Raw genomic sequence first — 57,671 nt, forward strand, 5'->3', positions numbered from 1 at the left:
GAGTTGCAATCGCGACTATTGGACTTTATTTATTAACCTTGGGAGACAGCTTATCATTAAATTCCGGGGATATATTAGTGTTTTTTTGTGCGATATCCTTCGCCACACATATCATTTTAACTGGTAAATACACGGTTTTATATTCTACTTTACTGTTAACAATTATCCAAATATTAACGGTTTCTATATTAAGCGGTGTGGGTGCGCTGTTATTTGAAGACTGGCAGAGAGCGTTTGACCCAAGTGTTATTGGAAGCTTTAATGTCGCCTTTGCTTTAGTAATTTGTTCGTTTTTTGCAACAGCTATTGCTTTCTTAGCTCAAACGAATTTCCAAAAGCATACAACACCTACAAGGGTTGCCTTAATATTTGCTATGGAGCCTGTATTTGCTGCAATCACTGCATTTTTCTGGGCGAATGAACGGCTTGGAACGAAGGCTTTAATTGGTTGCTTATTAATTTTTATAGGAATGATTTTAGCAGAATTACCACAGAAAGCGTTTGACGTGTTTAGAAAAAAACATAAGGTCGTTTAATCGGTTACAACAAAAGGGGTGACTAACGTCATTCCTTTGTTTTTTTGTAGACCGAGGTGACCTTTCTCACATACAAAATTCGTCTGCTTTTTTAAAATATTATAAAAATACGCAAGGGGATGGGCATTGTATGTATTTTAAGAAAGCTGACTTTACAGGGGCACATTTACTTCTTAGTGCTTTAACCAATCAAGGCTACGAAACTGTTTTCGGATGCAGCAGTGAAACATTACTACCGATATTAGATTTATTACTGGATGAAAAAAGTATGAACTTTATTCATATGAAGCATGAACAAGCAGCTGTTCATGCTGCTGATGGGTTTGCACGAGCAACAGGTAAACCAGGTGTTGCTTTAGTTGGGGCCGGTTCTGGAATTACGAATGCGGTAACGGGAATAGCAACTGCCTATAGTGACTCGGTTCCCCTAATTGTTATCGTTGCCCAAATTACCGCTGATAAAATTGGGTGTGATTCGTTCCAAGAGGTCGATTGTAGTGGTTTGACCATTCCGGTTACAAAACAATTTTACAAGGTGAATCATGCGAATAAACTACCAGAAGTTTTACAAAACGCCTTCACCGTTGCTCAAACTGGTCGTCCAGGCCCAATTGTGATAGAAGTACCTGCTAATGTCCTCAATCAACAAGCAGACGATATTCACGAAAAAATATATAACAGTATCACAAAAGTACGGCAAAAAAAAGAGATTAATAAAAACGTTTTAGAACATACCATTACAACACTAGAGCAAGCAAAAAAGCCGGTCATTTTAATTGGTGGTGGAATTATAATTGCCGAGGCATCAGCCCTTTTAACAACATTTATTGAAAGGACGAAAATCCCTGTTGCCAGCACATTGATGGGGATTGGCGGTTTTGATAGTAATGACCGCCTTTATTTAGGTATGCTCGGAATGCATGGAACCTTTGCTGCCAACAAATCTGTTCATAACTGCGATGTGCTACTATGTCTTGGGGTCCGCTTTAGCGATCGGGTTACGGGTAAAATGAGTGGATTTTCACCAAAATCAACAAAAATACAAGTTGACATTGATGCATCAGAAATTAATAAAATCGTCCAAATTGATATTCCAGTCGTTGCAGATTTACAAGATTTTCTAAAAGAATTAGATGCTAATATTGATGCCGAAAAAATCGTAGCGAATTGCACGGACTGGGTTGAAGAAACAACTCATTTCAAGAAGAATGTCCCGCGCTTTGATAAGTCGAATAGCCTTTTAAAACCACAAGAGGTAATTCAGCTTGTCGATCAATTTTCGAATAGTGACTGTATTGTTGTAACGGATGTAGGCCAGCATCAAATTTTTACAGCTCATAACTATAAATTTACGAAGCCACGTTCATTTTTATCCTCAGGTGGATTAGGTACGATGGGATACGGTCTTCCGGCAGCAATTGGCGCAGCCGTAGCAAAACCAGGTGGAGAAATAATATGCGTTACAGGTGATGGAAGCTTTCAAATGAATTTACAAGAGCTTCATACAGTGTGTTTGTATAAGCTCCCTATTAAAATCATTATTTTAAATAATGGTTATCTCGGCATGGTCCGACAGTGGCAAGAATTATTTTATGATCGCCGTTATTCTTCAGTTAAAATCTCTTCACCTGATTTTGTCAAACTTGCCGAAGCAAATGGACTTACTGGCTTTAAAGCAAAAAACAAAGAGGAAGCTGAAGACAACATTCAAAAGGCGTTCGCACTTGATGGACCTGTTTTACTAGAGTTCGATGTTTTTGAAGAAGAGAACGTATACCCGATGGTACCACCTGGCGCAAGTAACAGTGAGGTGATTTTATCAAAGTAGCAGCTGAGAACAAAAGCTATAGGCGCCCCGCTTATCGACGTATAAACTAAGAGCGCATCGACTGAGATAAACAAAACACGTCGAGGGACGAGTCGATGTTGACTTATCGCAAAAGAGATAAGCGAAGTTTACTAGTCGCTGGGCGCTCGTGCTGGATTCTAAAGCGCAAAATTATATACTTTTTTTCTTATCTTTGAACAAAAGCGCAAGCGCCTAGCCCCCCGGATAAAATTTCTTCTCTCGGGCGAAGTCAAAACCGGACTTCTTTTGTAGGAAGGGCATTTTTCTGTCGGGGCTGACCAAGGCGCTTCCGCTTTTAGTTTGCAGGAACAACTTAGCTGAACATGGACCTCACAGGCATATTTAAACAATGAACTTCCTCATTTTCAAAATTGCTCCAGCAAACTTTTCAGATATAAATACGCTTGCTCTCTATTTTCTTTCGTCACATTCACAATCGTTACGTCGTCTCTATTTCTAATTGTATCCAAAAACAAAGATGGTTTCGCTTTTATAACACCAATTACAGGAATAGCGGAATTTAAGCATTTGTAGACTGATTTTTGAAAACGATAAGCTTGATTTTCAAATACTCCCAATTCATCCATGATGATTAAATCAGACGAATCATTTAAGCTATCCTCTAAAATCTTTACTCCAAAATCATCAAAAGCTTCAGTTATCCCTTCTAATTTATCGTTGTTATCCTTTTTACAAATATAAATTTTTGGAATTGAATCGATCATAGGATTAAAACCACTAAAGTAAAATTGACGACCTTCTTTTGTTTCTAATAGAGTTTTAAAGCCACATATGTTACCAGTAAAGTTATCGATTATATTATTTATAATTGTACTTTTACCAACCTGCTTTTCTCCTGTTAAAAATATATTGTTCATTGTCGCACGGCTCTTTCTAATAAAGCATTTATTTCTTCATCAGAAATTTCATATTCAAAGAATACTTTCATGAAATCGATCAGTTCTTTTTTTAAATCAATGTCGTATACATTTGGGTATAATAAATTACCAAGCCATTGTAATCCCATGATGCGCATCACTGAGGGTGGTCCATTAAACCAATCATAAGGTCCGTATGGTATTTCATATACGTGTTGATTTTGGACCGCATCAATATGACTCCAGCTTCGGTCTGAAAGGATTGTATGATAAACTTCATGATTCTCAGAAAAGGACGAACTTATGATAATCATGTTAGGATTCCAGTCAATAACATGTTCTAACGACACTTGCATTCGGCGCACATTTTCATTTAGGTTCGAACCAGCAACGTTAATTCCCCCAACAACATCAATAATCTCTGTATTAATTGATCCCATTGGGACAGTTTCTAATCCTTCTGTGCCTGCTGCATAATAGACACGAAGCTTTTCAGAAGGTTGAATCGATTTTGCTTTTTGTTCGATACGATCTAATATTTCTCTACTATAATCCGCTAATACTTTTGCTCTTTCTTTTACACCTAATAAGTCACCAAGAAATAAGTAGGCTTCATCCTGCTTTGTTAAGGAACCATCAACCATAATAACCGGAACTCCAAACAGCTCTTCCATTTCATTAGATTCAGAAATATATCCCTCACTGACATCTCCCATGTTAATAATAATGTCAGGGTTTACCCCAAGAATTTCTTCAATATTAACAGAGTCCGGTCCTCTCCATCTGCCTAATACTGGCAGGTCGTGAAATTCTTCTTTAATAAAAGGCTTTTCTGAACCGAGCTTCGAATTCCATCCAGCTAATTTTTCTGGTGCTAATGTATACAAAAAAATTGTTCCAATTTCATTTATCGTATAAATTCTATTTATATCGGTTGGTATCGATACTTTTCTTCCAGCCATATCTTCGATAATTCTTTCTTCGCTTTCCTTTTCGACAACTTGATTCTCCTCGCTGTTAGTATTGCTGCAACTACTTAATACAACAATTGTCACAAAGCATAATAGGAAAAATAACGACTTTTTTAGTAGCATTTGTTTCCCCTCCTAATATTCGATACCACTGTAGTAATTATTGGATACTTGTTTTATCAAACTTTAAGTTACAAAGAAACACATACCTTTACATCTAGTTCTGATATTGCAACATTAACAATATTTACATCAATTTCGTATAGCTCTGATAATTTCTTATTCGTTAATATGTCTTCTGGTTTTCCGACAATATGAAATCCCCCTTTTTCCATTAGGACAGCCTTCGAAGCATACCTAAGGGCATGATCTGGATTGTGTGTGGATAGAATAATCGCTAAGCCATTATTAGCTAAATGTTTGATATGCTTTAAAACCTTTATTTGATTTCCAAAATCGAGATTAGAAGTAGGCTCATCCATAATTAATAGTTTTGGTTTTTGTGCTAAAGCTCTCGCGATTAGAACTAACTGCCTTTCACCACCACTTATTTCCGTATATATTTTGTCTTTCAAATAGGAAATTTGTAATATATCCATTGCTTCTAAAGCTATATCATAGTCCTCTCTAGCAGGCATCGTAAACGATTTAAGGTATGCCGTTCTCCCCATCAGAATTACATCTACTACTTTAAATGGAAATGGTGGAGTATGGTTTTGCGGAACATAACCAATTACTTGTGCTAATTTTGTACGAGACCAGTGTTTAATATCCTCTCCATCAATTAAGATTTCCCCTTCGTTTACGTGAAGAAGGCCTAATAGCGATTTAAAAAGTGTTGTTTTGCCGATGCCATTTGGACCGAGTAACGCAAGCATTTCACCACTTCTAATTGAAAACGAAAGATTGTTGAAAATATCATGTTGTTCATAGCCAAAAGTTAAACGCTTCACTTCAAACCTCATACCCAACTCCTCCTTGAATAACTTAATAAATAAATGAAGATCGGAGCACCAAGCATTGATGTTAAGATCCCGAGCGGTATTTCCGTCGGTAAAATAATTCGTGCTAGCGTATCTACTAGCAATAGAAATGTAGCACCTAATATGATTGATACTGGCAATAGTGTTTTATAATTAGGACCAACTAAGAGTCTTGCAAAATGAGGAATAATCAAGCCAACCCAGCCAATCATTCCGCTTATTGATACGACAGACGCAGTCAGCATTGTTGAAGATAAAATCACAATAAATCTTAGCTTTTTTGTATTAATTCCAAGTGTTTGTGCCTCTTCATCACCAAATGCCATAATATTTAAACGCCAGCGTACTAAATATAAAATGATCCAACCAAATACTACTGGCATGGCAATAAAGTAAATATCTTTCATTGTCATTGTTGCTAAGCTCCCCATTAACCAAAAAGTAATCGCTGGAAGTTTCTCAAAAGGATCTGCTATGTATTTAAGTAATGAAATAAATGATGAAAATAACGTACCAATAACCATCCCTGTCAAAATGAGCGAAAGAGTTGGATCGCCTTTTCTTAAATTTGCACCAATCAAATATGTTATAAATACAGCAACTAAGCCAAAAACAAACGCCATAAGCTGGATACCAACGTTACTAAAGGAAAAGATAATTGCTAGTGCTGCACCAAAACCTGCTCCTGCCGATGCACCAATAATATCTGGCGAAACAAGTGGATTTTTGAAGATTCCTTGGTAAGCAGCACCTGAGGCAGACAATGCCGCACCTACGATAATGGCACCTAGTATTCTTGGAAATCTGACGTTGAAAATAACCGTTTCAACATTTTCAGATAAGTTCGTGTCAATTGAAAAAAACTTTGACCCGAATGCTTGGACAATTTCACTTATAGTAATCGAATATCTGCCCACTGATAATGAAAATAAAAATAGGCAAATGAGAAAAAGAAACAAGAAGGCAAAAATTGTATGACGTGCGCTCTTTTCTGACAATTTTTCCATACGATTCTCCTTACTAAAAAGAAAAGCCCTACTGTCTAAAAAAGACACTAGGACTTTATATCAATAAAGATCGAAGTGTCTCCTTTGCAAATTAGGCAGGTATTCATATTTCTACAAATACCCCGCGGGTTTTTGACCCAGGTCAATCTACCATAGACAAAGTCCTTAGGTAAAATTGGCTCGGAGACTTTTCTTTATATAATTAAATTAATATATTAGTATTTTAAGATTATTAGCCTATAGATGTAAATCGTTTTCACACTTTTGTCAATTCTTTAACAATTTAAATAGTAAAGCAGAATTCATATAATATTATAGGCATCTATATAGTTACAAAATTTTCTTATTCCTAAATAGTTTATACGCTTCTTTCTTGCTAGAAATTTTATTCTCCTTCAACATTTCTAAAATAGCTATAAAAAAGCTGCCATCAAATTGAAGCTGAGCCTTTAGTGTTACTTCAATTGCCATATTAACAAGAGCATCCGATGTTTCTGTATACCTTCTCCCAAATTCTATAAATCCTAGAGAATCTTCATGAAAATAAAAACCTTTTGTTTGTAAGTGGTTTAAGTATTCTTCCGTTGAAGCTGTTGAAAAAGCCAAGTTACGCTCCCCCTCTTTTTCACTTTACCACTTCTTACTATACCGAAAACTTGACAATCAGGCTACAACGTTTCGACAAAATTTTTACCTATTTTTCGAAAGAAAATAGCTAATTGCTCCTATCGCAATTCCAAGAAGTGCACCACCTATTACTTCTTCAGGTTGATGACCGAGCATTTCTTTTATTTGTTCCTCCTTTTGTTCATATTGACCCGCTTGATGTTCCATTCCTACGATTCGATCAAGCTCCTCGTTTAAATCATTTACACGGACTGATAATTCTCCTGTCTGTCTACGTACCCCTTGAGCATCATACATTACAATTAAGCCAAAAATAGTTGACAGTGCAAAATCAATCGATTTCATCCCCCTTTTTAGTGCAATATACGAAGCCAATGAGGCAACTCCAGTTGAATGAGAGCTTGGCATCCCACCTGTTTCGAAAAATATACTCCAATCCCATTTATTCGTCCGCACCTTATTGATTGGAACCTTTAAAAGCTGTGCTATACCAATTGATATTAGTGCTGTGACAATAGCCCTATTCATAAAAACTACCACCTCCAAATGTTATCAAGGATTGCTGATTAATATGTTCATATTATGAGTTAATAGTGGGAAAAATATCGAAGGTAATATCATTTAGTAATCCCAAGAAGTTTGTAATGAAGGAGGAATAAAATTCATGACAAATCCAAAGAGCAGAAACAGAGGAAAAGTAGCACCGGCAATTAACAAACAAGGGCAGCCTCAAGATGGATTCACATCTAATCCAAAAACGCAATTAGAACAAAAAGCAAAAACCGATAATACGAAAATATAAAGTGCATCAACTTAAGTAATTCATGAATAGACATAAGTCAATTGCAAACATAAAATGACCTCAAGGAAATATGCCTTGAGGTCATTATCATTGATATTTATAATGTTCCCCACATATGCCGTGCTCTTTTACGTCCAATAAACCCGCTCTCAGCAGGTGGGTGTTCTCATTAATCTTTTCATCTTCCTCCTATCGCTAAGGACAAAGGCCTGACGTCTAGGTTAAAATATTGAACTCCCTTATATATAGCATCGGTTTTAGACATAACCGAGTCACTAACACTGTAGGTTACTTTTATTATAATAAACAGCTTTGCTATATGCAAATAGTTTTAACTGCCAATACTTGTACTTATTTCTTGATTTGGTGACTTTCTAATTTATCCAACTCTTGTTCAGCATAAGACGCAAATTTAGCTTTATGAGATCGCTCCATCATTCTTTTTGCGTTATCATTTGCTTGAGCGTTACGATTTGCATTTTTTGATCGACCCAATGTCAATTCCTCCCTTATATTTTTTTTAGATCATCTTATTTCTTTGCATATTTTGTATGTATTAATGATGGAAAAATTATACAATAAAGAGCCCGATGTATGAAACCGGGCTCTTTTGTTTACTGTAATAAAATAGAGGTCGAAATTTATTATTTTACAGTTACAGTTTGATCAGCTTCGTTCCAGTCTACTTGTGCACCTAAAGCTTGTGCTACTGCACGTAGTGGAAGAACTGTACGACCATCTACAACTTTTGCTTTTACATCCATTGGAATTTGTGCGCCGTTAACTGTTAAGATATTGCTACCAATTGTTAATTGAGCTACACGTCCATCTTTTAAGATTGTCACTTTGCGAGTTGCTTCATCCCAAAGAATATTTTCACCTTCTACGCCTACTGCCTTCGCTACGTAACGAACTGGTAGGTACGTACGTGAAGCTTCAATGAATGGAGCTACATCCATTGTTTTTTCTACACCATTTTCAGTGTATGTTGTTCCACCAACTGTGAATACTACTTCACCTACTGTTTGGTTACCCTCTGCTGGTGTTACAACTGTTGCGATTGCTTTTTTCATAACATAATTTTTATCGAATTCACCAACTTCGATTGATGAAGTAGTTAGATCGAAGCTTGGGAATGTTTTTTCACCAATTTGCAAGTCTGTACTATCAAATGCCGTTCCTGTAGCTAGGTCAGCGTTTTGTACTAATGCATCGCCACCAACTTCTACATCAATATCGCCTTCTGGTACTGTGCGATCAAGATCTACTTTTACATTAGAAATCTTGATTTGACTTGCACGTGTACTTTCAGAATCGATTGTAAATGTTAATTCACCATTATTTACATTAATTGTAGATTCATCAATTTCTAGGTTGCCTTCAACTACTTCTATAGAAGGTTTGCCACTGAATTTAACGCCATCAGATAATTGTAATGTGACATCTTTACCTTTGATTAATGCGCCTTTTGCAGCTTCAGTTACGGTGATATCACCAATTGCTTGGCCTTTAATACCTGTTCTTACATTTGTTTTTTCAAATTCTACGTTTACTGGTGCTACAGCTTTAGCTACTACTACTTCACCTTCAATACCAGCTTTACCGCTGAATTTAGCTGTGATGTCACCTTGTGCATCAGCTTTTGTTGACACATAGAATTTCACTTTGAATTCACGCTTGTCAGAACCTGCTGGTAATGAGCTTAATTCGATTTCATTGCTGTCTCCAGTTACTTCTGCAAACAAGTCATTTTGAAGCTTAGTTTCAGCTGATGTATTGCTTGTAAAGCCCTTAACACCAGAAACCTCGTAGCCAACAACTTTTACCCATGATGGGAATTCGATTTGCACGTCACGGCTTGATAACCATGAACCTGCTACTTCTTCTTTTATTGTAATTTCTGCAGTTTCTAAATCATCTGTATCTACATTGTTACGTCCCGCAAATAATGTAGGAACCTCATCGTCAACTGAAATTTCAGAGCTGTAGTCTGCATATTTCGCTACTACGATATCTTGATCAGTTACATCGCCAGATACTTCAACTGTAATGTCACCATATGGTGCTTTATTGTCAGCATCAATTGCTAAACCTTCAATATAAATTGTAGTCAGTTTACTTGCAGTTGCTCTAGCTGGTAATTCAAATGTTACTTTATCATCACCAACCGTTAAATTTGCTGAACCAGTGAATCCACCAGTAAATGTTGCTTTAGCAGTTACTCCATCCTCTGTTGTCCACTTGAAGTTTTTAGGTAAACGTAGTGTTACATCGTTCCCTTCTTCAAGTGTGTCAAGGGCTAATTCATCGATACGAATTGTACCGATTGCATCGCCATCCCCAATTGTTTTCACTTCTGAAATTGTAGTTGATGTGTTACCATCTGCTACGATAGCAATTGTTTGTTGACTAGATGTCAATGTAGAACCTTTTGCATCAACTGTTACTTTAACTTCACCTTCTGCTCCATCTACTTCGAAGAACAATGGAACATGAACTGATGATGGATTTGTTTCTTCCCAGTCACCTACAATTTTTAGTTCTAAATCTTGAGCAGTAACTTGTACTACTTGGAAAGCTGGTACGTCAAGTGCATCGACTGCATCTTGATCAGCAACGTTAACAACATCCCATTTTGTTCCATCGTTTTTAATGATTGCAATGTTTTCTTCTGAATAACTATCTTTAACCCATTTTACACCTGAAGGTAATGATAGACGAAATGTATCATTTGTTGCAAAGTTTACATCTTTCTCTTTAATAATTAAGTGATTAGCTGCAGCAGCACCTGATACATAATCACTGTCAACATGTAATACTTTATCAACTAAGTTGTTGCTATTTGCACTTGCATCCATTGGTGCTACGATTGGTGCAACTACTCCTGCAGTTAATGCTGCAGACGTCATAACAGTAATCGCCTTTTTAAACTTTGGTTGGTTAGACATTAATGAATTCCTCCTAATAATGTTTGTATTATGACTCACTTAATTTATTTTTTTAAAAGTGAGCTTGTTAACAAGTTTAACAACTTACTATTCTAGTAAAACATTTTTGTAACTTGCATTCAATAGTAACTCATTTCCAGTTAATTTACATTTTAACAAATTTCAAGTTTCATAATCGTTATAGGTTCTCACATAATTGTTTTTTAATATAACAAATAAAGAAGGGGAGACATTAAGATAATATCTCCACCTTTTTTATTGTTATTAATTATTTTACAGTTACAGTTTGATCAGCTTCGTTCCAGTCTACTTGTGCACCTAAAGCTTGTGCTACTGCACGTAGTGGAAGAACTGTACGACCATCTACAACTTTTGCTTTTACATCCATTGGAATTTGTGCGCCGTTAACTGTTAAGATGTTGCTACCGATTGTTAATTGAGCTACACGTCCATCTTTTAAGATTGTCACTTTGCGAGTTGCTTCATCCCAAAGAATATTTTCACCTTCTACGCCTACTGCCTTCGCTACGTAACGAACTGGTAGGTACGTACGTGAAGCTTCAATGAATGGAGCTACATCCATTGTTTTTTCTACACCATTTTCAGTGTATGTTGTTCCACCAACTGTGAATACTACTTCACCTACTGTTTGGTTACCCTCTGCTGGTGTTACAACTGTTGCGATTGCTTTTTTCATAACGTAGTCATTATCGAATTTACCTGCAGCAATTGGGCTAACTAAGTCAGCATTTTCTACTAATGCTTCCCCACCAACTTCTACATCGATATCACCTTCTGGTACTGTGCGATCAAGATCTACTTTTACATTAGAAATCTTAATTTGACTTGCACGTGTACTTTCAGAATCGATTGTAAATGTTAATTCACCATTATTTACATTAATTGTAGATTCATCAATTTCTAAGTTACCTTCAACTACTTCAATAGTTGGTTTGCCGCTAAATTCTACGCCATCCGATAATTGTAATGTAATATCTTTACCTTTGATTAATGCGCCTTTTGCAGCTTCAGTTACGGTAATATCACCAATTGCTTGGCCTTTAATACCTGTTCTTACATTTGTTTTTTCAAATTCTACGTTTACTGGTGCTACAGCTTTAGCTACTACTACTTCACCTTCAATACCAGCTTTGCCGCTGAATTTAGCTGTGATGTCACCTTGTGCATCAGCTTTTGTTGACACATAGAATTTCACTTTGAATTCACGCTTGTCAGTACCTGCTGGTAATGAGCTTAATTCGATTTCATTACTATCGCCAGCTGTCACTTCGCTAGTGAAGTCTCTATCAAGTTCAGTTTTAGCATCTCCATCATTGTTAAAACCTTTTACGCCAGAAATTTCGTAGCCAACAACTTTTACCCATGATGGGAATTCAATTTGCATATCACGGCTTGATAACCATGAACCAGCAACTTCTTCTTTAATTAATACTTCTGCTGTTTCCAATTCATCTGGATCAGAATCATCACGACCAGCAAATAATGTTGGTACTTCTCCATCTACTGAAATCTCAGAGCTATAGTCTGCGTATTTTGCTACAACGATATCTTGATCAGTTACATCACCAGATACTTCAACTGTGATGTCACCATATTCTGCATCTCTATCTGCATCAATTGCTAAGCCTTCAATATAAACTGTAGTAAGTTTACTTGCAGTTGCTCTAGCTGGTAATTCAATAGTTACTTTATCATCACCAACCGTTAAATTTGCTGAACCAGTGAATCCACCAGTAAATGTTGCTTTAGCAGTTGCTCCCTCAGCATTTTGCCACTTGAAGTTTTTAGGTAAACGTAGAGTTACTTCGTTTCCTTCTTCTAGTGTATCAAGAGCTAATTCATCGATACGAATTGTACCGATTGCATCGCCGTCACCAATTGTTTTCACATCTGAAATTGTTGTAGAAGTATTACCATTTGCTACAATGGCAAATGGGTATTGACCAGAAGTTAATGTTGAACCTTTTGCGTCAACTGTTACTTTAACTTCACCTTCTGCTCCATCTACTTCAAAGAATAAAGGAACTTTAATTGTATTTTTAGCAGTAGTTGCTGGTAGAACTGCTCCATTATCCCAGTTACCAACAATTTGTAATTCTAAATCTTGATCAGTAACTTGAATTACTTTAAAAGCTGGTCCACTTACAGATGATTCGTCTTTATTAACACCAGTTGCATCAATTAAAGTATACTTCCCTGCATCAGTTGTTACATACTCATCTTTTAACCATTTAACTCCCGCTGGCATTTGTAATCTAAATGTATCACCAGCATTCCCATCAAATTGGATATCATCTTCTCCAATATAAAGATGAGTTGGAGTTGTTGAACCTGTATTATTATAGTCTGAATCTACATGAATTACTTTATCAACTAAGTTTGTACTATTTGCACTCGCATCCATTGGTGCTACGATTGGTGCCACAACTCCTGCAGTTAATGCGGCAGAGGTCATAACTTTTATTGTTTTGTTTAATTTTGGTTGTAAAGACATTAATGAATTCCTCCTAATGTTTTTTAATATGACTCACCTGATCTATTTTTTTATTGCAAGTGAGCTTGTTAACAAGTTTAACAACTTGCTATTCTAGTAAAACATTTTTGAAAGTGACTATCAATAGTAACTCATTTCCAGTTATTTTACAATTCGGAAGGTTATGAGCTTTATAGATCACTCTCAATTTAATCAGGAACTTTATTTTAAATTGTCCCCAATTTCTGTTCCGTATTACATGTAATATTAAACTAGTTTAAACAACCACTATCAATGCCAATTTCCTTCCATATATCTGCCAATATTAAATTTTCTAAAATAATAAAACTCTTATCTGAAACAGATAAGAGTTTTATTTGTAGTTATTATTCTTCTATTCCAACTGCAATCGGATTATCGTCATAGCTTATCCAATCACTCCAACTTCCTATATAGAGCTTAACATTTTTAAAGCCAAGTTCATCTAACGCGACGATGTTTGGACAAGCTGAGACACCAGAACCGCAATATACAATAATTTGCTGATCTTTATTCAAGCTATTGAATTGTTTTAATTCATCTAAAGATTTCCACTCGTTCTTATCAGTAATACATTCTTTCCAAAAGCAATGACGAGCTCCCGGAATGTGGCCTGCTTTCTTATCAATTGGTTCTTCAATCCCGGCATACCTATTTCCATCTCTAGAATCAATTAATATTGCCTTTTTTGTACTTATATTTTGTTTAACTTCCTCAACATCACTTAAAAGCTGTGGTTGAAGTCTTGGTTCAAATTCCTTTCGATTAATTTCTGGTAGCTCATTCGATATTGGGAATCCATTTGAAACCCACTTACTAAATCCGCCATCTACTATATACACTTGTTCATGTCCTAAGTATTTAAGCATCCACCAAAATCTTGATGCCATCATTCCGCCTTGATCATCATAGGCAACTACCTTCGTTTCCTTTGTGATACCAGCTGTCGAAAGTTTATCAATAATCCGATCTAAGCTAGGCAGTGGATGTCGTCCACCATGTACACCAGGAAAATATGACAAATCTTTTTCTAGATCAAAATAATAAGCCCCGCTGATATGTTCTTTCATATATAAGTTAAAGCCTTCACTTGGGCTACCAAGTACAAACCGACAATCAATAACCCGAACTGATGGATTGTTAATGTTTTCTTTCAACCAATAAACATCTACAATATTTTTCATACTACTTCCCACTCCCTTTTAAGCTTAAAACTTACAAACAAACGTAGAGCTTATTCTACCCCTTTGCTTTTAGGTGGTACTTTTTGCAACATAATCTCTTACCATTTGTTCTGTTACAAATTTCCTAACTGGTAATGAGGTTACGATTCCTCTTTTACCTAAGTTATTCATTTCCTTTGTTACCGCATTGATTGCAGTTGTAGTAAATGGCTCATTACTCTTACACAAATTAATTGCCTCTTGTATGTATGCCTCACGTTTTTCATCTAATTTAATAAACGCCTTAACAATATGATGTTGACCTTCAGAATGTTTTGTAATTTCAAGGTGCACACTCAAGTAACCGTTCCCCCTTTTGCAATGTATCTTTTTTATTATTTCATATTTTATATTGTTTAGCCAACCATTACATAGTAGTAATTGTTATTTTCTTATGATAGTGACATGCAAGTTTTTCTAAAATGCAGGAAAGTATATATTTATATAGAAATATTTATATGTACTTGCGCTCGAATAATTTAAGTTGTGTTATTTTATTGTTGATTTTTAACACAACCAAATATTAAGGGGGATGATAATATGAAGGTTGGTTTTATTGGTCTTGGCAATATGGGGCTTCCGATGGCTAAAAATTTAGTGAGAGCAAATTATAAAGTATTTGGGAAAAATCGCAGTAAAGGGAAAGAAGAGCTTTTCGCACAGGCTGGCGGGCAAACAGGGATGAGTATTTCAGAAATGGCACAACAGCTTGATGTTATCTTAACGTGCCTCCCATTACCGGCTGATGTTGAAAATGTTTATTTTGGAAGTGATGGACTCATTGAAAATGGGCATGAGGGTCTTATATTAGTCGATCATAGTACAGTCGCTCCTGGTTTAAATGAGAAAATTTTTAAATCTGCCAGCAAAAAAGGGATACAATTTTTAGACGCACCGATAAGTGGGGGTAATTTTGGCGCGGAGGACGGTTCGTTAACCATTATGGTTGGTGGCGACAAAGAAGTTTTTCATAAGGTTCTTCCTCTTTTTGAAGTAATGGGGAAAAACATTTATCACATCGGTACTATTGGCAGCGGTTCTGTCGTGAAATTAATAAATAATTTAATGGTTGCCTTTCATACCCAAGCTGTTAGTGAAGCAGTAACTTTAGGTAAAAAGATGGGAGTCGATACCGATTTACTATTTAACATTTTGAATAACAGCTATGCACAAAGTCGCATTTATGACCGACATTATAATAATTTTATATCGAAGGATCAATATGAAGCAGGCTTTGCAATTAAACTGTTACATAAAGATATGAAGCTAGCTGAGGAAATGGCTAGTGACGCAGGTGTGAATTTAACAATTGGGAGAGAACTAACTGAAATTCTCTTCAAAGCAATGGAAAAAGGTTTAGCTGAAAACGATATGTCTGCCCTTTATTTGCTACAAAGTAAATATCAAGAAAATAAATTATAATTTATAAAGGGGCTGTCTAAGACAGTCCCTTTATTATTAGCTATGTTAATTTAACAGAGCCTTATTATTAATTAAATGTCATCTCTGAATGGTATTCGTACCATGTCATACGGTGTCGCTATCCCTAATAATTTTTCATCAGATCGACCAGTTTCAGTTATTAATATTGCTTCAAGCCTTGTTGAGTACAAATCAGAGTGGTGAAGAAATTTCTCTCGGACATCATAAATATTTTGATCCTTATTCATAAACACATAATTTCGCTTATTTTTTTCAAAGGATAACACATCATCCAAACGGGTATCTAAAATACTTTCAATAGAAATATTATCTACATGCTGAGCCATCCATCTCGTGATCCCTCTATCTGTAATTAAGCCAACAAACTTCTCATGATCATAAATTGGAAATTGTGAATACCCATGTTTTTTAATGGATAAAAGCACTGCCTTTAAATTGTCATTTTTTTGAAACGTTTTTACTTTCCGTTCAAAAAAAGGAATAATTGTTTTCGGTGTAGATAGTTCAGCAGCTATTTTTTCTATTAATTCAACAATCGATATGTGCGGCTCTGCAATGGCATATTCAGGGTATGCTTTATCGTGAACAATTGCATTTCTTAAATGAGATAATTCTTTAAGATCATCCTTATATGTCATGACTGTACCATTTTTCTTCTTTGACATATCAACTAACCGATAAAACGGGATGTGTCCTCCGACATCAACCATTTTTTCAAGTTCTTTCGTAATTGTATTGAATGCACTGATAAACCGTTCGGAATTTTTATATTGATCTTTACTAGCATCTCCCATTAGACTTCTCCCCTTATTTAAGCAAGTAGCTTCTCTAATTATAGGACTGATTTAATTATATCTCTTGCTTTTTCTATCTGCATTATATCTATTGATTCAGATAAAGCCGCAAAATACCCTTCATAGTAATCATTAACTTCTTCCGTTATTTCTAATAGATGATCGTTAATTATCTTTCTAAGGTTTTCTATATAGAGCGTTTTAAATTGAGTTGATTGTTCCTCTAAATAATGATGTACGGGCTCTTTTAATAAAGCTTCAAGATCTTCCTTCATTTTAAATTTGCCGCCTTGTTCAAAAAATGATTTTGTCCCTTTAAACAAAGCTAAAACTGGCTTAAAAGGCTCTCTTGAAATCGTTTCGAATGCATTCGTGAATTCAATCGTTTCAAATTGTTTTGCTTCATATGGAAGAAGTTGAATTTGTTCATCGATTTGTGTAATGAAATCTTCAAAGGTATGATGAACTTCTTTTACTAATTTATTTATTTGATTTTCAACCCGTAAGGAGGTAGCTCTCATTTCCTGCGAAAGATCAAATCCAATAGTAGTAAGGAGTTCTTCAAAACATCCTTGTAGTATTTTCTTTAAGTCTCGTCCATCATCTCGTATTGAGGCTGGATTAAATGCTTCGTTAAATAAGTCATGATAACGGAAAAAAACTCGCTGTCCAACATAAAACAATAGCTCTTCAATTTCTTGAATAAGTGCGCGTTCCTCTGCGACAAATTCTTTAGGCTGTAACTTTGCTATAATTTCGGACCTTTTTCTTTGACCACTTAACCGCTTTTGCTCCTTTACTTCATCGCTTTCTTTAGCAGCTGCAACTATATGCTCAAGTGAAATGACAGATCGTTTTAAATCTTCGTTAGCTGATTGGATCGACAATTGCGCAAGATCGTTCATTATAAAAGAATGAAATGCCTGCTCAAAAATTCCGATACCAGATTCCAACATATTATCATTTTTTTCAAGGAGCTTTTCCTCAATTGCACGTTTACTTGAGAGCGGATATATACGCGGAAAACGGATTCCATATTTCTGGAGCTCATTGCCAACATAATCCACAACTAATTTCAGCTCTTCTTCGGATTTTGCTAAATCCGCTGCATTAACAATGAAAAACATCTTATCCATTTCAAACGCTTCTTTAACGCGGCCTAGTTGAATTAAAAATTCACGATCTGCTTTAGAAAAAGCGTGATTATAATAAGTAACAAACAAAATCGCATCCGCATTTTTAATGTACTCAAATGCCACTCCAGTGTGCCTCGCATTAATTGAGTCAGCCCCTGGTGTATCTACAAGCGTAATTCCCTGTTCAGTTAATGGGCAATTATAATAAAGCTCAATCCATTCAACGAAACAAGATTTTTCTTCGAGGGCAACATACTCTTCAAATGCATTCAAATCAATAGTAAGTTCATCACCCAGGTGATTAGCAATGTGATCATAACCCGCTTGCACCGCTTTTAAAAAAGCGTAGTGAGGCTTTTCTTTTGCTTCATGACCGTCATAGTTTAATGATTGTATTGTCCAGAGTGCTTCATCTAATGTAGCACAACTTTTTTGAAATACAGATAATGATTGCTCCACATCCTTCAATAGCTGTTCTTTTGTCTTAATTTTAACTAACACCGTTCCATGCGGGTGCTCAATAGTTGCTGGTAATATTTTGTTTATCGTAGCTGTTGTAGGATTTGGAGAGACAGGCAAAAGCTTTTGACCAATTAACGCATTCGCAAACGATGATTTTCCAGCACTGAACGCACCAAACAACGCGACAGTAAAGCGGTTATTCTCTAACCTTTGCGATTTGGCGACCATATCATTAAGAAGGATATGCAAGCCCTTTATTCCTTGTAATGCTGTGATCGCAGTTGTTAATTTTTCAACCGTTTCATGTATGCGGTCTCTAACATTAAACGAACTTATCTCATTTTTATCAATTCCTGTTTGGCCTTTTTCACTAAAGCGTGTACTACTTACGTTTAGATTATTTACTTCCTTGCTAATTTTCGTGATTGCACCATCGGATGGAACTATGTCCATTTGTTTCACCGCAATGGTAAGTTCAGTTTGCTTTAGCTGTACTAACCAGTGATTTGTTTCAGAAAGAACTTGATCAGCTAATGGCTTCATTAATAATGAAAGGAGGTTTTGTTCCAATTCATTTCTTTGTTTTTGAACATTAAGTAAGCCATCAATTGCTTCTTTAAATATATTATATTTTGCTAGACTTTGAGATACTAATTCAAGTTCCTCTTCTACCGCCGTCATTAAAAGCTGATAGCCATCCTCAAACTTTGCTAATGAGCTTTTTTGGTAAAGTCGCTTAATCTCATTCGAAACATCCTTTGTATAATTTAGGATGTATTCCCCGGTTAACCCAGCACCTTTTTTGACAAGTCGTTGTAAAAACTCTGGATTGAATTCTACCGTTACATCCTCATAAACTGAATTTATGAAATCCTCAACACTTACACGGTGATGCTTGAAAAATTTAACAATATAATCTTTAATATGCCACTCGAGCTGAGCCGAAGCTTGTTTATTGAAGCTTTCATAAAATGCCGCAAGTCTTGAAGTACGCTCCTCTTCTGTTTTCTTTTTTGAAAAGAGAAAACCAATCTTAAAATCAGATTGACAAGACTCAATATAAGCACGTGCTAATTCTCGCGTTGCAGCTGGCATTAAATATGCATTTTCTAATATCTTCTGCAAGCCTTGTTCAAATTCATTCTTCATGCTTGTCTTTTCATTCATTAACTGAGTTTCTTTTGCTTGAAGATCCGTTACTTCATTCAAAACTTTTTCTCTTTCTATATCGGATAACATTTCTAGATGAGAATTAAATTGTGCAACAAACTTCTCATTTTGTTTATCATAGAAAAGTAAATGGTCTTCTATTAATTGTTGTGCAGCTTTCATAACACTTTTTAACAGCAGCTCATCTTTATTCGTCATCTGGGAAGTTAAGAACTGTTCAAGCAATTCATACTGGTTTTCAGGATGGTCGAAATCCTTTAAAGATGTGAAGAAAGTGCCGTCAACCTGAACACCCCAGCTCTGAAAGGCATCCGTTACACTTTTCTTATAAGATTCAAAGCTAAGTTCATCATCATTATGCTTATCAATCATATTAATAACTAAATAAACCGGCTTACTACGGTCCTTTAATGTCTTTGTAAACGTAAAATTCAATTCAGATTGAACATGATTATAATCCATTACATAAAGAATAATATCTGCTAAATGCAAAGCAGATTCAGTTGAGATCCGATGCGCTTCATCTGTAGAATCGATACCAGGAGTATCCATAATCGCTACGCGGTCTGGCAGCTTAACGTGGTCATCACTAATTTCAATACTTACGATCGTTTCGCCATCCTTACAAAAATTCTTAACAACCTCATAGTCATAAGGTGCAGGAAATTCTACAGGATCACCGTGTTTATAATAAATGCGGGCATAGCTTCTTCCCTTCTTGATCTTTACTAGGTTTGCACTTGTTGGAATAGGACTTGAAGGCAATACTTCCTTCCCCATCATCCGATTCATCATAGTTGATTTCCCCGCAGAAAAATGACCACAAAATCCAATCATAAACTCCATATTTACTACTTTTTCAACTAACTGTTTAACCTTTTCAGCATTTTCCAGATCTCCTCTAGCTTGCAAATGTAAATACAAGGCTGCTAAACGATTAATCTCCGACATATTTCCCCTTACCCCTCATAATTTTCGACAAATTCTTGAATCTTTTTTTATGTTATCAATTGTTGAGCATTTGCTCAATTGTTTTTATAAAAAAAAAGAGGCCGCTTTAGCCTCAATTTATTATCACAACCTAATGTGAACGAAGATTTACTTTATTTAAAATATACGCCATCAAAAAACTATAAACAATAATTGTTATTAAAATAAATATTAAAACCATCGAAGCTCACCATCCATTAATTTTTTATATATCGATAGTGATAATTATTATCAATTATTCCTACTATAATCGTACCACGAATAATTTTTGTTTTCAATTTAAATTGTTATCGTTTTCAAATTTGTCAAATACGTTTTGAAGGAACAAAGCGAGACCGTCGTAAAAAAACCGTTCCGTAATTTGTCTCTTTCATTAATGCCTGCTCTTCAACCCGAATCCGGATCGTTAGCATAACGATGTTCAATAATGAGAATACAAGCGCCGTCCAATAAGCATTAAACATTAATGGTATTACTAATAATTCAATTACAACAACTAGATAGTTCGGATGGCGAAAATATTTATATGGTCCTTTAGAGATAATGTTTACATTTGGCAATATCATAATTTTTGTATTCCAAAATCGACCTAGCGACATGATACTCCATACTCGCAGCAGTTGAGCAATTGTGAAAAAAAATAAATAAATAACTAATAATGTGGAGATACCTTTTTGGAAAAATGTGACTTCCCAAATGAGACAGACGAAAAATAACACGTGTAATAAAACCATATATTTATAATGCTCTTTACCAGCCTCAATTGCACCGTTGAATTTCATCCACTTTTCGTTACGTTTTGCAATTGTTAACTCAAATAATCTTTGTGATATTATGAATGAAATAAACACTGAGAAAACCATCAATACCCTCCTCTACTCCCATTTTAATAATAATAATTCAGCACTAAACCCTGGCCCTAATGCTGCTAATAAGCCAATGTCATTTTTTTGTTATTGTTTTCCATTAATTTTTTTAATACATAAAAAATTGTAGCCGAAGACATATTGCCATAATTCATTAAGATTTCAAGTGAAATTTTTATATCGTTTTGATTTAGCTGCAGTGCCTCACAATAAGCATCCAAAACTTTTTTCCCACCTAGATGAGCAATAAAACAATTGAGATCCTCAATTGTTTTATTGTGTTTTTGTAAAAAGAACTCCACCTCATTTTTCAGCCAACTTCTTATGATAGTCCTTTTGATTTTTACTAACTATAATTTCCAATTTCTTAATAAATACACATTTGAGAATAAAAAAACCTTCCTAGAAAATAGGAAGGCAAAAGTAATCCTAATGGACTACAGACGTTTTAAAGGTTTGTTGTGCTCTATTATTATAACCGATTACTTTATCAATAACATTGTTAATTATTAGCACTAATTCTTTTACACAAAAAATATAAAAATTTAGCCTTTATTGCGTTTCTTTTTATGATATTATAAACCTATTAAAAATATATAAATTGTTGGGGTGGTCAAACTGTCTTTGGCTGAAAGCGTAACACATGTTTTAAATGGTACGATCGAATCAGTAAAAACCGTCATTCCTGTTCCTCTTGCTGTAGGAAAACCTTCCCTAATGACACAACCTTTAGAACAAACCTCCATTGGAGTATTAATAGGGATGGTTGGTCATGTTAGAGGGCGATTAGTAATAGAGAGCGATGAACCAACTTTCGGTTCAATTGGTGAAGCTATGTTCGGCATGGCCTTAGAAGGAGAAATGCTCCAATCGTTTACTGGAGAGCTCGGTAATATGTTAGCAGGTAATTTATGTACGATCGTTGCACAAAAAGGATTAGAAATTGATATCACACCACCTACTGTAATGGTGGGACAATCGAAACTATTTGGTTTTGAACGGGCATTCCGTGTTCCTGTCGAAGTGCAGGGAAAAGGCGAACTGCAAATTATTTTAATGATAGAAACGAATTAAAGAAGGGGTGTATTCCCCTTTTTTCTTTTTATCGTATTTCATTTTTCCTTAAAAGCTCAAGTACTGTCCCAAAGGGTTGAGAACTTTTCACTTTAAAGAATTTGTCATTAAATGGGCAACCGTTACGAATAAGACGTTGTTCTATAGTTTCAAACGGGAATTGTTCAGGCCTTAAATCATGATTTACTTCCTTCCATTGTAATGGGGTTGCAACTAATGCATCTTCATTCCCCCTTAGTGAATATGGAGCAATGATTGTTTTCCCCTCTGCATGTTGTACATAATCTACATAAAGCTTTTTACCTCTTTTTACTTTTAACCTTTCAGTCGTAAACCAGTTAGGCTCTTTATTTATTAAATAGTTTGCTATAAATGCAGTAAATAACCTCGTATCCTTGTAGCTATATGTTTTATCAGGAAGTGGAATATATATTTGCAATCCTTTATTTCCTGATGTTTTGATAAATGACAATAGCTTTAGTTGGTCTAATACCTCTTTGATAATTAAAGACGCCTCTACAGCTAAACTAAACTCTTGTCTTGATGGTGGATCCAAATCTAGAACAATTTCTGTTGGCATATTTGCATCGATTGTTGAAAATGGAACATGAAATTCAATGGCCGATTGATTCCCAAGCCATAGAAGAGTTTCTTGATCTCGACAATTAATATAGGTGATGCCATCCTCTTTTTTTGTTTTTATATATTCTGGTGCATAATCAGGACAGTTCTTTTGATAAAATTTCTCATTATGAACACCGTCCGGATACCGGATGGTTGTTAGTAAACGATCCTGAAGAAACGGAAGTATATAATAAGAAACCTTTATTAAGTAATGTAAATAATCAATTTTGCGAATATTTTTCTTACTCCATAGAATTTTTGTTACATTGGTAAGTTTCACTTTCATATTATTTATCACGACTTCGTTACCTTCATCATAGCCTCTTCCCACGTACAATCGATCCACCTTTTTTCTAATTTAAACTTAGAAAAGCGAGGTTGCCTTATTTCATTTTTATACCAGTCTAAAAATTTCAGTTCAACACAAATGCTAGGATTTATATACATGAAATTCTCATCTTCGTGAATAGCATTATTTTTCATAATTTGCTGTAAAGCATCTCGTTCGATTGAGCTTAATCCATGAGAGAATAAACCGACATCGATAATCTTATTTCCATTATGTAAGCCAACATGAAAATAACCATTCTTCTTTTCAAAAGCAGTAATAATAAAATCAGCTTTTTTCCAATTTTTAATCTTTAACCACTCTGTTGTTCGAGTTCCTTCAATCCATTTGCTGGTAGTTTTTTTTGCAACGATGCCTTCACCATTTTCCTTTTGTACATGCTGCCATGTAAGTTCTAGCTCTCGTGAAAACTGAATATAGTTGAGCTTTATAGATTTATTTACTAATGACGTATTTTCTATCCCAATATAATGAAAGAGGGAGTAAAGAGCCTCCTTCCTTTTTAGCAAAGGCTCATGAATAAGTTCAACTCCATTAATATTAAGAAGATCAAATACCAAATAATGAGCAGGATATTCTTTCGCCAATTGCTGAACTTTCTTTTCAGCTTTTGTTCGTCCTCTAACTTGAATTTTCTCAAAACTAGCACGATAATTCGATTCAAGTATGACCAATTCTCCATCAAAAATAAGTGGAATATAGTTTAATAAATCGGACATTCTTTCTTTAATTTCGTTCACGATTTCAGGAAAGGAACAAGAGATATTTATTAAATTTCGACTGTATAGCTCTATTTGTTCGGCATCTTTGATGTATAGCAAACACCGAAATCCATCATATTTTACTTCATACACCCAATCGGCTTGTGAATTCCTTGGAGCTATTTCTACTAGTGTTGGTACCATTGGTTTATATCTTTTCATCATCATGTGCGATATTAACTCGTCTTCATTTTCTTTTTTCTAACATTTAGTGTTTTCTTCTTTTTATCTTGTTCAACTCCGGTGTATTCCTTAGTATCATTATTATTTGGTTTTGTCTGATCTATGCTCGCTTGCAATGCAGCCATTAAATCAACTACATTTGACTTTGGCGCTTCTTTTGGTAGTGCGAAATCCTCTCCAGACATTTTAGCTTGAATTAAGTCCATTAAGGCCGTGCGGTAATCATTCGTATACTTTTCTGGATCAAATTTTGTCGTTAATTGCTCAATAAGCTTTGTCGCCATATCAAGCTCTCGATCATCAATATTAATTTCAGTTTCTAACCCCGGTACTTGATTAGCATTTCTAACTTCATCTGGATAAAAGATCGTTTCAAGTAGTAATCCATTTTCATAAACTCTTACAACTGCTAAGCTTTCCTTTGAGCGAATCGTAATTTTTGCTAAGCCGATTTTTCCTGTCGTTTCCATTGCTTGTTTTAATAATAGAAAGGATTTATGTCCATTATCTTGAGGACCAAGAAAATACGATTTATCGAAGAAAATAGGATCAATCTCTTCAAGCATAACAAAATCAATAATTTCAATCATTTTATTACTATCTGGTGCCAATTGTTTCAATTCTTCACTCGATATGATTACATATTTCCCTGGCTCATACTCATACCCCTTTATCACTTCATCATTACTTACCTCCCGTTCGCATACTGGGCAAACTTTTTGATATTTAATTGGGCTATTGCATTCCTTGTGAATCGAACGAAAGCTAATATCCTTATTCTCTGTTGCTGCAAATAAATTAATCGGAATATTAACTAAACCAAAGCTAATGGATCCCTTCCATATTGTATGCATTTACTTTTCCTCCTTTTCCAAAAGTCATTCGGTAATATAATTCGTCATAATTAGTATGTGACAAATAGGAAAGAGCATACAAAAAGACATCCTATTTAAATAGAATGTCTCATTTGTTCCTTTTGGTTTAGTCCTAAATTTTCATATCCATCAACAAGTAGATCCAATTTCCCTGTTTCAGGGTCTATAAGTAAGCCGTGAACTGGCACATCCTTTGGAAAAAGCGGATGCCTCTGAATTCTATTAACAGATTGTTCGACACTTTCTGCCACACAAGAAAAGCCTTGTAACCAATTATCGATATCAATTCCTGCATTTCGTAACATATCAATTTGATCTCTCGTTACTCCTGAGAGAACCGCTTTATCCAAAATTGGATTAGCTGACAATCCTGTTATTCCACAGTCATGATGTCCGACAACAAATACTTCTTTTGCATTTAAAGAATAGACTGCAACTAAAATGCTTCTCATAATACTTCCAAAGGGATGGGAAAGAATTGCTCCAGCATTTTTAATTATTTTCGCATCGCCATGGCCTATATTCATTGCTTCCGGAAGAAGTTCAGTAAGGCGTGTATCCATACAGGTTAAAATAACCATTTTTTTATCAGGAAATTTTGTCGTTTTATACTTTTCATATTTTTTATTTAAAACAAATTTTGTATTATGCTCTATAATTTCTTGTAATCGACTCACTATATTACCCCCTATTGCGATAGCTTGCTACTTCTTTTCTATTATGTGCAACACATAAAAAAATGTCCATAAAAAAATCAACTCAAAATATTTGTTATATCCCCCATCATTTGCTTTTTATTCCTTCACATTCTGTTCACACATTTCATACAAAAACTTCTTATTTATCAACGTTTTTCTACTTTTACCTATTTTCACGGTGTTTATGATATCTGTGAACATTTTGTGAAACTTGTCAAAATGTGATGGATTCGATGGCTTTCTTTTGTAATATTAGAATTGTGTTAGATTTATAGTTCAAATGTTTTATAATGATCACCATTTATACTGGGAGAGGGGTGTGAATAAATGTCAAAACCAGAGCTGCATCAAAAGACAGAAATTGAAGATAGTAATTCACTAAAAGGTACGCTAATTTCAGTTTCGGTAGTAGGTCTCGTAATACTTTTTACATGGTTTGGAGTTTGGAATTTATTCTTAACACGCTAAATATTGAAATTGAAAGGGGTCAAAGGTATCCATGCACATTCATAAGTATGAAAAAATTTGGTTGCTATTCGGCATTGCTGCCTTACTAGTGTTTACAGTAACGCTTGGCGTCAGTGCATTCTACATGGGAAATCAACCACCTAGTTGTCTAGTAACAGTGGATCCAACTAAAGTTGATGCAACTGCACCATTCGACCAACCTGGACTTAAGCAAGTTGGCGATAATCAATACGAACTAGTAGTTGTTGCTTCTGCATTCAACTATGACGTTGGTCCTGAAAAAGTAGTCCAAATCCCAGTAGGTTCTACAGTAAACTTCATTGGTACGACAAAAGATGTTATTCACGGTTTTCAAGTAGCAGGAACTAGAGCTAACATGATGTTAGAGCCTGGTTATATCAATACAGTTGAAGCTACCTTCAACAAACCAGGGAAATTTACAATTTTATGTAATGAATATTGTGGCGTAGGTCACCACTTAATGTATGCTACTTTGGAGGTGGTTGAATAATGAAAGGTGTCGCAAGTATCAATACTAAAGATGCTAAACTTTCGATGGCCAACCTTTATGTTGCTTTTACTGCATTATTAATAGGTGCATTGGCTGGATTACTGCAAGTATGGGTTCGCTCAGGTAAATTTACTTTACCAGCAGGAATAGATTATTATCAAGTTTTAACTGTTCACGGTGTTTTATTAGGACTTGTACTTACTACTTTCTTTATTATTGGTTTTATTATTGCTGGACAAAGTAAGGTTTGTGGAGATTACTCAGCTGGTGAACGCCGCTTAGGCTGGATCGGCTTCTGGATGATGACAATTGGTGTAGCAATTGCTGCTACATTCGTATTATTAGGTGAGGCATCTGTTCTTTATACAATGTACGCACCTTTAATGGCACATCCATTACATTATATCGGTCTTACACTAGTTGTTGTTGGTAGCTGGATTCAAGGATTCAGTGTATTTATCCGCCATGCTCGTTGGAAAAAAGAAAACCCAGGACAAACTTCACCTCTACTAAGCTTTATGGGTGTTGCAACTTTAGTTCTTTGGTTAGTTGCATGTCTTGGTTTAGCAACAACAGTTTTAGTTCAAATTATTCCTTGGTCTTTAAATTTAGTTCCAACAATTGATGTATTAATTAGCCGTACATTATTCTGGTATTTCGGTCACCCACTTGTTTATTTCTGGTTAATGCCTGCTTATATTTGCTGGTATGTCATTATTCCAAAAATTATCGGTGGTAAAATCTTTAGTGACTCTTTAGCTCGTGTATCATTCGTTTTATTTATGTTATTCTCAATGCCAGTTGGATTCCATCACCAGTTACTAGAGCCAGGTATTGATCCATTCTGGAAATATTTACAGGTAGTTTTAACGTACTTAGTTGTTATTCCATCATTGATGACAGCATTCTCAGTTTTCGCAACATTCGAATTACGTGGTCGTGAATTAGGAGCAACTGGTATTTTCGGTTGGTGGAAAAAGTTACCTTGGAAAGATGCTCGTTTCTTAGCACCGTTCTTAGGTATGGTATTGTTCATTCCAGGTGGTGCAGGTGGTATCGTTAACGCTTCTCACCAAATGAACCAAATGGTTCACAATACAATTTGGATTACGGGTCACTTCCATTTAACTGTAGCTTCTGCTTGTGCAATGACGTTCTTCGGTATTGCATTCTGGTTAGTACCGTCAATCACAGGCCGTAAGTTTACAGCAAAAATGAATAAATTAGCATTAACACAAACATGGTTCTGGTTTATCGGTATGTTCTTCATGTCAGCTGCAATGCACGCTGCTGGTTTACAAGGTGCACCACGTCGTTCAGCATACTCAGAATACGCTGGTAATCCTGATGCTCTAAGCTGGATTCCTTACCAATTAGCTCAAGCAGTTGGTGGAACACTATTATTTATCGGAGCAATCTTAATGGTAATTATTTTCTTTAGCCTTGCATTTAGCGCACCTAAAGGTGAAGAAGAATTCCCAATTGCTGTTGTTCATGAAAATGCAGAAAAAGTTCCTGGAATCTTTGATAACTTCAAAGTATGGATTGTTGTAACATTCGTCTTAATTTTATTCGCTTACACAGTTCCATTCATTGATATGATTCAAAATGCTCCTCCAGGATCACCAGGATATACCAACGTAATTGGACGTTAATAGAAAAAACCCCCCTTGTCGAGCAAGGGGGGTTTTTCTAATTATAGTTTATATATTTTAGAATACTTTGCTTCTAAATAGTCTATGAGATAAGTTGCATTTAGCCCTTCTCCTGTTACATCCTTCAATATTTCCAATGGTTTTTTTAACTTTCCATACTGATGAACATTTACCGTAAGCCATTCCTTTATCTGTTCAAAATTCCCGTTCTGTAATAATTCATTAAAGTTTGGGATATCCTTTATCATTTTTGCTCTAAATTGAGCGGCGTAAATATAACCTAATGCGTATGAAGGAAAGTATCCAAAGCTTCCACCTGCCCAATGAACGTCTTGTAGAACACCTTTTGCATCATTGTCAGGACGTATTCCTAAATACTCTTCCATTTTATCATTCCATATTTGCGGTAAATCCTTCACTGCTATATCATTATTAAATAATCCTTTTTCAATCTCATAACGAATCATCACATGCAATGGATACGTTAATTCATCTGCCTCAATCCGAATTAATGAAGGTTTTGACTCATTGATTCCACGATAAAATTCTTCTAGCGAAACGGCGTCAAATTGGCCCATTGCATATGTTTTTAACATGCTATAATAACGACACCAAAAATTATAATCACGTGCAATGAAATTTTCCCAAAACAGTGATTGTGATTCATGAATACCCATTGAAGTCCCATCACATAAAGGTGTGCCTATTAGCTCTTTTGAAATGTTTTGTTCATATAAAGCATGACCCCCTTCGTGAATTGTCCCAAATACGGCAGTCCGAAAGTCTTGTACATCATATTTAGTAGTGATTCTGACATCACCAGGATTTAATGTGATCGCAAATGGATGAACCGTTTCATCCAACCTGCCCGCATCAAAGTCATACCCCATTGCTTTTAAAATCTCAATACTAAATGCCTTTTGCTTTTCAATAGGAAATGTATCAAATAAAAACTGAGTATTGGGCTTATGTGCTGATTCGGTAATTTTTTTTACAAATGGTACTATTTTATTACGAAGATCTGCAAATGTTTTATCTAATTGATTCACAGTCATGCCGGGCTCATACATATCTAATAAAATATCATAATTATTGCCATTCTCTGTGATTGGTCGCCAATACTCAATAAATCTTTTGTTAAAATCTACCAGTTTTTCAAGGTAAGGGCGAAACATTTCAAAGTCAGAAGCAGCCTTTGCTTCCTCCCAAACGGATTCAGCCTTTGATTGCAAAATAACATACTCCTTATATTCATCCTTTGGAATTTTCTTATTTCGATCGTATTCCTTTTTACATTCCGCAACTATCTTTCTTGAAATCTCAGAAATATTATCCTCTCTTTCAAGTTCCTCAATAAATTGGGCCATTTGTTCAGAAATAGACATTTGAAAAACTTCCTGTGAGAGCATGCCAATTACTTCTGAGCGTTGGTCAACGCCTTTTTTTGGTGCACCAGTTCGCAGATCCCAAAATATTAGCGATAAAGCTTCATTGTAAGCTGACATTTTTTTCACATATTCTAGAAATTCTTTTTCTGTATTGTTATTTTTATTGTTTTTTTGTTCCATTCCTACTCCCCCTTTGTAAAAGTTATTTTACTTGATGGTAATACTCCTAAAACCTTATCGATTAAATGCTTATTTTCCATTGGCATAAATATTGATACAATTCCTTTATCCTCATGGGCTCTTATTAAGCGACCAACTCCCTGCCTTAACCTCAATAACATATAAGGTACATCCATGTCCCAATATGGATCGGACACCATTTTTCGTTTAGAATCGAATACAGGGTCGTTAGGTGGAAATGGTAGAGACCATACGATCACGTTTGTTAATGACTGGCCCGGAATATCAAGTCCTTCCCACAAATGCACTGAACATAAGACTGACGGTTCATTATTTTGAAACTTCTGAACGAGCTGACTAATCTCCTGATCCCCTTCAAATAGGATAGGCCAATCGGTATTAACATTCATAACATAAGTTTTAAAAAGTGCTAAATCTTCCTTTGTATTAAAAAGAACAAGTGCACTCCCATTTGTTGCATTTATTTGCTCTACTACTACCTTACATTTCTCAACAGGCAATGACTTATTCCTTTCTTCACGAATAATAATAGTCATTTGCTCCTCATAATTAAAGGGAGATTCAACTGAGAAGGACAAATATTCATTTACCCCAAGACTATCAGCCATATACTGAAAGCTACCATTTTGAGAAAGAGTTGCGGATGAGAAAATATAAGGCAGCATTTTCGAAAACAAATGGCCCTTCAATGTTTCTTGAACGGCTTTAGGCATAATCACTAATGTTTGAACAGCCTGTTCCTCCGTTACCCATGTAATCACATCATTTTTTGTTAAAAACAAATTTAATGATAATTCAGTACGGTCGATATGTTCGTCAACAATATGTAATAAATAATGATCGATTGTATACATTTCACTTTCAAATACAAGCTCATCTGCTAGTGTGGAAAGCAGCGTTCTAAGTTTGTCTGCTTCATTTCTCAGCTTGGCTGTAAATGCAATTTCTTTTCGATAAGATCCTCTTACATCTTTTGTACTATCCTTTAATTCATTAAAGAAATTCGCATTTTGTTCAATAGTTGTTTCAATTAGTAGCGCAAATTGCTCACGGATGTCGTTTTCTAATAGCCTCGTTAAAATTTCCTCTAACGTTCTTTCTTTAAACCGGTATGTTAAAGCCTTTTGAGCTGCAAACTCTAGTAAATGTCCTTCATCAAAAATAACTGCACTACTTTCCGGTAACAACGGCAACTGACCTTCACGTTTCCTAGATTCATAGGTCCAAATGTGTTCCATATAAAAGTCATGAGAACACACGATTAAATCACCTGATTTTCGATAATAGTCTCTTGATAGAGTTTGCCCACAACGGTGACGTCTTTCACAAGCGAAACAATCTTTAAAAGGGTCCCATGCAACTTTTTGCCACTCTTCATCAGAAAGATGAGCGTATGCTTTACGATCGCCATAAGGATAAAATGTTTGCATTCCTTTTGCAATTCCAACAAACTCAGGAAGGGATTGATACAATTCATCGAACAAACCACCTGATTCTTCAGTAATTGCTTCATCCAGCTTTTGCAAACATAAATATTGATCTGGTGACTTAGCAAGCCTCACGTCAATCTGTAAGCCGAGATGCTTTTCAAGCTTTTTAATGTCACCTTCCTCTTTTACTAATTGTTCAATTAATGTTTCATCAGCACAAGCAACTATCACTGGCTTACCAGTATAACGTGCATAACAAATCGCATATAACAAATAAACAATGGTCTTTCCAGTTCCTACACCAGCTTCAGCAAACATGACTTTTTTTTCTTTAAAAGCACGTTCAAGCTGAAATGCCATATAAATTTGTTCATCCCTAAGCTCAAATCCTGCTTCAGGAAGAAATTCATAAAAAACATCACCGATCCAATCACTCATTTTTTGATAAAAGTTTTCTGTTTTTGAAAATGTAAAAGGAATTCGTTCCAATGAATTCAAGACTTTTCCTCCAACTATTAGCCTAATCATTTCATAAAAAGGCTGCTCTTTTTATTTTACTTGTCCTTACTCTATATTGAATTGAAGACAGAAGGATCCCAAATAGACCACCGATTATATCCAAAAAAACATCGTGAATTGACGGAGTACGATTTACTGTAAACATTTGATGAACCTCATCCGAAGCCGCATACAAAATAATTAATAGTGTACACAAGGCAATGGTACGAAACTGTCTTAATTGAAATGTACTGATCAATGCACGAAATAATAACCAGCCCAAAATAAAAAATATAGCAAAATGTGCACCTTTACGAATACAGAATTCCAAAAAAACTTCTGCACCAACAGTATGAACACTAATTCGCTTGCCTGCATACACAAATTGAAAATTTGAAAAAAGCTCCGTTACAGTTGCTAAATCTACATAATTCCGTATATAAGGACGTAAGCTTTGAACCTCATAAGTCTGTGAAGAAAACAAAAAAATAATGCTTGCCCAAATCAGTGTGGGCAACCAAAAACTACATGCTATTCTCATTATAACCTCACTCATTCTGTTTTTAGATAGAAGTGACTTTCATTATTCCTCTATCTTTTTATTCCACAGTATGGGCAAGAGGTTCCTATATTATCCGTTTCCTACTATAAAAAGTGACTTTGAAGAGCGGAAGCTCATGCGTGCCACGCTGAGAGCGCTCCGCCACGAATCATTTCAAAATCACTAATTAAAAGCATATTAAAAGCTCCATTATCTGTTATTTATTGGTTTTTGGGTGGTCGTTTTTCCCAAAATTGATAGTAATCTGTACGAATAAAGCCATTAAATAGCTTCCGTTTTTTCGTAGCAGGCTTTCCGTACAGTTTTTCAAACTCTGGATGTGATGTCAGCATATAGACCGACCAAGTATTATATGGGGCAAAGGCTTTCCCCATCTCCTTATACATTTCTTCAACAGCTTTCTTCTCTCCTAGTCGTTCTCCATATGGTGGATTCCCGACAATCACACCGTATTCTTTTTTAGTTGTAAAATCTTTGACCTGCATCTGTTTAAAAGATATTAAATCACCTAAGCCTGCTTCCATTGCATTTCCTTTTGCAATTTCTATCATTTTATGATCAATATCAGAGCCGGTAATATCAAGTGGACGGTCATACTTAGCTAAATCCTCAGCTTCTTGAATAGCCTCCTCCCATCGTTTTCTGCCAATCCAGTCCCAGTTTTCCGAAACAAATTCACGATTAAATCCCGGAGCTATATTTTGACCAATTAATGCTGCTTCAATTGGGATTGTACCTGAACCACAAAATGGATCAACAAACGGTCTGTCATGTGTCCAATTCGTTAACAGTACTAATGTTGCAGCTAACGTTTCTTTTAGCGGTGCTTCTCCTTGATCGGCCCGATAGCCACGTTTATGTAATCCGACTCCGCTTGTATCAATCGTCAATGTTGCAATATCTTTAAGTAGAGCTACCTCTATTCGAAATAATGGCCCTTTTTCTTCAAACCAAGTTGTTCGCTTGTAATGGATTCTTAATTTTTCAACAATTGCCTTTTTTACGATGGCTTGGCAATCTGGAACACTAAACAATTTGGATTTAACAGATTTTCCGATTACAGGGAACTCTGCATCTTCTGGAATATAATCACCCCATGGTAATGCTTTTGTTTTTTCAAATAATTCATCAAAAGTTGTTGCTTTAAATTCCCCAATTTTAATTTTCACTCGGTCTGCTGTACGTAACCAAAGATTTGTACGGCAAATTGCGGACTCATCCGCTTCAAATGTAACTTTCCCATTGTCAACAACGACATTCTCATAGCCTAAATCGCGTACTTCCTTCGCTACTAATGCCTCAATACCCATTGCTGCTGTAGCGATTAGCGTAATTTTACTCATTATTCGACTCCTATCGTTTTAGCTTATCTGTTGGCAAGTTATTTTGCAGTTGATTTAAATGAAAAAAGCCCTCCTTTATATTTTTAGTGAGAGCTTTGTTATTCCTTGCATATGTATTACAAAATAATTGGACAAGACTGTTTAACCTTATGAGAAAAATGTATTAATTGTATCACATCATTAATCAAACAGTTTGCTACCAAAGACATGTTTTTCTAAATTAGATAAACGTTTTAGGATATCATAATTCGTACTTCCACCAACATTTGAAACTGCCTTTTTCTGATTTTCTTCAAGCTGTTTTTTCAAGCGTAAATTTTCTTGTTGTAATCGCTCTATTTCTTGATGAAATGTTTCATAATCCTTAATGACAAAGTCCAAAAACTGATCAACTTCATCCTTATTATATCCCTTTATTGATGTTTTAAAATCCTGTTCCAATATTTGTTTTGCTGTTAATTTTACTTTATCTGAAAACATATTTATTCACCTCTATGTATAATACCAAAAAACGATCTATTATCCTCTATTTTTTCAAAAATTGTCTTAAATGTCAATTTATCTTTTTATTTATAGGGTAAGACAAAAAAATAAGATGAATTGTCGCAAACTGCCGATCAATTCATCTCATTTAGGTACTGACCCTGTTATGGTCTCATAAATGGAGTTGGTCCCATTCCAGGCGGCATCATTCCAGGACCCATCATTCCAGGTCCTGCCATTCCTGGTCCCGGCATTCCTAAACCGCCACCAAAGCCCATTCCGGGTGCCATGCCTGGTCCGACACCTGGCATCATGCCCGGTGGACATTTGAAGTGTTGATGTGCAACGTCTGAAACATGAGACACAGTTTGTGGAAAAGAGTGTAAGTGTTCAAAAATATTGTGATGATGGACAGTTGTATGGGTAGGGTGAATATGTGGAACTTGAAAAACATCAACATCATGTACATCACAACATTTTATCGGACTTATGATTGGGCTTAACAATTTTGGCCGCATATGATGATGCATATATCCTCAATCCCCTTTCTCTTGACGTAGGTTCACTAATAACCTATGTGAACAAAGGGGTACATGTACTAATTGAAACACCTATTTTTAGATTTATTGTATGTAAATTCAATTTCATCATTTTTTTCATTATAATCAACTGAAAAGTCATGTCCATCAAAAAACCATTCACTACTTTCTTCTATGTAAAATGTAATTCCATCGATCTCAGTACTGACAGCCATATTGACAGGCGTATTATCTTTTGAAAAACCTAGCGCAAAACTTTGTTGGATAGGACTTGTCCCATAAATTTGCGAATAAAATTTCACCATGTCTCCTCGTTTTAGCCCAAATTCTTCCTTAAACCATTTGAGTGCTACATCACTTATTTGTATGTCCAAAACGTTCACTCCTTCAATTGCTTCTATTGCCCAACTATATTATTCACTGCAGACTTTTTTTATATGTATTCCATCATAGGCGGTGATTCCTCGTAAGGTGTGTCTTTCCGATTCTAGCTGTAAGAAGCATTAATCCATTTGCCAATCCTACTACTATTCTGTAAATTGATATTATTGGAATATCCAACAGAGGTGATTGAGTAGTGGAGAAAACTGTAAGAGATCGTATTTTGGAAATGGTGGACAAGGACTATCAGAAGTTCTCAAGTTCTTTGAACCCAAATGTAGACAATATTTTAGGCGTTCGACTGCCAAATTTAAGAAGGCTTGCCAAAGAAATTGCCAAAGGAGATTGGCAAAACTACATCAATACCGCTCAAAATGAATACTTTGAGGAAACTATGCTACAAGGAATGGTTATCGGCACCATAAAAGCGGATATTGAGGAAGTTTTACGCTATGTTACTGATTTCGTTCCAAAAATTGATAACTGGTCTGTTTGTGATAGCTTTTGTTCAAGTTTAAAAATAGTTAAAAATCATCGAGTTCGTGTTTGGGAGTTTTTGCAATCATATTTTTCTTCAAAAAAAGAATATGAACTACGATTTGCCATCGTCATGTTGCTGAACTACTATATTGATGATCGTTACCTTCATGATGTCCTCGCCCGTTTGGATCAAGTTAAACATGAAGGTTATTATGTAAAAATGGCAGTTGCTTGGGCATTATCAATTTGTTTTATAAAGTATCCACAAGAAACGTTTGTATATTTAAAACATAACAACCTTGATAACTTCACTTATAACAAAGCTTTACAAAAAATCACTGAATCTCTCCGAATAGATAAGGAAACAAAAAAGACCATACGCAGCATGAAGCGTAAATAGATTGTTGAGGCTGACTCATAATGGGCCTGCCTCAATGGATGAACAGACTATTGAATAGTTTATTGGCTTGCGGCCTTTCGGAGTAGCACAATCGTCGTAATAAAGGCAGACATTGCAATAATAACAAGGACAATAAAGATGGTATGTAGACTTGCTTCGAGTACACTGCCTTTGAGCTCATCACTTAACCACAATCCAGAAATTCCAATTCCAATTGCCTGGCCTAAGTTTCGCATTAGATTATTCGACCCCATGGCAGCTCCCCGAAGTCTCCAATCAACAGCAGATTGCACAGCAACTGTAAAGGTTGTAAATGATAAACCAAACCCCACTCCTATAATCGCCGTTTCAGCCATGATTAATGGAACAGTTGAATGCGCATCAAGAAAACTCAAGCCGATGCAGCCAAGCAAAATTAAGAAAATTCCAAGTGCAGCAATCCGGCCAAAGGATTGTGTTTTACTAAGCCATCTACCTGCTAAAACAGCGCCAATTAACCAGGTCACTGATATTGGCATCATCGCAATACCCGATAAAGTTGCATTTAACAAAAGCACTCCTTGTACCCATAGCGGAATATAAAACGAAACTGTAATTAATATAAAGCTAATTAGAAATCCAGCAATGTTTGCTACGGAAATCAAGCGGATTTTAAATAGCGAAAGGGGTAACATCGGTTCCTTTGCTCGCGCTTCAATCCAAATAAACAATCCAATCCCCACAAATGCAACTACAAAGAATGCTAAAATACTGCTTGCAGCATTTTCATAATCCTTCAATAATGTTAAAGCATATAAAAAAGCGCTCATGCTGACGGCAAAGGTTAATATTCCAGGGTAATCAATAATTTGATTCTTTCTTTCAATCTGCTCATATAAGGCAGTTCCCAAAAGAATAAGTGAAATGATTCCAAAAGGTAAGTTCAAAAAGAAAATCCAATGCCAAGATATCGTGTCAACGATGAATCCACCCGTCAACGGACCTACGATAGCTGCTATACCCCAGACACTGCTAATCAAACCTTGAACTCTAGCACGTTGTTCAAATGTAAAGACATCACCAATAATCGTAAAAGGAATGGTCGTTAATGCTCCTGCCCCTAATCCTTGAATTAGACGAAATAAGACGAGCTGTCCCATTGTTTGCGAAAAACCTGAAAGCATTGAGCCAACTAGAAATATAATTACACCAATTGTAAACATCAATTTTCTACCATATAAATCAGCTAGCTTACCAAATATTGGAGTAGTAATAACGAGAGCTAGTAAATAAACAGAGATCACCCATGTATATAAGTGGCTTCCCCCTAGATCCTCGACTATTTTTGGCATAGCCGTACTTACTATTGTACCTTCTATCGCTGTTAAAAATGTTGCTATTAATAATGAAATAACAACATTTCTTTCTTTCGTTTGTCCCTTCATCATTTCTCTCTCCTTGAAATCTAAACACTTATATCCTATGATATCGTATTACTTATTATATGAAAAAGAAAAAGCAACTCTTTTATCAGAATTGCAATAATAAAAATTCAAAACTCTATAATGAAGGGTTATTCTCTATTCTTTAGGTTTTCTACTTCATTAGGTGCTAGTTCTTCAGCAGCCTCTGTTTGATATTGTAAATTCCCTGCAGTCTTTTCATTTCTTTGTCTGTCTTTCTTATCTATATTTCTAGATAGATAATTATGGAAAAAGTATTCAAATAGTGTTAGCCCAAGAGCAGCAATTAACGTCATTTCATATAAATTCCAAGTCAATACTTCATTTCTATTTAAAAGCCACATAATCAAAAACGCAAGACCAAAGTCGGCAATAGTGGCTACTAAATTATTCGACCTAGGTAAAATTAGGCGATCACCTATAATATAAGAGATTACACCTACCATTAACGATGTGAAAAAAATTCTTCCGACTGACATATCTGTAAAAATTCCGAAAACAATGTACAAAAGAACAAAACTGGAAATTAATTTAAGTAATAGTGCTTTTAAATGGTCCATTTTAAAAACCCCTTCTTTATTTTTATTTTTCAAAATTATTATTTGCAATAGGTAATTTTATATGTATATCAACTTTAATGAATAAATCTGAAAGAAAAAAGTGAATATAAAGGTTGTATCGTCGTAATAATGAATAATTTAGGAGAAAATGACGAAAAATTATAAAATGATTAAGTAGATTTCAATAAATTATGAGGAGTGTCAACGATGGAGCAAACTGAGTTAAGAAATACGCTTACGTTTTTAAGTTCGGAGTTAAATCGAATACAAACGGTTGCAGGAACACTATCGACTGTAGAAAGCCAACATTATAAGGATTTAACAAATATGGGTGATGATAAGCTCAATCAAATTGCAATTGAGGAACAAAGTGCAGCAAGACAACTAGGTGAAATTAAACAAATTTGTATTTCTCTTTCTCAAAAAATTGACCAATTAAACAACCAAAACGGGTGACAAGAACATGTTTAATAAACTTATTAGTAATATTGTCAGAAGTATTGTAAATGAAACAGTTGACAAAGCTTTAGAAAGAATGGCTAGAGACCAATACACGGAAAATATCTTTGAAATGATACCTATTTCTAAAAAGGTTGGAACCATTAATTTGATGGAAACAGTCATTCGCTCTAGTCAGGGACAACCGCCTGAAAGACCACTAGGGTCACATCACCACTTCTCACCATGGGAGAAATTGCTGTTTAATCCGGTCCATTTATTCCGGTTTCCAACCCCGGAAAACGTCAGCATTTCTTCATCAGTTACTATAGGAAAACGTGCAAAAAAACCAATAACCCTGTCAATTCCAATTATGATTGCTGCCATGTCATTTGGGGGAGCGTTAAGTAAAAGTGCTAAAATTGCATTAGCAAAAGCTGCTTCGAAAATTGGTACGGCTACTAACACAGGTGAAGCAGGTTTAATGGAAGAGGAACGAGAAGCTGCTTCGATATTAATTGGCCAGTATAATCGCGGTGGTTGGCTCAATAGTCCAGAAAAGTATAAGCAACTAGATGGAATTGAAATCCAACTCGGACAAGGGGCACAAGGTTCAACACCACAACGAACTGCAGCTAAAAATATTGGTGAGGACTACCGAAAAGTATTCAACCTTTCCGAAGGAGAGGATGCGGTTATCCGTTCCCGTCTCCCTGGGATCGATACAAAAGAACAATTTATTGAACTAGTACGCAAACTTCAAAATGAAACAGGTGTGCCTGTTGGTTTGAAAATAGCTGCTACCCATCATTTAGAAAAGGAATTACAGATTGCAATAGAGGCTGGCGTTGATTTCGTAACAGTCGATGGTGCCGAAGGCGGGACGCATGGTGGCGCTCCAATTTTGGAGGATGATGTTGGTCTACCTACACTATTTGCAATATCAAGGGCAGCAAAATATTTTAGAAAAAAAGGAGTTACTACTGATATTAGCCTTTTGGCTACTGGCGGCCTTAAAACTCCAGGCGACTATTTAAAGGCAATGGCATTAGGCGCTGACGCAGTCTACATAGGTACGATTGCTGTCATGGCTTTAGTTGGGGACCAAATGACAAAAGCACTTCCGTTTGAACCACCTACTGATCTAGTTGTATACAACGCAAAAGCTACCGATCAGTTAGACATAGAGCGAAGTGCTAAAAATTTATTTCATTATTTTAATGCAGCTACCCAAGAAATGGGCCTCGTTTGCTACTCTCTTGGAAAAACAAGTCTTTCTGATGTGACAGAAACCGATTTATGTACATTGGATCCATTCTTATCAAAGGCATTAGGGATTGACCTTGGCTATGTAGCACCTGAAGAGCAGCAACAATTTTTTAATAGCTTTTCGGCGATTATCGATCCACAGGTCCCGATTCATCCTGAAATTGAACCATCGCAACAGCAATTACATTAATACTTCCAAGAGTGGCAGTCTTAATAATAAAGACTGCCACTTAAAATTTTATCGCCTTATCATGAATAATTTCTTTATGTCATTTCCCGATACGAACTAAAATATCCTCAATGATTTCATATGGTTCTTGAATAGCAATTTGTTTGTGGTAATCGTCTATTGATTTTTCAAATCTTTCCATTATTTGCTTGTTCATTAAGAAAGAATAAAGAAGCTCGTCCACTGGTTTGGTTTCTTTACGCCAATTTCTTACATCAAAAATGACCCTCATTTTTTTCAATTGCTTAACATTTATTTCTTCTTGTCCAGGTAAAGCATCATAAACAAAAATAGGCTTTCTTTTAAATAAGCATTCACTTATCGTAACTCCACCCGGCTTTGTTAAAATAGCATCTGATTTATCATATAATTCATCCATTTCTTTTCTACATTCGATATATTTCAATGGAGTAATGGTCGATTGATTACGTTTCTTCAACTTACTAAACAACTTTTCATTTTTCCCACATAACACATGAAAATGTATATTTCTATTTTCTCCTATTCTTTCGACCAATTCCTCAATTGCCCCAACTCCCATATTCCCACCAGTAATTAAACAAGAAAAACTAGAGGATGATTTTAACGAATTCCTCTTTTCTCTATATTTTTGGATTTTTTTATGAATTGGAATTCCAGTAACAAAGATCTGGTCACTATTTAATCCTTTACGAAGTAAATACTGTTTCATAAAATGAGATGGTACAAAATGATAATCAATATGTTCAATCCCCCAAAAATGGTGAATAAAATAATCTGTATAAATATTAACTACTGGAATTTCTAACTCGTTGATTCCTTTTAAATAATTTAGCATATATGATGGTAAAGCATGTGAACATACGATAAGATTAGGTTTCTTCTCCTTAATTAATTTCTGCATAGACTTCAAAAATAGCGCCTCATACAAACGATACTGTTTGTTCTTCTCAAGATTTTTATATACAGAAGCTTGATAAATTACATTATAAGTTCCTGGCAATAATTGAATCCATTTTAAATAAACATTGGAAACGAGAGATTCAATTTTCCCGTAACTATACGAAAGAATATCAATTTTTTCACAACAAATATCGGCATTTCTATTTATAAGTTCTTCTAATATAGCATTCGCTACTTGATGATGGCCTGATGGAATTTGTAAAAAAGGTAAAAACAAAATAGATTTTGTTGATTGGTTCATAAATTAGACCCTCAATTTTTATGTCATATATTATTTAAACAAATCCCAATTGGATGTGATTCCACCAATTACCGTAACAACAAGGAAATTATTCTTGTATAATCTTATACAGAAAGGAGTGACACTCTTGTATTTTCTGCTTTACTCTATATTAATTATTTTATTGTTGTATTTAATTAAAAAAGCTAATAATAATACGAAAGACATCATCATTAATACTATTCAAATTAACCAAGATAAAACAACTGGACAGCTTCCTGTTTTAAATATATTGCAACTTTCTGATCTACATCTTGAAAATATATCAATCTCACCAACAGAACTTATTAAAAAGGTAAACGATAAAGATATTGATATAATTGCCTTAACAGGAGATTTCCTCGACCGAAAATCAACCATTCCAAAGCTTCAACCATATTTAAAAGCTCTTACTACATTAGATCCAAAATACGGTATTTACGCTGTATTAGGTAATCATGATTATGTTTTACGCGGAAAAAACCTGCAATTATTGAAGGATACGTTACGTCAAAACAACTGTAAAATAATGACAAATGAAAATCACGCCATTTATGTTCAAGGTAGACGAGTAAATATTATTGGAATTGATGATTTCAGCACAAATCGTAGTAATCTGGAACTCTCCTATAATGGACTTAAAGAAGGAACAAACCTAGTGTTGACCCATGACCCCAATATTGTTCTTCAAATGAAGGATTACCATTTCGACTATTTGTTAGCAGGTCATTTCCATGGTGGACAAATTTGTTATCCAAAAGCTTACCATCTAGCAAAAATGGGAAAGCTGGCGAGAATGAATATTATTAAAGGACTTCATAAAGAAGACGGTAAACCATACTATATTAGCGAAGGACTAGGTCAAACAGGTGTAAACATTCGTGTCGGTAGTAGACCTGAAATTACAATTCACAAACTAGAAATTGCAAGCACTGAAATAAAAACTTTATCTGCAATGTAATATAAAGGCTGTTGATAGCAGCCTTTTTTAGTTCTATAGCTCCTATACCTTGTATAGTTTTGACAACTTCTCCTTTGACATGAATAAGTAACTAGGAATAGAATGTTTTCCTAATGAAGGTTTAGAACCAAAAAGAAAGCAAATTGGTAAAAAAGCTGAATATTTCAACACTTTGTAAATAGGATTCGAAATCGAAAAAACTTCAAACCCAAGCCGTTCTGCACCTCTATTTAATAATGTTATCCCTATAATCCCTTTAATTTCATTTTCATGTTTATGATTTCTTACATATTGTTCTATTTTAGGTAAAGACTGTTTAACGTATTCATAAATGACTTTAGCTTTCTTTATTTCGCTTTTCACAGTAATTAGTTCAGATAATAATCTTACATTATGGAGATGAATTTTTACCAACGTATCATTTTTATTAATTTTCGTACCGTCGGACAGAACTACTGGTTTGCCTTTGTAGCGTGTAAGTCGTACTCTGAAAATATTGTCTGCTTCTCCTCTTTCGGAAACATAGCATAGACGTGTAAATTTAAAATAAATAGGATCGAATATCCCCCAAATCGTTAAAAGGTATTCTCTCATTTACTTCTCTTCCTTTTTCATATTTTGGTTCATCATTTATATTGAAATAAGTATTATGTATTTATAATTTGAGCAATTGATCTTAACTTTATGTAAGTACCTAAATAGCTCTCACTATGTTATTACACTTTTTACCTTCCATTATAGTAAATATTAGTCTTTGGTTAAGGTGATGATAAGTCATAATCGATCATTGCGGGGTGTCCTATATGTCCACTACTAGCAGCAAAAATAACGAGATGAAATGGTGGCAGTTATCACTTTTTGGTGTCGGTTGTACAATTGGAACAGGGTTCTTTTTAGGTTCAGGTATTGCGATAAAATCAACTGGTGCATCCGTGTTAATCGCCTTCATCGTTGCAGCTATTGGAACGTATTTTGTTTTTGACGCACTGGCAAAAATGACGGCAAAAAAGCCGGAAAAGGGAGCATTTCGAACGTATGCAAAAAAAGCCTATGGCCGTTGGGCAGGCTTTAGCATTGGATGGATATATTGGAGCTCAGAAATGTTAATTATGGGAAGTCAACTAACAGCTTTATCTATTTTTACGCGTTTTTGGTTTCCGACTATTCCTTTATGGGTATTTGCAGCGATTTATGCCGTTTTAGGATTAGCTGTTTTGTTAGTTGGAAGCAAAGGATTAAATCGCTTAGAAAACATATTTGCTTTAATAAAAATCGCGGCTATTACAATGTTTATCGTAATTGCTTGTTTTGCTATTTTTGGAATCATTGACGGAACAAGGGAACCTTCCGTACCAGCGAATTACTTTCCAAAAGGATTGTTAGGGTTATGGTCTGCTTTAATTTTTGCCTATTACGCCTTTGGAGGAATAGAGGTCATGGGATTAATGGCAACACAATTAAATAATCCTAAAGAAGCACCTAAAGCTGGGAAAATTATGCTTATGCTTTTGACATTCATCTATGTTGTTTCAATTGGACTTGCTGTTTATTTAGTTTCTTGGCGTACCTTTAACAGTAAAGAAAGTACATTTGTTTTGGCCTTGAAAAATTACAAAATCCCTTATATAGCAGATATTTTTAATGGTGCGCTAATTATTGCGGGTTTCTCAACAATGGTTGCAGCTCTGTTTGGTGTAACAACAATATTAGTTTCGTTAGCGCAAGATGGTGACGCGCCTCCCTTTTTTGCCAACAAAGGGCGACTAAAAGTACCTTTACCAGCTTTTATTCTATCAGCTGTCGGGCTTGTCTCGTCAATCGTGATGTCGCTCTTAATGCCTGATTCTATTTACGAATTCATTACTACTGGAGCGGGATTAATGCTGTTATATAATTGGATGTTTATTTTATTGTCCGCAAATCGCTTACTACAGCCAAACTATATCGATCGAGCTAAATACTACGTTGGTATGTTGTTTATAATCCTTGCTGTATCCGGTACAATTTTAAGTAAAGAACTACGACCTGGATTTTTCATTAGCTTAGGGTTTGTTGTAGCAATTGCAGTTGTAGCGCTCATTATGCATGCAGTTTGGAAACGAAGTGATACAAAAGGACCTGGAACTATGTTTGTAAAATTGGAAAAACCTTAATTGGTTTTTCCTTTTTATTTTGGCTCTATTAAACGTGGTTGTTTTGATTTTCGTTAGTGGCACTTCGCTTTCCGCTCATCTCGCGCAAAGCTTTATGTTAATAATAGATTTAGTCCTTGAAAACCGAAATAAATTCCAAAACCAATTAAGCAAAGTCCTGAAACAACTGAAATTATAACTAGAAGCTTTGAGGTTAACAGCTTACGAAAACTACTGGATACAGTCGCCATTGTAATATCCCATAGCAATAAACCTAGAAAAATTGCAGAACTATAGACGATCAATTCACTCTTTGTTGATGATTCTACTGTTTTGGCAAGCAAAGACCCGTAAATTCCTAACCAAAAAAGTATTGATAATGGATTTGTAATCGACATAATAAACCCTGATATAAATGCTTTATATCGAGGCTCATAATGGCGTTGATTTTGAATATGTATTTTACCTGCAGTTAATATGCTTTCAACTCCTGAATATACTAGAACAAAGCAGCCAAATACCCACAAAAAAGTTTGCACAATTGGAGCATCAATAAATGTTACCAAACCCATATAAACAATTAACATATAAATGGCGTCTGCTAATATTGCCCCAACTCCTACTAACCACGCATGTAAAAAGCCATGTTTTATACCTCGATCTAATTGTGCTGCATTTACCGGGCCAATCGGTGCAGCTAATGATAACCCTAAAAAAATATAGCTTAAAAAAACAGCCATAATAATGACACCTCTTCAAAAATAACTTGTCTAAAGAGTATATTCAGAGGCACTGTCTTGTACGACTATTTTAGCTCGTATTGTAATCGATTGATTATTGCAAATTTTTACAATTTTCTCCAATTTTATTGCGATTTTTATTTTTTTAAAATAAAAATCTCTTTATTGCTTTTATGTTTAAAAGTGTTAAAAACGCTACTTTTCTAATCATTCAAATAAAAATAATTATATCAATATATGGATTTTTCTTAAAATTTCCTATTGTCTTTTATTAGCCCAAATGTCATAATAAAAAACGAATTATAAAAATATTACATTTTCATGTCGCCGTTTTGTTAGTTGTTTTTGAGAGGAAGTGAATAATAAATGAAAAGTCCGGTCCTAGATGTACAAGGCCTACGGACGTCTTTTTTTTCTGAAGGCGAAGAAGTCCCCGCAGTTGACAATGTAGACTTTCATATTAACGAAGGTGAGATTCTTGGAATAGTTGGGGAGTCGGGTTGCGGTAAAAGTGTGACTTCTCTTTCAATTATGGGCCTCATTCCAAAGCCGCCTGGTAAAATTGTCGGTGGAAAAATTCTATTTCATGGTGAAGATTTAACTTTAGCAAAAGAAAAAAGAATGAGAGAAATTCGTGGCAATGAAATTGCGATGATTTTTCAAGAACCGATGACTTCACTTAACCCACTTTTTACAATCGGTAATCAATTAATTGAAGCGATAAAAATTCATAATAAAAACTGGGGTAAGCAAAAAGCACGGGATCGTGCCGTTGAAATTTTAAAGCTTGTAGGATTACCTCGTGCCGAAGAACTTATTAATGAATATCCCCATCAGTTGTCAGGTGGGATGAGACAGCGCGTCATGATTGCAATGGCTATGGTATGCGGACCAAAAGTTCTTATTGCTGATGAACCAACAACAGCTTTAGATGTAACAATCCAGGCACAAATACTCGGTTTAATGAAAAGGTTAAACGAGGAATTGAATACCGCAATCATGTTAATTACCCATGATCTTGGAGTTGTTGCAGAAGTTTGCAAGCGGGTTGTTGTAATGTATTCCGGCAAAATCGTCGAGGAAGGCGATGTCCATACAATTTTTAACAATCCAAAGCATCCATACACGGTCGGATTAATTAAATCAATACCTGATATGCGTGAAAAGCAAGATCGTCTTTATTCCATTCCGGGTAATGTTCCAAAGCCTGGTTCAATAAAACAAGGTTGTAGATTTGCTGCTCGCTGCGAGTATGCGTTAGATAAATGTAAAACTCAAACTCCTGAGTTGTTTAATGTAGGGAGCAATCATAAAGTTCGCTGTTTTCTACATGAAGAACAGGAGGTTGTTGGCTAATGTCTGAAACATTATTACAAGTAGAAAATTTGAAAAAGCATTTTCCGATAAAAGGTGGCATTTTGCAAAAACAAGTGGGTGAAGTTAAAGCTGTAGACGGGCTTAGCTTTGTTGTAAAAAAAGGGGAAACACTTGGAATTGTTGGTGAGAGTGGCTGTGGAAAATCAACAACAGGTCGCTTAATTACTAGATTGATTGAACCAACTGAGGGGAAAATAATTTTTGATAATCAAGAGATTACAAAACTATCTACTAATGAAATGAGAAAATTGCGAAGAGAAATGCAAATGGTATTTCAAGACCCGTTTGCGTCTCTAAACCCTCGCCATACCGTCGAAAAAATACTTGAAGAGCCTTTAATTGTTCATGGAATTGGCAATACAAAAGAACGAAAAAAACTTGTTCAAGAAATGTTAGAAGTTGTCGGATTGAGTAGCTATCACGCTAAACGCTATCCTCACCAATTTAGTGGTGGTCAAAGGCAACGGATTGGGATTGCAAGAGCTCTTATGACTAAGCCGAAACTAATTATCGCTGACGAGCCGGTATCAGCGCTTGATGTCTCAATACAATCACAGGTTTTAAATTTATTAGAAGATTTGCAGAAGGAGTTTCAATTAACTTATATATTTATAGCCCATGATTTGGGAGTTGTAAGACATATTAGTGATCGTGTTGCTGTTATGTACTTAGGGCGTATGGTAGAGCTTAGCGACAGCGAAAATCTTTATAAAAAACCATTGCATCCATACACACGTGCGCTTTTAGCAGCAGTACCAATTCCAGATCCTGATTATGTAAAAGAAGATACTCTTTTAACTGGCGATATTCCTAGCCCTTCAAATCCACCAACAGGTTGCGCATTCCACACTAGGTGTTCAGAATGTATGGAGATTTGTAAGACGGACCGTCCAGACTTTAGAGAAATAGAATCTGGTCATTATGTTGCTTGTCATCTTTACGATAAATAGAGTTGATGACTTTGCACCATTGACATATAAAAAATTTTTTAGAATTTAGGAGGGGGATTCATGAAGAAGAGTTTTTTACTCACTCTAACTTTCTTAATGTTACTCTCAGTAGCATTAGTAGGTTGTTCTTCTAGTCAGTCTGGTGAAAATACAGAACCGGCTGAAACAAGTGATGGAAATACCGAAGCACAGGCTGGTGATACCTTAGTATTTGGCCGTGGCGGTGATTCAGTAGGATTAGATCCAATTACTGTTACTGATGGAGAATCTTTAATGGTAACAAAGCAAATCTTTGATACTCTTGTAGACTATGGTCAGCAAGATACATCTATCGAACCAGCTCTTGCTACAGAGTGGACAGTTACTGATGATGGTTTAGTTTACACATTCACTCTACGTGAAGGAGTTAAGTTCCATGATGGCACTGACTTTAATGCAGATGCTGTTGTTTATAACTTTGACCGCTGGATGAACGGTACAGTAGAAACATTTCCATATTATGTTTCAATGTTTGGTGGCTTTAAAGGTGACGAGAGTCATGTAATTAAAGAAGTAAAAGCATTGGACCCATTAACAGTTGAAATTACTCTTAACCGTCCGCAAGCACCATTTCTAAAAAATATTGCAATGGTACCTTTCGGAATTGGAAGCCCAGCTGCAATCGAGCAATATGGTGACAAATTCACTGAAAATCCAGTTGGTACTGGTCCATTCAAATTTGTAAGCTGGTCACGCAACGATAAAATTGTTTTAGAAAAAAACCCTGATTTCTGGTTAGAAGGTTATCCAAAATTAGATTCTGTAATCTATCAAGCTATTCCGGAAAACTCAGCTCGTCTGAACGCCCTAATTACGGGTGAAATTGACATCGCTGATGGTTTAAATCCAAGTGATCTTTCACAAATTGAATCGAATCCAGACCTACAAGTTTACAAGCGTCCTTCCATGAACGTTGGATACTTAGGATTAACGATCAAGGAAAACGAACCTGATCATCCGTTAAACAACAAATTAGTACGTCAAGCTCTTAACCATGCGGTTGATAAACAAGCGATTATTGACGCATTTTATAGTGGTTTAGGGGAGCCCGCTAAAAACCCTATGCCACCTTCTGTATCTGGATACCATGAAGGCCTTGAACCATATCCATATGATTTGGAAAAGGCAAAACAGTTATTAGCAGAAGCTGGATATCCAAATGGCTTCGAAATGGAGCTATGGGCAATGCCTGTATCACGTCCTTATATGCCAGACGGACGAAAAATTGCTGAAGTACTTCAAGCTAGCTTTACTGAGATTGGTGTTAAATCTGAAATTGTCTCATTCGAGTGGGCTACTTATTTAGAAAAAGCAAGTAAAGGAGAAGCAGATGCGTTCTTGCTAGGTTGGACTGGTGATAACGGAGATGCTGATAACTTCTTGTATGCTTTACTTGATAAAGATGCGATTGGAAGCAATAACTACTCTTATTATGCAAGTGAAGAATTGCATAAGATCTTAGTTGAAGCTCAATCAAATCCTAATGAAGCTGAACGTAATGAACTTTATAAACAAGCTCAAGAAATTATTAAGGAAGATGCACCATGGGTTCCACTTGTTCACTCTACTCCGTTAATGGCTGGTAAAACGAATGTTGCGGAATTCTTCCCGCATCCGACTGGTACAGATAAACTTACTTTTGTACAGTTTAAATAAGTAATTACGTAATATTTATGGGGAGTGTATTCTCACTCCCCTTTTTTTACAAAGCAATTATTCCTATATGATGATTTGTTATGAAATAAGTTTTAGACTGAGGTGTTACTAATGTTTGCTTACACGATAAGACGCCTGTTCATGTTAATCCCTGTACTAGTTGGTATGACTATTCTTGTATTTTTTATGATCCGAGCAATTCCCGGTGATCCTGCCCAAATTATTTTAGGACAGAAAGCGACACCAGAGGCTATTGCGGAATTAAATCATAAGCTTGGACTTGATCAGCCTTGGTATGTACAATACGTGGATTACATGAAGGGACTATTACAAGGTGATTTAGGTAATTCAATCCGTACCTCATCAGAAATTAGTAAAGAGATATGGCCTTATTTAGCGGCAACATTTGAACTTGCTTTGTTCGCGATGATTATTGCTATTGTTATTGGAGTGAATGCTGGAATTATAAGTGCTTGGTTCCAAAATTCTTGGTTTGATTACACAGCCATGGTTTTAGCATTAATTGGAGTTTCTATGCCGATCTTTTGGTTAGGGTTAATGGAACAATGGATTTTTGGAATTAAATTAGAGTTACTACCAACTACTGGTCGTGAAACCATTCGCAATCCTGTTGAAGCAATCACACATTTATACCTTCTTGATACACTCATTCAAGGGAAAATGGACCAATTTATAGATGTTTTTAAACACTTACTATTACCAGGTGTTGCTCTTGCCACCATTCCAATGGCTATAATTGCTAGAATGACTCGTTCAAGCATGCTAGAAGTCATGCGCTCTGATTACATTCGAACTGCAAGAGCGAAAGGATTAAGTAATTTTTGGGTAGTTTATAAGCACTCATTAAAGAATGCTGTAATCCCTGTATTAACGGTTATTGGTCTACAGATGGGCTTGTTGTTAGGCGGCGCAATTTTAACTGAAACTATCTTCGGTTGGCCAGGAATTGGTCGCTATATTTATGATGCAATCGGCTTTAGAGATTATCCTGTTATTCAATCTGGAATTTTAGTGATTGCAACAATCTTTGTGATGATTAATTTAGTGGTTGACTTGCTTTATGCAGCAATTGACCCACGAATTAAATACAACTAGGGATTATTGATTGAGAGGAGGGTTTACTATGGCTGAACTTGCAAAAAATACTACAACTGTTGAAATTAAAAATGAAAAAGTTACGTCCCCTTGGCTTGAGGCTTGGAAAAGCTTTAAAAAAAATAAGCTTGCCCTAATTGGAGCTTGTATCGTCCTCTTTTTTATTATTATTGCCTTTTTGGCACCGGTCCTCGCACCAACGGGAATGAATGATCAAGTTCTAGCTGATCGTCTGCAAAAACCATCAGCTGACCATTGGTTTGGTACCGATGACTTTGGACGAGATATTCTATCTAGAGTCATATATGGTGCACGTATTTCCCTTTGGGTTGGCTTTTTCTCAGTTTTAGGTTCGATCATCATTGGATGTGCACTCGGTATTATTGCTGGATATTATGGCCGTTGGATAGATACAGTGATTTCAAGATTCTTTGATATTTTGCTCGCATTCCCTAGTATACTACTAGCAATTGCGATTGTTGCGGTTTTAGGACCTTCATTACAAAACGCGTTAATCGCAATTGCAATTATTAACGTACCAAATTTTGGCCGTCTTATTCGTTCAAAAGTATTAAGTATTAAACAGGAAGAGTACGTAATGGCAGCTAAAGCTATTGGAATGACAGATACTCGCATTCTGTTTCATCATATTCTGCCAAATAGCATCGCTCCGATTATTGTTCAAGGAACACTAGCGATTGCAACTGCTATTATTGAATGTGCCGCATTAGGTTTTCTCGGCTTAGGTGCGCAACCACCTGATGCAGAATGGGGAAAAATGCTAGCTGATTCCCGCCAATATTTAATACAAGCACCATGGACGATGATTTTCCCTGGACTTGCTATTATGCTAACAGTATTAGGATTTAACTTAATGGGCGACGGATTGCGCGATGCGTTAGATCCGCGCATGAAAAACTAAAAAATACAGCTAACATTAAATTGTTAGCTGTATTTTCATTTTTTTAACTCTATTTTTCATCACTAATAAATTAACTAAATAGAAAGAGTCAATAATAATTAAAAACACTCATAAATATCGCTAAGTGTTTTATACTTCATATCATGGAGTATCTTTAAATATAAACGCCACAATTGTGCGGTCATTTTTGCATCACCTAATGCATGGTGCCTGTTTTGAACTTCTATTCCACAATGCTGACAATAATCTTCTAACGTGATTAGTTTTTCGTGAGGTGTTGCTACATTAAATACTAAAGAAGTATCAACTATTCTATGTTTGACATTGGTTTTGAAAAGTTTCCAGTTTGCTTGTTGAAGGAATTTCTTTTCATGACTCGCGTGGTGCGCGACTAACGTCCTCCCTTGAACAAATTGATAAAATTGAACTAGTACTTCCAAAAGCGGAGGGGCATCTTTTAATTCTGTCTCACCAAGTCCTGTTAGCTGTTTAATATCATTTGAAAGACTACCATTAAACTGTACAAGAGAATAAAATGTTTCTTCAGCTTCGTTGTTCATAACCCAACCTTTTAATTTCACAGCACCAATTGAGAGGATTTGATCACCTCGTTCAGGATAAAAGCCTGTCGTTTCAAAATCGAAAACGACCACTTCTAATTCCTGTAAAGGCGTATACAAGCTTTTCTCTCTTTCCATTTCTTTTTCTAAGCTTCTCAAAAAAGCAATTTGTTGGGAATTCTGACTTGTCATCTGGCCATATAAAGCTGAATTCACCCGACCATGCACTTGTTTCATCCATTGAATAAAAGGATCAATCCTCATTTTTCATCTTCCTATTAACGACCGACTCGGTATACCGCTGAAGCTTCCTTCCATCTTTTAAGAGTTGTTTGATCTCATGTTTTTCCGCTTTTTTCAGGTTCTTCACCTGAAGATAATGAACATCCTCATAGTTTGAAGTTTTTTCCTCGTGCAAACGGTATTGCAACAATTTCTTAAAGTTTTCATAATAAGGATCCAAATTACGGTTATGTTCTCCTTGCTCCGAAAGTTTTTTTAATCGAGACAAAGTGGATGTCTCGTCGATATTCTCTATGATTGCTAACAATCGAATCGCATTTACATATGGAAAGAAAGCAGTTCGTTTCAGATTAATGCATCCAGGGTAAGGACCATAAGCCTCAGTCAAAAATTGATTAAATATACCTACCGCTTTTTCAATATACATCGTATTTTCGAATAATCGTCTGATCAGATAAGGATGTTTTTCAATAGATTTATATATTATGTTTTTTAATTGTTGTATAGGTTGCTCCTTTCCAATTACTACCCGGGCATCAAAAAAGATTAATAAATTTCGAAGAGAAGCCCAGCTGTTCTCATCGATCCAATTATATATTAGATCTTCCCAGTTGCTTTTTGATTGACACCATAATGGATTAGAACTCATCACGTTTCCTTCACAATATGGATAGCCGATATAGTCTAGGGCTGAACAAAGCCTTTTACCAAATTCAAGAAAATAATCTGATGTTTTTTTACTAGTATCTTCATATATAAGGCCATGGTCCTGATCACTCATTACAGCTTGTTCACACCTACCAGCACTTCCCATTACAAACCAAGAAAAATCACAGGGTGGCTGTTGGAAATTTTTAATCATTTCATTTAAGGTAATCTCAAATGTATTTCTTATAATGGTATCATGGAAATGTTGCAACTCATCAGTACTAAACTGAAGAGCTGCAATGTTATTGTCACGCCATTCTTTTATTAATTGGTATGGTGTGTAAAATGAAATCAAGCTAACACTTCCTTAAACAATATACTTAGGTGGTTAACATTTCCCCAAATCAATTAGCTATCTTTTGATTATTCGATTTGAATGCTTCAGGGTATCCGTAACTACCATGTTCGCTTATATCTAAGCCAATAAGTTCTTCTTCCTCTGTCACCCGTAATCCCTTCATTACTTTCTTTAACACTAGTAATATGACAAAAGATACTGCAAATGCATACAGAGCTGACACGAATACTCCCATTGCTTGCACACCAAGTTGAGTGACACCACCACCGTAAAATAATCCAGGTAATCCGACTGTTGCCAATTCTGGTGTAGCAAATAGACCAGTTGATAACGTTCCCCATACGCCAGCAGCACCGTGAACAGAAAGAGCGTAAATAGGATCATCTATTTTACATTTTTCAAAAAACTTTACGCTGTAGAAAACTAGCGCTCCCGCAATAAACCCTATGACAACCGCTGCCCATGTCTCAACAAAAGCACATGATGCTGTAATGGCTACGAGTCCAGCTAACGCCCCATTCAACATCGTTGGAACGTCTGATTTCCCTACTATAATCCATGAAATTAACAACGCACTGATCGCTCCAGCTGCTGCTGCTAAGTTTGTATTTAAGGCAACAAATCCAAAAAATCCATTATCGACCCCAAGTGTGCTTCCTGCGTTAAAACCAAACCAGCCAACCCATAATATCAACACACCTAAAGCTGTAAATACTTGGTTATGACCATGCAGATTGTTAGCAGAGCCATCTTTATTGTATTTCCCGATTCTCGGTTTTAATAATATAGTAGCTGCTAGTGCTGCCATCGCACCTGTTAAGTGAACAACTGTAGATCCAGCAAAATCTTGTTTTCCATGTTCAGCTAACCAGCCACCGCCCCAAATCCAATGAGCAATAACAGGATACACAAAGCTTGAGAATAGAATCGCAAAAATAAGGTAGACAGAAAGCTTTGCCCGTTCAGCAAATCCCCCAAAAGCAACCGTTAAGGCGATCCCTGCAAATGCTAGCTGAAATACAAAGAAAGCAGCAGTAGAATAACTTAATCCTTCTATATCATAGCCTGAATAGAAAAAGTGAGACAATCCAACAAAAAAATTACCATTTTCACCAAAAATAAACCCATAGCCGATTGCCCAAAACACAATCGAAGCAATTCCAAATGTAAAGATCGTTTTTCCCGCTATATGCCCAGCATTTTTCATGCGAGTTGAACCTGCTTCTAGCATAATAAATCCACCTTGCATAAAAATAACCAAAATCGCTCCTAACATAATCCAAACACTATTTAATAAGTACATTTCATCCATCAAGATTCCTCCCTCTCTAATATAAAAATCTTTTATCCTATCAGAAACGAAATGATTTACGATTTGTCTTTTTTAGCAGTCAATGATGTTCACATTGTATTGTTCAAGCCAGAGATTGATTTGAGCTAAATGTGCAATAAGTTGGGGACCTGTCATGAGCTGACCAAACCAAGGTGTTTTAAATGACGACCCGTTTGATTCAATAATTTCCTTGACTTTTTGTTTATCGATTAATTCAAGAATTGGAGAGTTATTATTATCAACGATGTTGTTTAACTTAGTCCTTACTAGTTTCATATATTCAGGGTGATACGTTTTCGGATAAGGACTCTTTTTACGATAAAGAATATCATTAGGTAATACCCCTTCTAAGGCCTTGCGTAAAATCCCCTTCTCACGACCATTTAGCATTTTCATTTCCCATGGAATATTCCATGTGTACTCGACTAGGCGATGGTCAGCAAAAGGCACACGAACTTCTAGGCTTGCTCCCATACTCATGCGATCTTTTCGTTCTAGAAGCGTTGTCATAAACCAAATCATATTCATGTAAAACATTTCACGACGGCGAGCTTCTAATCGACTTTCTCCTTCTAACCTAGGAACTTCATTCAACGTTTCCTGATAGCGTTGCTTCACATATCCACTCAAATCTAACTTTTGTTGCCAGTCTGATCGCAATAGTCGATGTCTTTCGTCTTCGGATTTCATCCATGGAAAACTTGCTTCATTTAGCAAATCATCTCGATAAAACCACGGGTATCCGCCAAATATTTCATCGGCACATTCACCTGACAAAGCAACCGTAAAGTCTGATTTTATTTGCTCGCAAAACCATAATAATGAGGAATCAACATCCGCCATCCCTGGTAAATCTCTCACTTTAACAGCATCCTCTAAACGATAGGCAAGGTTTTGATTATTTATAATCGCTGAATGATGAACTGACCCTAAAAATTGTTGCATTTTTCGAATCCATGGTTCATCCATATCAGGCTGAAACGAGTTCGCTTGGAAAAATTCATGATTACGCTCATAATCAATCGAATACGTATGAAGAGTACCCCGTCCTTTGTTATTAAAATAATTAGATGCAATTGCACTAATCGCGCTTGAATCAATCCCACCCGACAAAAACGTACATACTGGAACATCTGCAACTAACTGTCGTTCTACAGCATCTTTTACAAGGAATCTCACTTGTTCAACAGTTTCGGCTAATGTAAAATTATGTTGTTTGCTTTCTACATTCCAATAACGCCTAACTATTAGTCCTGTGCGATTATAGATGAGATAATGGGCTGGGCGAAGTTCTTTAACTCCCCGAAATACACCGTGATCAGGAGTCCGGGAAGGACCTAATCCAAATAGTTCCTGTAGCCCTTCCCTATCTACCTCTGCTTTTACCTCTGGGTGAGCCAATATCGCTTTTAATTCGGATGCAAATAGGAAAGAACCATTTACCTCACGATAAAAAAGTGGTTTGACCCCAAGCCGATCTCTAGCCATAAAAAGCTGCTCCTTCTGATGGTCCCAAACGCCAAAGGCATATATACCATTTAAATAATCCACACACTGTTCATTCCATTCAATGTAAGCTGTTAGCAGAACCTCTGTATCGGAATGAGACTGAAAAGTATATCCCCTTTTCCGTAATTCCTCACGTATTTCTTCTGTATTATAAAGCTCACCATTATATACCATTGTATAGAAGCAGCCGTTATGATCTTTTATCATTGGTTGTTTCCCACCAGAAGGGTCAACAACAATGAGTCGTGTATGACCTAGTGAAGCATGACGCGCATTCCATATATCAGAAGCATCTGGACCTCGGTTTGCAAGAGTTTGCGCCATTTTTTTCACGATGAATATTTCTCTAGTTAAATCTTGATGCCAATTAATCCATCCTGTAATTCCACACACTTGTCATCACTCTTCCCATTAGAATTATTTCCTTTTAGTAAGGCAATATTAAGGTTGTTGTTGAGTTGCAGGCGGACGCGAACCTTATGGTGGACGCATCCAGATATAACACAGCCTTTAATAAAAAATGGTTAATATTGTGACATATACTGCTCACGTTCCCACGGATGAACAGACGTACGGAACAAATCCCATTCGATCTCTTTTGCTTCCAAAAAACGCTCTAATAAGTGGCTACCTAAAGCATTTTTTATGACACTGTCTGATTTAAGATTTTCAAGAGCTTCTGCTAAACTAGCAGGTAGATCAACAATACCATTTTCAAGGCGTTCTTCCTTTGACATCACATAGATGTTGCGATTTACAGGTTCTGGTGCTGTTAATTTATTTTTGATACCATCTAAGCCTGCGGCTAGTTGAACCGCCATTGCTAAATAAGGATTTGCTGAAGGATCTACACTACGAACTTCAACACGAGTACTCAAGCCACGAGAAGCAGGAATACGAATAAGCGGGCTTCTATTTCTAGCTGACCAAGCAACATAGCAAGGTGCTTCATAACCAGGTACTAAACGTTTGTATGAGTTAACAGTAGGATTTGTAATGGCCGTGAAATTTGGAACATGTTTTAAAATACCAGCGATAAATTGACGGGCTGTTTCACTAAGCTCTAACACGCCGTTTTGATCATAGAAAGCATTCTCACCTTCTTTAAATAATGAAAGGTTACAATGCATACCAGATCCATTCATACCAAACAATGGTTTTGCCATAAACGTTGCATGAAGACCATGCTTACGCGCGATTGTTTTCACAACAAGTTTAAATGTTTGAATATCATCACAAGCTTTTAATGCACTTTGATATTTAAAATCAATTTCATGCTGGCCTGGTGCAACTTCATGATGAGAAGCTTCAATGTCAAAGCCCATTTCTTCAAGCTCCAACACGATGTCTCGACGGCAATTTTCACCGAGATCAGTTGGTGCTAAATCAAAATATCCGCCTTGATCATTTAATTCAAGAGAAGGTTCACCTTTATCATCTAACTTAAATAAGAAAAATTCAGGTTCTGGGCCGACATTGAAATCTGTAAATCCAAGCTCTTTCATTTCGCTTAAAATTCGTTTTAGGTTATTACGTGGATCTCCTTCAAACGGTGATCCATCTGGGTGGTAAATATCACAAATGAAACGAGCAACCTTGCCTTTTTCAGCGGTCCACGGGAAGATTACAAACGTATCTAAGTCAGGATATAAGTACATATCAGATTCTTCGATACGAACAAAGCCTTCAATTGATGAACCGTCAAACATCATTTTATTATCTAACGCTTTTTCTAACTGACTTACTGGAATTTCAACATTTTTAATCGTCCCAAAAAGGTCTGTAAATTGTAGGCGAATGAAGCGAACATCTTGCTCCTTAACCATTTTCATTACTTGTTCTCTTGTGTACGTATTTTTCATAAAAT

Annotated in this window: 54 protein-coding genes, 1 other RNA gene and 1 riboswitch (1 of these 56 cut by a window edge); of the genes, 18 read left to right on the plus strand and 37 right to left on the minus strand. The window is 35.8% G+C overall.

Annotated features, from left to right (window positions below; translation table 11 throughout):
• Window positions 1-536, plus strand: partial view of a DMT family transporter gene (locus D612_RS0110500; RefSeq protein WP_017755427.1) — the 3' portion only. The gene continues 385 nt to the left of window position 1, outside the view; 536 of the gene's 921 nt are visible here — the last part of the coding sequence; its start codon lies beyond the left edge, outside the window; it ends in the stop codon at window positions 534-536.
• A gap of 130 nt (window positions 537-666) precedes the next feature.
• Window positions 667-2,364: a biosynthetic-type acetolactate synthase large subunit gene (gene ilvB / locus D612_RS0110505; RefSeq protein WP_017755428.1), complete on the plus strand. Its 1,698-nt coding sequence runs from the start codon at window positions 667-669 to the stop codon at window positions 2,362-2,364.
• A 386-nt stretch (window positions 2,365-2,750) separates the two neighbouring features.
• Here the strand turns inward: ilvB and D612_RS0110510 are convergent, their stop codons facing one another.
• From D612_RS0110510 to D612_RS0110535, 6 genes are all read right to left on the minus strand, one after another.
• Window positions 2,751-3,263 carry a nucleoside-triphosphatase gene (locus D612_RS0110510; protein WP_017755429.1) on the minus strand — a complete coding sequence of 171 codons (513 nt, stop codon included), beginning with the start codon at window positions 3,261-3,263 and terminating at the stop codon, window positions 2,751-2,753.
• Window positions 3,260-4,357 (minus strand): ABC transporter substrate-binding protein, encoded by a 1,098-nt coding sequence (locus D612_RS0110515; RefSeq protein ID WP_017755430.1) that lies wholly within the window; start codon window positions 4,355-4,357, stop codon window positions 3,260-3,262. The genes D612_RS0110510 and D612_RS0110515 overlap by 4 nt, the downstream gene beginning before the upstream one ends.
• A gap of 68 nt (window positions 4,358-4,425) precedes the next feature.
• Window positions 4,426-5,199, minus strand: a complete 774-nt coding sequence (locus D612_RS0110520) for an ABC transporter ATP-binding protein (protein WP_017755431.1) — start codon at window positions 5,197-5,199, stop codon at window positions 4,426-4,428.
• Window positions 5,196-6,224: a FecCD family ABC transporter permease gene (locus D612_RS0110525; RefSeq protein WP_017755432.1), complete on the minus strand. Its 1,029-nt coding sequence runs from the start codon at window positions 6,222-6,224 to the stop codon at window positions 5,196-5,198. The genes D612_RS0110520 and D612_RS0110525 overlap by 4 nt, the downstream gene beginning before the upstream one ends.
• Window positions 6,225-6,287: 63 nt before the next feature.
• A riboswitch (molybdenum cofactor riboswitch) is annotated at window positions 6,288-6,422 on the minus strand.
• A 132-nt stretch (window positions 6,423-6,554) separates the two neighbouring features.
• Window positions 6,555-6,830 carry a DUF6123 family protein gene (locus D612_RS0110530; RefSeq protein ID WP_017755433.1) on the minus strand — a complete coding sequence of 92 codons (276 nt, stop codon included), beginning with the start codon at window positions 6,828-6,830 and terminating at the stop codon, window positions 6,555-6,557.
• Window positions 6,831-6,914: 84 nt separating this feature from the next.
• Window positions 6,915-7,379, minus strand: coding sequence for a divergent PAP2 family protein (locus D612_RS0110535; protein ID WP_017755434.1), 465 nt, complete (start codon window positions 7,377-7,379; stop codon window positions 6,915-6,917).
• 136 nt (window positions 7,380-7,515) lie between these two features.
• Here D612_RS0110535 and D612_RS0110540 point away from each other — a divergent pair, with 136 nt between their 5' ends.
• Window positions 7,516-7,653, plus strand: coding sequence for a hypothetical protein (locus D612_RS0110540; RefSeq protein ID WP_017755435.1), 138 nt, complete (start codon window positions 7,516-7,518; stop codon window positions 7,651-7,653).
• 102 nt (window positions 7,654-7,755) lie between these two features.
• Here the strand turns inward: D612_RS0110540 and ssrS are convergent.
• The 6 genes from ssrS to D612_RS0110565 form a co-directional block, all read right to left on the minus strand.
• Window positions 7,756-7,946: non-coding RNA, 6S RNA (gene ssrS, locus D612_RS19065), on the minus strand.
• A gap of 58 nt (window positions 7,947-8,004) precedes the next feature.
• A complete protein-coding gene (locus D612_RS19770) occupies window positions 8,005-8,148 on the minus strand; it encodes a hypothetical protein (RefSeq protein WP_017755436.1) in 144 nt (47 codons plus the stop codon).
• A gap of 149 nt (window positions 8,149-8,297) precedes the next feature.
• Window positions 8,298-10,601 carry a copper amine oxidase N-terminal domain-containing protein gene (locus tag D612_RS0110550; protein WP_017755437.1) on the minus strand — a complete coding sequence of 768 codons (2,304 nt, stop codon included), beginning with the start codon at window positions 10,599-10,601 and terminating at the stop codon, window positions 8,298-8,300.
• A gap of 268 nt (window positions 10,602-10,869) precedes the next feature.
• Window positions 10,870-13,116, minus strand: a complete 2,247-nt coding sequence (locus tag D612_RS0110555) for a copper amine oxidase N-terminal domain-containing protein (protein ID WP_017755438.1) — start codon at window positions 13,114-13,116, stop codon at window positions 10,870-10,872.
• A 365-nt stretch (window positions 13,117-13,481) separates the two neighbouring features.
• Entirely contained in the window at window positions 13,482-14,318 is an 837-nt protein-coding gene (locus D612_RS0110560) for a sulfurtransferase (RefSeq protein WP_017755439.1), read from the minus strand.
• A gap of 69 nt (window positions 14,319-14,387) precedes the next feature.
• A complete protein-coding gene (locus D612_RS0110565) occupies window positions 14,388-14,657 on the minus strand; it encodes a YpbS family protein (RefSeq protein ID WP_017755440.1) in 270 nt (89 codons plus the stop codon).
• Window positions 14,658-14,897: 240 nt separating this feature from the next.
• On the opposite strand from D612_RS0110565, the gene D612_RS0110570 reads away from it, so the two are divergent.
• The gene (locus tag D612_RS0110570) at window positions 14,898-15,779 is read left to right on the plus strand and encodes an NAD(P)-dependent oxidoreductase (RefSeq protein WP_017755441.1); all 882 of its coding nucleotides are present in this window, start codon (window positions 14,898-14,900) and stop codon (window positions 15,777-15,779) included.
• Between the two features lie 71 nt (window positions 15,780-15,850).
• Here the strand turns inward: D612_RS0110570 and D612_RS0110575 are convergent, their stop codons facing one another.
• The 4 genes from D612_RS0110575 to D612_RS19070 form a co-directional block, all read right to left on the minus strand.
• Complete coding sequence (locus D612_RS0110575; RefSeq protein ID WP_017755442.1) at window positions 15,851-16,594, minus strand: CBS domain-containing protein; 744 nt, start codon at window positions 16,592-16,594, stop codon at window positions 15,851-15,853.
• A gap of 38 nt (window positions 16,595-16,632) precedes the next feature.
• Window positions 16,633-20,313, minus strand: a complete 3,681-nt coding sequence (locus tag D612_RS0110580; RefSeq protein ID WP_017755443.1) for a dynamin family protein — start codon at window positions 20,311-20,313, stop codon at window positions 16,633-16,635.
• Between the two features lie 344 nt (window positions 20,314-20,657).
• Entirely contained in the window at window positions 20,658-21,215 is a 558-nt protein-coding gene (locus D612_RS0110585; RefSeq protein ID WP_017755444.1) for an isoprenylcysteine carboxyl methyltransferase family protein, read from the minus strand.
• A gap of 65 nt (window positions 21,216-21,280) precedes the next feature.
• Window positions 21,281-21,520, minus strand: a complete 240-nt coding sequence (locus D612_RS19070; protein ID WP_071591160.1) for a 3-oxoacyl-[acyl-carrier-protein] synthase III C-terminal domain-containing protein — start codon at window positions 21,518-21,520, stop codon at window positions 21,281-21,283.
• A gap of 316 nt (window positions 21,521-21,836) precedes the next feature.
• On the opposite strand from D612_RS19070, the gene D612_RS0110595 reads away from it, so the two are divergent.
• Window positions 21,837-22,292: a chemotaxis protein CheX gene (locus D612_RS0110595; RefSeq protein WP_026092464.1), complete on the plus strand. Its 456-nt coding sequence runs from the start codon at window positions 21,837-21,839 to the stop codon at window positions 22,290-22,292.
• A 28-nt stretch (window positions 22,293-22,320) separates the two neighbouring features.
• Here D612_RS0110595 and ligD (D612_RS19285) read toward each other — a convergent pair whose 3' ends face one another.
• The 4 genes from ligD (D612_RS19285) to D612_RS0110610 form a co-directional block, all read right to left on the minus strand.
• Window positions 22,321-23,247, minus strand: coding sequence for a non-homologous end-joining DNA ligase (ligD, locus tag D612_RS19285; protein WP_083888509.1), 927 nt, complete (start codon window positions 23,245-23,247; stop codon window positions 22,321-22,323).
• The gene (gene ligD, locus D612_RS19290; protein WP_083888510.1) at window positions 23,211-24,194 is read right to left on the minus strand and encodes a non-homologous end-joining DNA ligase; all 984 of its coding nucleotides are present in this window, start codon (window positions 24,192-24,194) and stop codon (window positions 23,211-23,213) included. The genes ligD (D612_RS19285) and ligD (D612_RS19290) overlap by 37 nt, the downstream gene beginning before the upstream one ends.
• A gap of 8 nt (window positions 24,195-24,202) precedes the next feature.
• A complete protein-coding gene (gene ku / locus D612_RS0110605) occupies window positions 24,203-25,063 on the minus strand; it encodes a non-homologous end joining protein Ku (RefSeq protein ID WP_017755447.1) in 861 nt (286 codons plus the stop codon).
• 95 nt (window positions 25,064-25,158) lie between these two features.
• On the minus strand, window positions 25,159-25,761 hold the full coding sequence (locus tag D612_RS0110610; protein ID WP_017755448.1) for a beta-class carbonic anhydrase: 603 nt from the start codon (window positions 25,759-25,761) through the stop codon (window positions 25,159-25,161).
• 348 nt (window positions 25,762-26,109) lie between these two features.
• Between D612_RS0110610 and D612_RS19475 the strand changes: the two genes are divergently transcribed.
• The 3 genes from D612_RS19475 to D612_RS0110625 are packed head-to-tail and all read left to right on the plus strand — an operon-like array spanning window position 26,110 to window position 28,416.
• Window positions 26,110-26,250 carry a hypothetical protein gene (locus D612_RS19475; protein WP_017755449.1) on the plus strand — a complete coding sequence of 47 codons (141 nt, stop codon included), beginning with the start codon at window positions 26,110-26,112 and terminating at the stop codon, window positions 26,248-26,250.
• A 31-nt stretch (window positions 26,251-26,281) separates the two neighbouring features.
• Window positions 26,282-26,761, plus strand: coding sequence for a cytochrome c oxidase subunit II (locus tag D612_RS0110620; protein ID WP_017755450.1), 480 nt, complete (start codon window positions 26,282-26,284; stop codon window positions 26,759-26,761).
• Window positions 26,761-28,416: a b(o/a)3-type cytochrome-c oxidase subunit 1 gene (locus D612_RS0110625; protein ID WP_017755451.1), complete on the plus strand. Its 1,656-nt coding sequence runs from the start codon at window positions 26,761-26,763 to the stop codon at window positions 28,414-28,416. The genes D612_RS0110620 and D612_RS0110625 overlap by 1 nt, the downstream gene beginning before the upstream one ends.
• 41 nt (window positions 28,417-28,457) lie before the next feature.
• Here the strand turns inward: D612_RS0110625 and D612_RS0110630 are convergent, their stop codons facing one another.
• From D612_RS0110630 to D612_RS0110660, 7 genes are all read right to left on the minus strand, one after another.
• Window positions 28,458-29,984, minus strand: coding sequence for a carboxypeptidase M32 (locus D612_RS0110630; RefSeq protein ID WP_017755452.1), 1,527 nt, complete (start codon window positions 29,982-29,984; stop codon window positions 28,458-28,460).
• A 2-nt stretch (window positions 29,985-29,986) separates the two neighbouring features.
• A complete protein-coding gene (locus D612_RS0110635) occupies window positions 29,987-31,963 on the minus strand; it encodes an ATP-dependent DNA helicase (RefSeq protein WP_051023180.1) in 1,977 nt (658 codons plus the stop codon).
• 1 nt (window position 31,964) lies between these two features.
• Window positions 31,965-32,474, minus strand: coding sequence for a VanZ family protein (locus D612_RS0110640; RefSeq protein ID WP_017755454.1), 510 nt, complete (start codon window positions 32,472-32,474; stop codon window positions 31,965-31,967).
• Between the two features lie 221 nt (window positions 32,475-32,695).
• On the minus strand, window positions 32,696-33,838 hold the full coding sequence (locus tag D612_RS0110645; protein WP_017755455.1) for a THUMP domain-containing class I SAM-dependent RNA methyltransferase: 1,143 nt from the start codon (window positions 33,836-33,838) through the stop codon (window positions 32,696-32,698).
• A gap of 180 nt (window positions 33,839-34,018) precedes the next feature.
• Window positions 34,019-34,318, minus strand: coding sequence for a cell division regulator GpsB (gene gpsB, locus D612_RS0110650; protein WP_017755456.1), 300 nt, complete (start codon window positions 34,316-34,318; stop codon window positions 34,019-34,021).
• Between the two features lie 167 nt (window positions 34,319-34,485).
• On the minus strand, window positions 34,486-34,851 hold the full coding sequence (locus D612_RS19075) for a CotD family spore coat protein (protein WP_017755457.1): 366 nt from the start codon (window positions 34,849-34,851) through the stop codon (window positions 34,486-34,488).
• Window positions 34,852-34,919: 68 nt separating this feature from the next.
• A complete protein-coding gene (locus D612_RS0110660) occupies window positions 34,920-35,243 on the minus strand; it encodes a HesB/YadR/YfhF family protein (protein ID WP_233274991.1) in 324 nt (107 codons plus the stop codon).
• A 194-nt stretch (window positions 35,244-35,437) separates the two neighbouring features.
• Between D612_RS0110660 and D612_RS0110665 the strand changes: the two genes are divergently transcribed.
• Complete coding sequence (locus tag D612_RS0110665) at window positions 35,438-36,121, plus strand: DNA alkylation repair protein (RefSeq protein ID WP_017755459.1); 684 nt, start codon at window positions 35,438-35,440, stop codon at window positions 36,119-36,121.
• A gap of 59 nt (window positions 36,122-36,180) precedes the next feature.
• Here the strand turns inward: D612_RS0110665 and D612_RS0110670 are convergent, their stop codons facing one another.
• Window positions 36,181-37,548, minus strand: coding sequence for an MDR family MFS transporter (locus D612_RS0110670; RefSeq protein ID WP_026092467.1), 1,368 nt, complete (start codon window positions 37,546-37,548; stop codon window positions 36,181-36,183).
• A 125-nt stretch (window positions 37,549-37,673) separates the two neighbouring features.
• Window positions 37,674-38,123, minus strand: a complete 450-nt coding sequence (locus tag D612_RS0110675; RefSeq protein ID WP_017755461.1) for a YndM family protein — start codon at window positions 38,121-38,123, stop codon at window positions 37,674-37,676.
• Window positions 38,124-38,330: 207 nt separating this feature from the next.
• Here D612_RS0110675 and D612_RS0110680 point away from each other — a divergent pair, with 207 nt between their 5' ends.
• Together D612_RS0110680 and D612_RS0110685 are read left to right on the plus strand one after the other, a co-directional pair.
• Window positions 38,331-38,579 (plus strand): hypothetical protein, encoded by a 249-nt coding sequence (locus D612_RS0110680; protein ID WP_017755462.1) that lies wholly within the window; start codon window positions 38,331-38,333, stop codon window positions 38,577-38,579.
• Between the two features lie 7 nt (window positions 38,580-38,586).
• The gene (locus tag D612_RS0110685) at window positions 38,587-40,020 is read left to right on the plus strand and encodes an FMN-binding glutamate synthase family protein (protein WP_017755463.1); all 1,434 of its coding nucleotides are present in this window, start codon (window positions 38,587-38,589) and stop codon (window positions 40,018-40,020) included.
• 79 nt (window positions 40,021-40,099) lie between these two features.
• On the opposite strand, the gene D612_RS0110690 is transcribed toward D612_RS0110685, so the two are convergent.
• Entirely contained in the window at window positions 40,100-41,242 is a 1,143-nt protein-coding gene (locus D612_RS0110690) for an MGDG synthase family glycosyltransferase (RefSeq protein WP_017755464.1), read from the minus strand.
• 127 nt (window positions 41,243-41,369) lie between these two features.
• Here D612_RS0110690 and D612_RS0110695 point away from each other — a divergent pair, with 127 nt between their 5' ends.
• On the plus strand, window positions 41,370-42,221 hold the full coding sequence (locus tag D612_RS0110695) for a metallophosphoesterase (RefSeq protein ID WP_017755465.1): 852 nt from the start codon (window positions 41,370-41,372) through the stop codon (window positions 42,219-42,221).
• A gap of 42 nt (window positions 42,222-42,263) precedes the next feature.
• On the opposite strand, the gene D612_RS0110700 is transcribed toward D612_RS0110695, so the two are convergent.
• Window positions 42,264-42,815 (minus strand): YkoP family protein, encoded by a 552-nt coding sequence (locus D612_RS0110700; protein WP_017755466.1) that lies wholly within the window; start codon window positions 42,813-42,815, stop codon window positions 42,264-42,266.
• A 209-nt stretch (window positions 42,816-43,024) separates the two neighbouring features.
• Between D612_RS0110700 and D612_RS0110705 the strand changes: the two genes are divergently transcribed.
• Window positions 43,025-44,374, plus strand: coding sequence for an amino acid permease (locus D612_RS0110705; protein ID WP_017755467.1), 1,350 nt, complete (start codon window positions 43,025-43,027; stop codon window positions 44,372-44,374).
• A 92-nt stretch (window positions 44,375-44,466) separates the two neighbouring features.
• On the opposite strand, the gene D612_RS0110710 is transcribed toward D612_RS0110705, so the two are convergent.
• Window positions 44,467-45,093, minus strand: coding sequence for a LysE family translocator (locus tag D612_RS0110710; protein ID WP_017755468.1), 627 nt, complete (start codon window positions 45,091-45,093; stop codon window positions 44,467-44,469).
• 366 nt (window positions 45,094-45,459) lie between these two features.
• Between D612_RS0110710 and D612_RS0110715 the strand changes: the two genes are divergently transcribed.
• The 5 genes from D612_RS0110715 to nikC all read left to right on the plus strand — a co-directional run bounded on the left by D612_RS0110715 (window position 45,460) and on the right by nikC (window position 51,153).
• Window positions 45,460-46,449 (plus strand): ABC transporter ATP-binding protein, encoded by a 990-nt coding sequence (locus tag D612_RS0110715; RefSeq protein ID WP_017755469.1) that lies wholly within the window; start codon window positions 45,460-45,462, stop codon window positions 46,447-46,449.
• A complete protein-coding gene (locus tag D612_RS0110720) occupies window positions 46,449-47,420 on the plus strand; it encodes an ABC transporter ATP-binding protein (RefSeq protein ID WP_017755470.1) in 972 nt (323 codons plus the stop codon). Before D612_RS0110715 ends, D612_RS0110720 begins: the two co-directional genes overlap by 1 nt.
• Window positions 47,421-47,480: 60 nt before the next feature.
• Window positions 47,481-49,115 carry an ABC transporter substrate-binding protein gene (locus tag D612_RS0110725; RefSeq protein ID WP_017755471.1) on the plus strand — a complete coding sequence of 545 codons (1,635 nt, stop codon included), beginning with the start codon at window positions 47,481-47,483 and terminating at the stop codon, window positions 49,113-49,115.
• 111 nt (window positions 49,116-49,226) lie between these two features.
• On the plus strand, window positions 49,227-50,231 hold the full coding sequence (locus D612_RS0110730; protein ID WP_017755472.1) for an ABC transporter permease: 1,005 nt from the start codon (window positions 49,227-49,229) through the stop codon (window positions 50,229-50,231).
• Between the two features lie 28 nt (window positions 50,232-50,259).
• Window positions 50,260-51,153, plus strand: a complete 894-nt coding sequence (nikC, locus tag D612_RS0110735) for a nickel transporter permease (RefSeq protein WP_017755473.1) — start codon at window positions 50,260-50,262, stop codon at window positions 51,151-51,153.
• A 98-nt stretch (window positions 51,154-51,251) separates the two neighbouring features.
• Here nikC and D612_RS0110740 read toward each other — a convergent pair whose 3' ends face one another.
• The 5 genes from D612_RS0110740 to glnA all read right to left on the minus strand — a co-directional run bounded on the left by D612_RS0110740 (window position 51,252) and on the right by glnA (window position 57,666).
• Window positions 51,252-51,977 carry an exonuclease domain-containing protein gene (locus D612_RS0110740; protein WP_017755474.1) on the minus strand — a complete coding sequence of 242 codons (726 nt, stop codon included), beginning with the start codon at window positions 51,975-51,977 and terminating at the stop codon, window positions 51,252-51,254.
• Window positions 51,967-52,959, minus strand: coding sequence for a DUF294 nucleotidyltransferase-like domain-containing protein (locus D612_RS0110745; RefSeq protein ID WP_017755475.1), 993 nt, complete (start codon window positions 52,957-52,959; stop codon window positions 51,967-51,969). The genes D612_RS0110740 and D612_RS0110745 overlap by 11 nt, the downstream gene beginning before the upstream one ends.
• Window positions 52,960-53,008: 49 nt before the next feature.
• Complete coding sequence (locus tag D612_RS0110750) at window positions 53,009-54,274, minus strand: ammonium transporter (protein ID WP_017755476.1); 1,266 nt, start codon at window positions 54,272-54,274, stop codon at window positions 53,009-53,011.
• Window positions 54,275-54,346: 72 nt separating this feature from the next.
• Window positions 54,347-56,197, minus strand: coding sequence for an asparagine synthase (glutamine-hydrolyzing) (gene asnB / locus D612_RS0110755; protein WP_017755477.1), 1,851 nt, complete (start codon window positions 56,195-56,197; stop codon window positions 54,347-54,349).
• 131 nt (window positions 56,198-56,328) lie between these two features.
• Window positions 56,329-57,666 (minus strand): type I glutamate--ammonia ligase, encoded by a 1,338-nt coding sequence (glnA, locus tag D612_RS0110760; protein WP_017755478.1) that lies wholly within the window; start codon window positions 57,664-57,666, stop codon window positions 56,329-56,331.
• Window positions 57,667-57,671: the final 5 nt, after the last annotated feature.

It is taken from the genome of Calidifontibacillus oryziterrae (assembly GCF_000331575.1).
Taxonomy (GTDB): Bacteria; Bacillota; Bacilli; order Bacillales; family Bacillaceae_J; genus Calidifontibacillus_A; species Calidifontibacillus_A oryziterrae.

Excerpts from the sequence above, each read along its gene's own strand:
- ilvB (WP_017755428.1), top strand. The coding sequence starts at position 667 with ATGTATTTTAAGAAAGCTGACTTTACAGGGGCACATTTACTTCTTAGT.
- D612_RS0110510 (WP_017755429.1), bottom strand. The coding sequence starts at position 3,263 with ATGAACAATATATTTTTAACAGGAGAAAAGCAGGTTGGTAAAAGTACA.
- D612_RS0110515 (WP_017755430.1), bottom strand. The coding sequence starts at position 4,357 with ATGCTACTAAAAAAGTCGTTATTTTTCCTATTATGCTTTGTGACAATT.
- D612_RS0110520 (WP_017755431.1), bottom strand. The coding sequence starts at position 5,199 with ATGAGGTTTGAAGTGAAGCGTTTAACTTTTGGCTATGAACAACATGAT.
- D612_RS0110525 (WP_017755432.1), bottom strand. The coding sequence starts at position 6,224 with ATGGAAAAATTGTCAGAAAAGAGCGCACGTCATACAATTTTTGCCTTC.
- D612_RS0110535 (WP_017755434.1), bottom strand. The coding sequence starts at position 7,379 with ATGAATAGGGCTATTGTCACAGCACTAATATCAATTGGTATAGCACAG.
- D612_RS0110540 (WP_017755435.1), top strand. The coding sequence starts at position 7,516 with ATGACAAATCCAAAGAGCAGAAACAGAGGAAAAGTAGCACCGGCAATT.
- D612_RS0110550 (WP_017755437.1), bottom strand. The coding sequence starts at position 10,601 with ATGTCTAACCAACCAAAGTTTAAAAAGGCGATTACTGTTATGACGTCT.
- D612_RS0110555 (WP_017755438.1), bottom strand. The coding sequence starts at position 13,116 with ATGTCTTTACAACCAAAATTAAACAAAACAATAAAAGTTATGACCTCT.
- D612_RS0110560 (WP_017755439.1), bottom strand. The coding sequence starts at position 14,318 with ATGAAAAATATTGTAGATGTTTATTGGTTGAAAGAAAACATTAACAAT.
- D612_RS0110570 (WP_017755441.1), top strand. The coding sequence starts at position 14,898 with ATGAAGGTTGGTTTTATTGGTCTTGGCAATATGGGGCTTCCGATGGCT.
- D612_RS0110575 (WP_017755442.1), bottom strand. The coding sequence starts at position 16,594 with ATGGGAGATGCTAGTAAAGATCAATATAAAAATTCCGAACGGTTTATC.
- D612_RS0110580 (WP_017755443.1), bottom strand. The coding sequence starts at position 20,313 with ATGTCGGAGATTAATCGTTTAGCAGCCTTGTATTTACATTTGCAAGCT.
- D612_RS0110585 (WP_017755444.1), bottom strand. The coding sequence starts at position 21,215 with ATGGTTTTCTCAGTGTTTATTTCATTCATAATATCACAAAGATTATTT.
- ligD (WP_083888510.1), bottom strand. The coding sequence starts at position 24,194 with ATGATGATGAAAAGATATAAACCAATGGTACCAACACTAGTAGAAATA.
- ku (WP_017755447.1), bottom strand. The coding sequence starts at position 25,063 with ATGCATACAATATGGAAGGGATCCATTAGCTTTGGTTTAGTTAATATT.
- D612_RS19475 (WP_017755449.1), top strand. The coding sequence starts at position 26,110 with ATGTCAAAACCAGAGCTGCATCAAAAGACAGAAATTGAAGATAGTAAT.
- D612_RS0110620 (WP_017755450.1), top strand. The coding sequence starts at position 26,282 with ATGCACATTCATAAGTATGAAAAAATTTGGTTGCTATTCGGCATTGCT.
- D612_RS0110625 (WP_017755451.1), top strand. The coding sequence starts at position 26,761 with ATGAAAGGTGTCGCAAGTATCAATACTAAAGATGCTAAACTTTCGATG.
- D612_RS0110630 (WP_017755452.1), bottom strand. The coding sequence starts at position 29,984 with ATGGAACAAAAAAACAATAAAAATAACAATACAGAAAAAGAATTTCTA.
- D612_RS0110635 (WP_051023180.1), bottom strand. The coding sequence starts at position 31,963 with ATGATTAGGCTAATAGTTGGAGGAAAAGTCTTGAATTCATTGGAACGA.
- D612_RS0110640 (WP_017755454.1), bottom strand. The coding sequence starts at position 32,474 with ATGAGAATAGCATGTAGTTTTTGGTTGCCCACACTGATTTGGGCAAGC.
- D612_RS0110645 (WP_017755455.1), bottom strand. The coding sequence starts at position 33,838 with ATGAGTAAAATTACGCTAATCGCTACAGCAGCAATGGGTATTGAGGCA.
- gpsB (WP_017755456.1), bottom strand. The coding sequence starts at position 34,318 with ATGTTTTCAGATAAAGTAAAATTAACAGCAAAACAAATATTGGAACAG.
- D612_RS19075 (WP_017755457.1), bottom strand. The coding sequence starts at position 34,851 with ATGCATCATCATATGCGGCCAAAATTGTTAAGCCCAATCATAAGTCCG.
- D612_RS0110670 (WP_026092467.1), bottom strand. The coding sequence starts at position 37,548 with ATGATGAAGGGACAAACGAAAGAAAGAAATGTTGTTATTTCATTATTA.
- D612_RS0110675 (WP_017755461.1), bottom strand. The coding sequence starts at position 38,123 with ATGGACCATTTAAAAGCACTATTACTTAAATTAATTTCCAGTTTTGTT.
- D612_RS0110680 (WP_017755462.1), top strand. The coding sequence starts at position 38,331 with ATGGAGCAAACTGAGTTAAGAAATACGCTTACGTTTTTAAGTTCGGAG.
- D612_RS0110685 (WP_017755463.1), top strand. The coding sequence starts at position 38,587 with ATGTTTAATAAACTTATTAGTAATATTGTCAGAAGTATTGTAAATGAA.
- D612_RS0110690 (WP_017755464.1), bottom strand. The coding sequence starts at position 41,242 with ATGAACCAATCAACAAAATCTATTTTGTTTTTACCTTTTTTACAAATT.
- D612_RS0110700 (WP_017755466.1), bottom strand. The coding sequence starts at position 42,815 with ATGAGAGAATACCTTTTAACGATTTGGGGGATATTCGATCCTATTTAT.
- D612_RS0110705 (WP_017755467.1), top strand. The coding sequence starts at position 43,025 with ATGTCCACTACTAGCAGCAAAAATAACGAGATGAAATGGTGGCAGTTA.
- D612_RS0110710 (WP_017755468.1), bottom strand. The coding sequence starts at position 45,093 with ATGGCTGTTTTTTTAAGCTATATTTTTTTAGGGTTATCATTAGCTGCA.
- D612_RS0110715 (WP_017755469.1), top strand. The coding sequence starts at position 45,460 with ATGAAAAGTCCGGTCCTAGATGTACAAGGCCTACGGACGTCTTTTTTT.
- D612_RS0110720 (WP_017755470.1), top strand. The coding sequence starts at position 46,449 with ATGTCTGAAACATTATTACAAGTAGAAAATTTGAAAAAGCATTTTCCG.
- D612_RS0110725 (WP_017755471.1), top strand. The coding sequence starts at position 47,481 with ATGAAGAAGAGTTTTTTACTCACTCTAACTTTCTTAATGTTACTCTCA.
- D612_RS0110730 (WP_017755472.1), top strand. The coding sequence starts at position 49,227 with ATGTTTGCTTACACGATAAGACGCCTGTTCATGTTAATCCCTGTACTA.
- nikC (WP_017755473.1), top strand. The coding sequence starts at position 50,260 with ATGGCTGAACTTGCAAAAAATACTACAACTGTTGAAATTAAAAATGAA.
- D612_RS0110740 (WP_017755474.1), bottom strand. The coding sequence starts at position 51,977 with ATGAGGATTGATCCTTTTATTCAATGGATGAAACAAGTGCATGGTCGG.
- D612_RS0110750 (WP_017755476.1), bottom strand. The coding sequence starts at position 54,274 with ATGGATGAAATGTACTTATTAAATAGTGTTTGGATTATGTTAGGAGCG.
- glnA (WP_017755478.1), bottom strand. The coding sequence starts at position 57,666 with ATGAAAAATACGTACACAAGAGAACAAGTAATGAAAATGGTTAAGGAG.